We start from the raw sequence: 57,671 nt of genomic DNA, 5'->3' as shown, positions 1-57,671 counted from the left end.
GCGACTCTGGCCAATCAAATTGCAGTGAACGCATAAATGTATCTCTGATATTGCATGGAATAAGTGTACCAAATACGATGAATAGATTGAAAATCTTAATTGAGTACTGGCAACTCACTAGTCAATAGGGGTAAACTGAGATATTAATTGCTCAAAGCTTGTGTTTTACTTTGTAAGTACATAGCATAAAGCCTTAATTATAAAAAATAACAACGACCAAATAATTGCCGCTTTTGGGAATGGAATATATGCGAATTGCTCCTTTGTCTTTTTTTGTTACCGCCACTTTAATGGCTGCCAGTGTTTTGGCCCAAGATACAGCCACGGTTAATGCCGTTGAATCAGAGTTAGCTGTAAAGCAAACTGAGTTAGATAACTATACGCAAATATTAGATAAGCACATTAGTGAAGAAGCTCGACTACAATCACAATTGACTCTACTTCGAACGCGTTCCTCTGAATTAGATAAGGAGAAGAATCAAGCGCTTGATGCAATGAACGAATTGTACAGACGCTTAATTGACGATCCTTCTATTGATATTACCGCAGCGCAAACGCGTTACCAACAAGCGGTATCAACGCATAAGCAGAACAAAGATGATATTTCTATGCAATTGGCGGCGATTGCATCACACAGAAAAGACATTGAACAAATACGTATTACGAAGCATACCTTAGTAAACACACTTGAGAGCTTAAAAGATCAACTTAGTACAGCGCGAGTTGAGCGGCTGCGCAATGAGTTCACGCGTGAAGGGACACTCGAGGTTGAACATACCATTAATTGTAAGCGCACCGAAACACTTGCCGCGTGTGAGCAACGGGGTCAGCAATTAGGGTTACAAAAAGCGACTAAACGCTTCATTGATCAAGTCTTTGCAAATCTAACTGAACAACGTATCGTCGAACCAAAACGAAATATAGCTGGTGCCCAAGTTCAAGTCGTAAATAGCCATGTGGTTGGCAGTGCATTTAGTGGGCAAGGTAACTACAGCGTTAATTTAAGTGTGACTATGCGCGGCGATATGAACAATAGCCGTTTATGTAGTTTGCTTAACTTAGATAACCGCTTTTGCTCAGAGTATGGCACGCCATTGTCCATGGGGTACCAAGCAAGTTACCCAACTACTTTCAGTGATACACAGCTCACTTTTAAAGATGTTTCTGACAATATTGGGCAAGTAGAAGTTACAAAGGCAGACCAGCAGCCAGTTATTGAGATTGATACACAGCGCGTTACTAACGTGTCACCAGCACAGAGTGAAAAAGTGAACTCTGTTGCCGTGACTTTACGCTCGAATGTATATGATGATGAAGTGTTTATTAATGGTGTGAGCTACGGCTCAACAAAACTGACGGTGAATGTGCCTAAAGGCATTCATGATATTGAAGTGCGCAAATTGGGGTATCAGCCTTATAAAGCACAGATTGATATTCGAAAAGCACGAACGATAAATGCTCGGCTATTAAAAAAGCCTGAGTCGATTGCTGCACCGACACCGAAAAGTGAGCAAAAACAAGTCATAGCTAAGAGAACCAAGACAGTAGTTACACCTTCTCAGGCTAATAACGCAATTGTTATTATTCCGGCTGGCAGTTTTAAAATGGGAGATTTGACCGGCAATGGTTTGGCAAATGAGCGTCCTGTGGTTGAAAAGGTACTGAGTAACTCCTACGCAATGCAGTCCAAAGAAGTGACGGTTGGGGAATACAGGCAATTTATTACGAGTACAGGATACCAAACTGAAGCTGAAAAAGGTAAAGGTTGCGCATATTATAAAAATGGTGAGCCGGTTTGGGAGCTTGATTATAAATGGAGCAATCCAGGCTTTAACCAAGCTGATAACTTCCCTGTAGTATGTGTATCGTATGAAGATGCTAAAGCATACGCTAACTGGTTATCAGGTGAAAAAGGTCAGCAATTTCGTCTTCCAAATGAAGTTGAATGGGAATATGCCGCACGGGCAAGTACAACTTCAGAATATCCATGGGGTAATGAGATAGGTAAAAATCTAGCTAACTGTGGATGGTGTGGTAGTGAATATTCAAATAAAAGTGCTGCGCCAGTAGGTGAATTTGCGCCTAACAACTATGGTTTATACGACACAGTTGGTAATGTGTGGGAATGGACTCAAAAGCGAGCGTCACAAGATGATGTTACCGTTAGAGGGGGTGCATGGAACTTTGCGCCAAGTTTGGCACGAGTATCAACGCGTTTAGCTCTTGCCGCAGATTTTAGAGCAAATTATATTGGCTTTCGCTTAGTTCGAGAGCGTTAACGAACAATTACGATGGGTGGCGGCATTGTTCGTCACTTGACTTAAAGTATTTCTGTAAGGTTACCCAGCCTCATGTTTAAAAAATTACGTGGATTATTTTCTAACGACTTATCAATTGATCTTGGTACAGCCAACACACTTATATATGTAAAAGAAGAAGGTATTGTGTTGAATGAGCCGTCAGTTGTCGCAATACGACAAGAACGAGCCGGAGGCCCTAAGAGTGTTGCGTCTGTAGGGACCGCAGCCAAGCAAATGCTAGGTCGAACTCCTGGTAATATTAAAGCAATTAGACCGATGAAAGATGGGGTGATTGCTGATTTTTATGTGACTGAAAAAATGTTACAGCACTTTATAAAACAAGTGCACAATAATAATTTTATGCGCCCAAGTCCTCGTGTTTTAATTTGTGTGCCTTGTGGTGCTACGCAGGTAGAAAAGCGTGCTATCCGTGAGTCTGCAATGGGTGCAGGAGCGCGGGAAGTATACTTAATTGAAGAACCAATGGCTGCGGCGATTGGCGCTGGCTTACCAGTATCCGAAGCAACTGGCTCTATGGTGGTCGATATTGGTGGAGGGACTACTGAGGTTGCCATCATCTCTTTAAATGGCGTTGTATATTCCTCTTCAGTGCGTATTGGCGGCGATAAGTTTGATGAAGGTATTATTAATTATGTACGTCGTAATTTTGGTAGCTTGATTGGTGAAGCAACTGCTGAACATATCAAACATGAAATTGGGTCTGCTTTTAAAAGTGACGAACCGATTGAGTTAGAAGTTCGTGGTCGAAACTTAGCCGAGGGGGTTCCTCGTTCTTTTACTCTGAACTCTCATGAAATATTAGAGGCATTACAAGAACCTCTTATGGGAATTGTGAGTGCGGTGATGGTTGCATTAGAGCAATCACCTCCTGAACTTGCCTCTGATATATCGGCTCACGGTATGGTGTTAACTGGCGGTGGGGCATTGCTTAAAGATTTAGACCGTTTATTAATGGAAGAAACAGGGATCCCGGTGGTGGTTGCTGATGATCCGCTAACATGTGTTGCAAGAGGTGGCGGTAAAGCACTGGAAATGATAGATATGCATGGTGGCGATGTATTTAGTTACGACTAATGAATTTATTGTTTGGCCGTACCATTTCATTACAACTGCGACTTACTGTCGCAGTTGTGTTGAGTGTGCTCTTAATTTTTGGCGACCGTTATACCCAAGGTGGCACACTGGTCAGAACTAGTTTACATACCTTAGTCAGCCCGTTATTGTATTTTGCCAATGTGCCCTATGAAATGTTTGATATTGGAGCAAAAAGCTTACATACGCGCGATCAGCTCAGGCAGGAAAACTACACCCTCAAAGAAAAGCAGTTATTACAAAGTGAACAGTTGCAACAATTAGCGTTTCTTAAAAAAGAGAATCAAGAGCTCAGAGCGTTACTAGGGGCGTCAGCAAGACAAAATAACACCCGGTTGATTGCTCAAGTGTTATCTGTTCATTCCAATCCTTATAGCCACCAAGTGGTGATCAATCGCGGTACGATAGACGGAGTGACAGAAAGTCAGGCTGTCATCGATGAAATGGGGATTGTTGGTCAATTAACTCAAGTGGGTACAACCACATCGCGCGTTTTATTGATGACAGATATTACGCATGCTACCCCAGTCCGCATTCTACGCAATGATGTTCGCACTGTTATTGAAGGTATCGGAAAAATTAACCGTTTAAAGCTTTCTCATGTACCACATAGCTTAGATGTACGTATTGGAGATGTTTTAGTTACATCGGGTTTAGGCGGTATTTTTCCAGAAGGCTACCCTGTGGCGGTTGTGACAAACATTAATCGAGATGAGGGGCTTCCTTTTGCTAAGGTTTATGCCGAACCGATTGCTCAATTAGACAGAATTCGCTTATTAGTAATATTAGGTAAGTCAGCTCAAGAGACACTCAGCCATGATTAGACGCAGTTATTTTTTTGTGGCGTTAAGTATTTTCTTTGCGCTCGTAATGGCATTGATGCCGTTACCTATTTCTGCCGAACCATTCAGACCTGATTGGGTCTTATTAGTTTTGATGTATTGGTCACTGGCGGTACCCCATCGAGTAAACATTGGCTGGGCTTGGATCACGGGTTTAATTATTGATTTAGCTATGGGGTCACCACTTGGTGTAAATTCCTTGACTTACTCTGTGTGTATTTACATTACTGTGAGTAACTTTCAGAAAATACGAAACTTTTCAATTTGGCAGCAGGCCGTCATGATCGGTCTATTTTTGACGCTCTATCACTTGCTGCAATTTTGGTTAAACCACTTTTTACTCGATATTTATTTTAGCCCGCATTATTTGTGGCCCGCCGTGACAGGCATGTTATGTTGGCCATGGATCTTTTTATTACTGCGTAAGTATCGACGTCAATTTAGGATACGTTAATGATCCCTCTTTATTTAGCGTCAGCGTCCGCTCGTCGCAAACAATTGCTGGCTCAGCTGGGTTATGAATTTGAACAGTTTAGTGTGGATGCTGATGAAAGTCAGTTGGCTGATGAACCTGTGTATGCGTATGTTGAGCGTTTAGCTAGGCTTAAAGCGCAATCGGGTGTTGCAATGGGTTATGTAGACAGGCCTGTACTGGGCAGCGATACTGTGGTTGTCATAGACGAACAAGCACTAGGTAAACCTAAAGATATTGATGATTTTAGGGCGACTATGAAACGCCTATCAGGGCGTACCCATCAGGTATTAACCTCCGTCGCTTTGGCAACGCAAAAGCATGTAATTAGTACAGTTGTGTGCACCGATGTGACATTTAAAACATTAACAGAGGATGAAATAGAAAGTTACTGGCAAACGAATGAGCCGCAAGATAAGGCTGGTGGCTATGGTATTCAAGGACTCGGTGGACGATTTGTAACACATATATCAGGTAGCTATTTTGCCGTTGTCGGCTTACCTTTGTATGAGAGTGAGAAATTAATTCAACAATTTGTGGCGGAGACAGCATGAGCAGTGAACTACTCATTAATGTGACACCCAGTGAAAGTCGTGTGGCATTAATCGAAAATGGTGTACTCCAAGAAGTGCAGGTAGAGCGTATTGGTAATTTAGGTATTGTAGGTAATATCTATTTTGGTAAGGTTAGTCGAGTATTACCAGGCATGCAGGCTGCTTTCGTTGACATTGGGCTAGATAAAGCGGCATTTCTGCATGCATCAGATATTGTGAATAGCGCTTCATTCGAAGAAGGTGTTGATGATCAGCCAGTTAAAAAAGTACAAGATATTAGAGAACTGGTTAAGCAAGGCCAATTTATTCTGGTGCAAGTCGTCAAAGATCCGCTCGGCACAAAAGGGGCGAGATTAACAACTGATATCACTATACCATCACGTTATTTAGTATTTATGCCTGATGCTACGCATGTCGGTGTAAGCCAACGAATAGAAACTGAAGAAGAGAGAGCCAGACTGAAAAAGATAGTCTCTCAGTATAATGATGAGAATGGTGGCTTTATCGTTAGAACCGCAGCGGAAGGCGCATCTGAAGCCGAATTACAACATGATGCGGAGTTTTTGAAGAAACTATGGCAGAAAATTGTCAGTCGTAGAAAAAAAGCCAGCAAAGCCAGTATCTTACATGAAGATTTAACACTCGCTTTTAGAACGCTTCGTGATTACGTTGGTGAAGATATGGAACGGATCCGGGTTGACTCAAAGTTGACTCATCAAGAGTTAAAAGAGTTTACAGAGGAGTTTGTCCCTTTACTGGCTCAGGTACTGGAATATTACCCTGGTGAGCGGCCCATTTTTGACTTATTTGATGTTGAGAGTGAGATCCAAAAAGCGTTACACCGTAAAGTTGAATTAAAGTCAGGCGGTTATTTGATCATTGATCAGACTGAAGCAATGACAACCGTTGATGTAAATACGGGGGCGTTTGTTGGGCACCGAAATTTAGAAGAAACGATTTTTAATACCAACGTTGAAGCGACATCAGCGATAGCTCGCCAATTAAGGCTGAGAAATTTAGGTGGGATCATTATTATTGATTTCATCGATATGATATCGGATGATCATAAACGCAGAGTACTTCACTCTTTAGAAACGGCATTGTCAAAGGATCGTGCAAAAGCCAATATTAATGGTTTATCAGCATTGGGCTTAGTTGAAATGACGCGAAAGCGCACACGAGAAAGCTTAGAACATATTTTGTGTGGTGTTTGTCCATCGTGTTCTGGGCGAGGATCACTGAAAACGGTTGAAACGGTATGTTATGAAATACTGCGTGAGATTGTCAGAGTAAATCGTGCTTATGATGCGGATAAGTTTATGGTGTATGCGTCTGCTGCGGTCAGTGAAGCACTTACTAACGATGAATACCATAACTTAGCTGAATTGGAACTATTCATTGGAAAGCAAGTCAATATTCAAACAGAGAGTTTATACAGTCAAGAGCAATTTGATGTTGTCATGATGTAAGGCGGCACAGGGTTAATGCAAGCTAAAAAAATCTGCTTTTTTTGTTTTAGAAAAGTTTGGCAAGTTTTTGCTGTAGCGCTGGTCGTTTTGGCGGTTTTTGTGTCGGTGCTTAAATATGCCTTACCATACGCTAACGATTATAAACACGATATAGAAACACTGATCAATAAACAGTTTGGCGTTGATTTAACCATTGGCGCTATTAGTGCTAGCTGGCAGGGCACTGGACCCTCTTTAGTGTTAGAAAACCTAACATTCGCAGATAACCAAAATGCACCAATTGCATTGAGTATTGCTAATACTAGTTTGCAATTAAACGTTATTGAATCACTAAAAAATTGGCAACTGCGTTCAGATTATTTTGTACTTAATGGTTTTGTTGCTGATGTAAACCTTAAAGAGCTGAGTAATTTACAAACCAATAGTGATAGTAACTTTGAGCAGCAATCTTTGATAGAGAGCTTATTCTTAGGTGCAACGGGTCACTTTTCTATTCAAGAAAGTCAATTAAACTTGATCACTCACTTAGGAAAGCGCCACTCTTTATTATTGGAAGATATTACTTGGCAAAATAGCGAGCAAATTCATCAAGGTATTGGTGAAGTAAGTATTCCTGGTTTTTCTCAGGGGCACTACTCGGCTCGATTGTCTTTTACTGGTGAACGTTTACGTGATTTAAATGGGCAAATTTATTTACATGCATCAAAAGTAGATGTTTCTGACTGGCTAACTCAAGATCTAAATGAAGATAAACTAGGGATCCATACAGAGCTAAATGGTGAAGCTTGGGTGTCAATGCAAAGTGGTAAGCTGGAAAATGTTCATCTAAATTGGTTACCGAGTTATATTAAATGGTTGGAAAATGGCCAAAGTGAGCGTATATCACTGACATCTGGGCAGATATTATTTACGCCTTCAAAGCAGGGGCAGTTTTGGGAGCTATCAACTACGCCATTACAGCTTTCTCACAACGATATTCCTTATACAGCGACACAAGTACGCGGTGAGTTTTCAGCAGCGCAACAGCAAGTTTGGTTTGATGAACTCAGTGTAACCTTATTGTCAGACCTCAGTGCATTAAGCAATATGGAATTTGCAAAACAAGTCGCAGCGCATGACTTGCAAGGTGCTTTGCGAGGCCGAGTGAGTATTGGGCCAGAAAAAGATGTGTCTGCGTGGTTAGGGGGTCGTGATTTGTCATGGCGTCAGGTTGGAGGGATACCGGGTGCCGATAGCTTAAGATTGGAATTTGCACTGCAAAACAATAGCGGGGCTGTATCGCTCTTCTCTGAAAATGCACAGTTTCATACCGCAGGGTTATTCGATCGACCACTTGCTTACAATCAACTGAACTTAGAGCTTCAGTTTTTTAAGCGGGGTAATGATTGGCAAGTGGTAAGCGATTCGTTGTGGTTTGACAATGAAGATTTAACCGTTGCTGGAGAAATGCACTTAAATTTAGCAGATGAACCTGAGTTAGATTTATATGTCGAAGTACTTGGGGGGAGTGCAGAAGTCGCTAGTCATTATTTTCCTCAAACGTTAATGAAAGCAAGCCTCATAAAGTATTTGAATGAAGGGATCCTTGGAGGGATACATCGTGAATCGCAAGTGTTGTTTTCTGGGCGATTAACGGATTTTCCATTTAGTAATGGGGCTGGGCAGTTTGATGTTTTGTCAAAAATTGAAGATGCGGAATTTGCTTTTGCACCGGGCTGGCCTGCGATAAAGAATGCCGAGACGACGTTACATTTCTCCAATGAACGCATGGATATTTATGCTCATTCGGGCACTTTAATTAACCAAAAAATAGAGGACAGTGTGGTCGTCAGTATTGATAATTTAGATGCTGCAGATGACCTTTGGGTGAGAATAAACCATATTACGCAAGCCCCTTCGCTAGTGCCTTTTTTCGCAGCGACACCGCTTAATGACCCTCTTTCAAATATATTACAGATTGTTCAGGGTAAAGGTGAAGTTGAAGGAGATATAACCCTAAAGATAGATTTACGAAATTTAGATGTATTAGCTGAAGGTGACATATATTTACGTAATTTACCGATCTTTCTATCAAAGCCGGGTATGCAACTTGATCAAGTTGACGCTGTTTTACATTTTAAAGACGATGCTATTTCCATACCTGATGCAAGCGCATCCTGGTTAGGCATGCCTGTGCAGTTTGATGTTAAAGGCGATGGAGATAATAAAAACTACCAAGTTGATATTAATGCTCAGCTTTTGGCGCAAAGCGATAAATTACTGCCTTATACGGATGGCTTACTTGACGGCTACTTATCGGGGGAAGCGGAATTAAATACAGCATTGAGCTTGGTCTTTAGCGATGAATCATTTAATTACACGGCTGAGTTTTCGTCTGATCTAGTGGGTCTATCAAGCGACTTTTCTGCCCCTTATAATAAAATTGTCTCCAGTACTTGGCCGTTGCAAGGGGTGGTGCAAGGCGATGATATTTCTAATTTAATCATGGTTAATATTGATAAGAAGTTGTTTTTTAATGGCATCTTAGATAATGACAGTGTGCAATTGAGCAATGCACATTTGATTTCTGGCAAACGGGATAGAGGGCTTGCACAGGATGGGTTTGTTGTCTCCATTGACCATGCTGAATTGGATTTGCAGTCTTGGATCCCATTTATTGACAGAGTAATTAACTCGGGTAACCGAGCAAAGAACCAAGCTTCCTTGTTTCCAGAGTTACGTGCTATTGATGCTCAAATAGGTGATCTAGACCTATCGGATATTCACTTTAATGACCTTGAGATGCGCCTACGTCCGAGCAGCGATGGCATGACGATGCGATTAAATGCAAAAGAATTGCGTGCGCAAATAGTATTACCCCCAAGCGGTTCAAGTCGACCCATTGCAATCAATACTGATTATTTACGACTTAATCTACCTAAACTTGCAGAGAGCATGAGTACTGACCTTGAAAATGAGTCAAGCGCGAATATGCCAGCAGATGATTTAAGTTGGTTAGCTCATATTCCAGCCGTTGCGTTTAACTGCTCTGATTGCAGAGTTGATACTTATCAGTTAGATAAAGTATCAATGTCTTTGTTTGGTGATGGAAATAAGTTAGTGATCCCTGAACTCGTTGTCGATAAAAAGGAGCATGTGTTACGTGGGCAAGGACAGTGGCAAGCAGGAGTGTCACGTATAGAAGGGATTATGAACAGCAAAGATATTGGTGAGCTGTTTGATGAATTTGATTTAACCTCAACTATCAAAGATTCTAAAGCAAGCATTGGCTACCAATTACAATGGAATGGTGCACCCTATGATATAAATTTACCCAGTCTTGCGGGGGAAGTAAATTGGGAACTTGGTGAAGGACATTTAGCTGAAATAAGTGACCAAGGAGCTCGCGTTTTTTCTCTGCTAAGCTTAGATTCATTGGTGAGAAAATTGAAACTAGACTTTAGAGACGTATTCTCTAAAGGTTTTTTTTACAACAAGATGCAAGGGTCCGTGCAGCTTGAAGAAGGCATTGCTTATACGAAAGACACTAAAATGGACGGTGTGCCAGCGGATTTAACCATTCAAGGTTATGCGAATTTAAATACCTACGATATTAACTATGACTTGGCTGTGGCACCACAAGTTACATCTAGTTTGCCAGTGATTGTTGCATGGATGGTTAACCCAGTGACAGGACTTGCTGCGTTAGCGCTAGATAAGGTGATTCATTCTGCGCGGGTTATTTCGGAGATTAAATTTAAAGTGACAGGCACTATGGATAAGCCTATTGTTACTGAAATTAATAGAAAAAGTCGAGAAGTTGAAATCCCACAAGCTGCACAAAATACCCCCCCGAAGGCGCAAGACGCTTTACCTTCGAGGGAGCTTGTTGAAAGCACAAATAGCACATTAATTAAAAAAGAGGCGAGAACAGTTGATGAGGCGGGCGTTTAAATATGGACCATCCATCGAAGGTGATTGCTATACAAATGTGCTCTGGTGTAGAACCAAGCGTTAACTACCAATATTTAGTGAGACAGCTAGAAGAACTTAATTTACAGCAACCTGCGCTGGTTTGCCTACCTGAAGCTTGGTTGGCGTTTTGTCATACAAGTCAAGACTCCGTTATATTAAGCGCGACAAATACGTATTGGATAACAAAGCTCAAATTACTGTGTCGTAACTATGGTATTTGGCTCGCAGCAGGTACTATTGCGCTGCCACACGACAATGAGCGTTATGTGGCGGCAAGCTTATTGTTTAATGACACCGGTGATATTGTCGCACAGTACAATAAAATGCATTTGTTTGATGTCGATGTGGATGACAATACTCAAGGCTATCGAGAATCTTCGCATTGCGCTGCTGGTACTGAGGTAAAAGTAGTTGATAGCCCATTTGGAAGAATAGGCTTAAGTGTATGCTATGACGTCCGTTTTCCAGGGCTTTATCAGAAAATGGTCGACCAAGGGGCTCAACTATTGTTGATCCCTAGTGCGTTTACGACAGTTACGGGAGCTGCACATTGGCAACCTCTATTACAGGCACGGGCTATTGAGACACAGTGTTATGTGGTTGCAGCTGCGCAGGTAGGAATACATGAAAATGGCCGCAAAACCTTCGGACATAGCCTAATATTATCACCATGGGGTACTGTGCTTGCAGATGCCAAGGGTACATGTGGTGCTGTCCAAGGTGACATTGATTTAGCAGAACTTATGCAAATCAGAACTAAAATGCCAGTACAGGCACACAATCGTTTTAAGAGTGAATTTTATGAATAATGTTGAACAACATTTATTAGCTGACAGTCAATTGACTCGAGAACAGCTAGAGCAAACGCTTAGTTATATTCACCAACATCAAGTGGATTATGCCGACCTCTATTTCCAGTCATGCTACAACGAAACGTGGGTGCTTGAAGATGGTATTGTTAAAGATGGCAGCTATAACATCGAAAGGGGCGTTGGTGTTAGAGCTTTATCTGGTGAAAAAACGGGCTTTTCATATTCTGATGCCATCAATGTTGATGCGTTAAACAAAGCAGCGATGGCTGCACGTAGTATTGCTCAATCAGGCGAAACAAAAAAAGTACAAGTCTTTAGTGACGTGACGGCAAAACAGCAATTTGCGCCAGTGCAACCAATTACTAAAATGGCTGATGCTGATAAAGTTGCGCTATTACGAGAAATTGAAGCGCATATTCGAGATATAGCACCAGATGCTCAACAGGTGGTGAGCTCAATTTCAGCGGTATATGAAGAGGTCTTGATTGCAGCCAGTGATGGTACTTTTGCCACCGATATTCGCCCATTAATTCGTCTTAATTGTTCCGTGTTACTTGAGAAAAATGGTCGACGTGAACGAGGTGGTGCCGGTGGTGGAGCTCGTTTAGATTACGGCTACTTTAAAGAGCTGGTTGCGGGAAAACCGCGTTGGGTAGAGTATGCAGAAGAAGCGGTACGCTTAGCTAAAGTAAATTTAGAAGCCGTAGATGCCCCAGCAGGGGCAATGCCGGTGGTATTAGGTGCTGGTTGGCCTGGTGTGCTTTTACATGAAGCGGTAGGACATGGCTTAGAGGGTGACTTTAACCGAAAAGAAGCTTCTGCATTTAGTGGGAAAGTAGGGCAGCAGGTTGCATCAGAACTTTGTACCGTCGTTGATGATGGTACATTGGCTGATCGCAGAGGATCTTTAAACGTAGATGATGAAGGCACTCCAGCAGCATATAATGTGTTAATTGAAAAAGGTATTTTACAAGGTTATATGCAAGATAAGTTAAATGCCCGTTTAATGGGCGTTGCGCCTACCGGTAACGGACGTCGTGAATCATATGCACACTTACCTATGCCAAGGATGACAAATACGTATATGTTACCTGGGCAAGACACTCAAGCGGATATTATCAGTAGTGTTAAAAAAGGTATTTTTGCATCAAACTTTGGCGGCGGTCAGGTAGATATTACTTCAGGTAAGTTTGTATTTTCTGCGTCAGAGGCATACCTTATTGAAGATGGAAAGATCACTCAGCCTATTAAAGGGGCTACACTCATTGGTAATGGACCGGATGTGATGCATAAAATCTCCATGGTGGGCAATGATCTTCAACTCGATAGAGGGGTTGGTGTATGTGGCAAAGACGGCCAAAGTGTCCCTGTTGGTGTTGGTCAGCCCAGTTTAAAAATTGATGAAATCACTGTCGGTGGTACGGCTTAAGCACGTATTAAAGACATAAAAAAACCAGCATAGGCTGGTTTTTTTATGTCTTAAGCTTCTCAGTAAGGTAATTACGGCATCATCGCTTCTTTTAAATACTGAAAGAGTTCTTTATAGCCCTTTGCAGGCTTTTCTGCTGCGGCTTCTTTTTTGGCTTGGCGGACGAGTTGTCGCATTTTTTGACGTTCTAACTCTGGGTATTCACCAAGTAACTCATTGACTTTGTCATCACCTTGTTGAATTAATTCATCTCTGACTATTTCGATTTTATTTAGGAGCACGTCAGCTTGATTATTTTTATTTAGCATCAAGTCGATAGCCGCTTCTATTTCGGCAATATTCTCTGTGGTGCGAAGTGTTTTTGTTATGTAGTTCATATGCCTACGATAAGCTTCACTTTTTGCACGTATTTTATCTGCGACGACCATTGCTTGCAGTAAATCATCGGTAAGCGGCAATTTATCACGTTGCTTTTTTGCCATGCTGGCTAAGTCGAGCGCAAGTTGCTGGTACTGCTGCGCATCACGTTTCAGTTCACTTTTAGAGACATAGATGATGTCTTCTTCAATTACGGGTTTCTTTTTCTTAGCCATGATTCAAACTAGTAGTAATCTATTTGTGCTAAGTATACCAATTATACGGAGGAAAAGCTTTGCTTGAATAGGGCGATAATCATGATGTGTGTTAGCATTAATGTAGAGACATAATTTATTAGAGAAGATGCCCATGAGCAGAGCCCAACAAGACCCTATTTATCAACAAATTGATGATGTAAAGCAAGCTGTTTCAGAAGTATTGGCCCACGCTAAAAAATTGGGCGCCACCGCCTCAGAGGCTGCGATGTCGAGCACGTCAGGCCTCTCGGTTAGCACTCGGATGGGCGAAGTTGATACGATTGAGTTTAACCAAGATGGTGGCTTAGGGATCAGTGTTTATGTTGGTAACCATAAAGGCAGTGCCTCTACTGCAGATTTGAGCCCGGCAGCTTTGCGCTCAGTGGTAGAAAAAGCCATTGATATTGCCAAGTTTACTTCTGATGACCCGTGTAACGGAGTCGCTGATGAGCAACTTCTAGAAATGTCTCCACCAGATTTAGATCTTTATCACCCATGGGATGTTTCCCCCGAGCAAGGTATTGAGTTTTGCCTTGAAGCGGAAAAAGCCGCGTTAGAATTTGATTCACGGATTGTTAATTCAGACGGTGCCAGTTTTGCAAGCCACCAAGGTTTACGAGTATATGGTAATAGTCATGGCTTAGTTGCTGGTTTTCCTCGCACACGACACACATTAAGCACGATGGTCATTGGTCAAGACGGTGAACATATGCAAAGAGATTCTGCTTACACAATTTCTCGTGAGCAGAGTGGATTAAAAGGTGCTGGTTTAGTCGGTGTTGAAGCGGCAGAGTCAACACTTGCGAAGTTAAATAGCCAGAAAATAAAAACGATGAAGAGCCCTGTCGTTTTTAGAGCGGATATTGCAAATAGCCTGTTTGGACATTTAGTATCAGCGATTGGCGGTGGGGCACTTTATCGTAAATCGACATTTTTGCTTGAGAGCTTAAATACCCAAGTATTTAATCCATGCGTCTCTATTATGGAAAGGCCACATTTATTAAAAGGATTAGCATCCAGTCCATTTGATAGCGAAGGGGTAAAAACCCGTGACCGAGATATTATTAGCGGTGGAGAATTACAAACATATTTACTCGCGAGCTACGCAGCCCGTAAATTGGGTATGACAGCCACAGGTCATGCTGGGGGTATTCATAATTGGTTAGTACAACAAACGCATGATGATCTGCATGCTGTACTACAGACGATGGGTACCGGCTTGTTGGTAACCGAATTAATGGGCCAAGGTGTTAACACCGTAACAGGTGATTACTCGCGCGGTGCTGCTGGCTTTTGGGTCGAAAATGGTGAAATTCAATATCCGGTAAGTGAAATAACCATAGCGGGTAACTTACAGGACATGTTTAAAGGCATTCAAGCCATTGGCGGTGATATAGAAGTGCGAGGGAGCGTACAGACTGGCTCAGTATTGATTGAATCAATGCAAGTTGCTGGAGAGTAATATTTTTGATCTGAAGTAAAGGGGCTCAGAGTGCCTTTACTTCAGGCTATTGCTGTTACAGCGCTAAGTTAAAAACCAGGTTGCAGTACCTAAAAAGGCAAATATCCCAACAATATCAGTCACTGTTGTCAAAACAACACTACCAGCAAGTGCAGGATCAATCTTCATTCTCTTAAGAATAAGTGGAATACTTGCTCCCGCGATACCCGCCGCGAGTAAGTTCATGAACATTGCAAATGCAATTACCGCACCTAGTGTGAAATCCCACTTCCACAACGCAACAACACCAGCTATTAGTAACGACCATAACAAGCCATTTAGCGCCCCAATAGCTAACTCTTTACCGAGTATAAATCGTTGGTTAGTTTGGTTTATATGGCCAAGCGCAATACCTCGGATAACCAAGGTGAGTGTTTGGCTACCGGCCACCCCACCCATGCTGGGTACTATGCCGTTGAGCACGGCAAGCACGGGTAAAATATCGAGGGTATTTTCAAAAAAGCTCGCAACAAATGCTGCGAGTAGTGCAGTCAATAAGTTGATCCCTAGCCAAATAGACCGACGGCGGCTACTTTTTAGAACGGGTGCAAAGGTGTCTTCTTCATCATCAAGACCAGCCATACTAAGTAAGCTATGTTCAGCATCTTCTCGAATTACATCAACAATATCATCAATGGTGATCCTGCCTAGCAGGTGGTTGTTATCATCAACAACCGCGGCAGAGATCCAGTTATGGCGCTCAAAAAGTTGCGCGACTTCAGTCTCATCCATCGAAATTGGAATTGACTCTTTGTCCTCATCCATCAAATCGTGAACCAAGTGATCTGGCGGGTTTGTTAATAATGTACTTAAAGGTAATGCGCCTATAAAACAGTTGTCTTTATCAACAACATAGAGATCATCGGTGCCATCTGGCAGGTTGCCACGTAAACGTAAGTAGCGTAGTACAACATCTAATGATACATCTGCACGAATAGTGACAGTATCACTATTCATCAATGCGCCAGCAGAGCGCTCTTGATAGGATAGGGCTTGGGTAGCACGCTCACGATCTTGCGTGTCCATGCTGCTAACAACGTCTTGATATACGGTATCGGGTAAACTTCGTAATACTTCGCCTAAATCATCATCATCCATGTCCTCCGTAGCCGCTGCAATGAGCTCTGGTTCCATCTTTGCGATGATACCAAGTCGCACATCTTCTGATAACTCTTCAAGTACATCACCTTGAATATCTGGGTCGACGAGTTGCCAAAGTTGTGTTCGGACTTTATGAGGGGAAGATTCGAGTAAGAGTGCGGTATCACATGGTGCGGTCTCAGCTAAAACTCGCCTGACTTGAACAAACTGCCCACTATTAAGCGCAAGCGTAACTTGCTGTAGTTGTTGCAGGGTATAATCTTGTTCAAGCGCTTCAGGCATAGGCTTCCTAAATAATATCGTATTGTTAGTATTTTTACGCGTGCCAAGTGAATATCTGTTGGATAATATGCAAGCGAATGACGCTTAGGTACGCGGGCCTTGGCTTGAGAGTTTAACGTACTTTAGAGCGTGTTGCCACGTAGGATAAGCGTATTTATACTATGTTGTAGTGTACAAGTTATTCTTGTTCGTGAAATTTTTGCTCAATTAAGTCGCCAATGGCACATAAGGCGGATTGCGCATCTGGGCCTTCACAGCGAATTTTTACGTACTTTCCTTGACTACTTTCTAATAACAGCAATGCTAATACGCTGTCTCCTGCGGCCTCTTTTTCATCTTGATATAAGGTAATATCTGCATCGAATTTAACGGCCAATTGCGCCAATACAGTGGCAGCTCTAGCATGTAAACCACATTTATTTTTAATTAAAAAAGTACCCTCAACAACACATGACATTAGATATTTTGTTCACGATGACGGATCTGTACATTCGGGTGAGTGCGTTGGAAGCTTTCTCCGATGGTTTGGGCTAGGTAAACAGAGCGATGTTGTCCGCCTGTACAACCGACAGCAATCGTAAGGTAGCTGCGGTTATTGCGTTCAAGATGAGGTAACCAAGTTTGTACAAATGTTTGAATTTGCCAAGTGAATTTTTGTACTATACTGTGGCCAGCTAAATAGTCTTGTACAGGTTGATCTAACCCTGTGAGTGGTTTTAAGTCAGGCTCCCAATGCGGGTTAGGTAAGAATCGAGCATCAAATACATAGTCAGCATCTTTCGGCATACCATGCTTAAACCCAAAAGATAAGAAGGTGATGATTAGCTGTTTATCTTTTTTACCTAATATACGTTCACGGATAGCTTCAGCTAATTGATGTACGCTTAAATCTGTGGTGTCAATCACCATATCTGCGCTGGTATTGAGCACGTCAAGCAGTTGCTTTTCTTCTTTAATCGCTAAATCTAAAGGCAAATTATTGATAGATAAAGGGTGTAAGCGGCGAGTTTCAGAAAAGCGTTTGATTAAGGTTTGATCATCGCTGTCTAAATAAAACAGAGTTGGGTTAGCGAAGCCGGGTAAGTATTCAAGAATATCGTTAAATTCTTCCTGTTGTTTAGGGAGGTTTCTGACATCAATACTGACGGCTATTTTGTCGTAGTTTTCGGAAACACTTCTTACGAGTGAAGGCAGTAAGTTAACAGGAATATTATCAACGCAATAATAGCCAAGATCTTCTAATACTCTAAGTGCTACTGACTTCCCTGATCCAGAACGGCCACTAATGATGATTAATTCCACGACTTTCCCCTATTTATTAATCCTGTGCAGTAACAATACTATAAAGCTCGGAATCACTACTTGCATGTCTTAATTGTTTGCAAAACTCTTTGCTTTTCAACTTATCTGCAATAGCAGATAGTGTCTTTAAGTGTTGCTGATTATCACCTTCAGGTACTATAAGCGCAACAAAAATATCAACGGGGCGGTTGTCTATTGCATCAAACGGAATAGGTTGCTCACTGATTAAAAGTATTGCAAAAACATGCTCTATACCTTCCATACGGCCATGGGGTAACGCAATTCCTTTCCCAATTCCTGTACTGCCTAGTTTTTCACGGTTCATTAAGGCTGACAAAATATGATGTTGCTCAAGTTGCGGTAATTGCTGATGAGCAAGTTCACTAACGTATTCTAAAATCCGTTTCTTGCTATTAAAAAGGACCGCAGCTTTACTGCAGTCCTTGTTGATTATTGAGCTTAATTTCATGATTAGTGTCGAGTAAGCTTCTCTTTATGTTTAATTACTTGCCTGTCTAGCTTATCAACTAAACCATCGATAGCGGCATACATATCTTGATGCTCAGTAGAGGCGAAAACTTCAGCGCCACTGAGATGTAAGGTAGCTTCGGCTTTTTGTACCAGCTTTTCAACATCTAAGATCACATGCACGTTATTTATATGATCAAAGTGCCTTTCTAGCTTCGCAAACTTGGTGTTGACATAGTCTCTTAGTGATTCTGTAACTTCTACGTGACGACCAGTTAAATTTAGTTGCATAAGCATTTTCCTTCTTTGGTAATACGTCTTATATCAAGCTTTTACGCTGATTTGACGGTGGAATGGCTAACGACTCCCGATATTTTGCTATGGTACGTCGGGCCACTTTGATTCCTTGCTCTGCCAATATATCCGCAATTTTGCTATCACTTAACGGCTTAGCTGTATTTTCGGCGGCAATGAGCTTTTTGATCAATGCTCTAATCGCAGTGGAAGAGCATTCACCTCCGTTTTCAGTACTAACATGGCTTGAGAAGAAATACTTCAACTCAAAAATACCCCTAGGTGTGTGCATATATTTTTGTGTAGTGACTCGAGAAATGGTCGACTCATGCATCTCTACCATTTCAGCCACATCATTAAGCACCATAGGTTTCATTGCTTCAGGGCCATGTTCAAAGAATGCCTGTTGTTGCTGCACAATGCAATTAGTAACTTTCATTAAAGTGTCATTGCGGCTCTCTAAACTTTTAATAAACCATTTCGCTTCTTGCAAATGAGAGCGAATAAACTGGCTATCAGTGCTCGATTTTACAGAGCGCGACATCGCAGCATAATGATCATTAACTCTGATTTTTGGCATTGAATCTGGGTTTAGCTCTACCAGCCAACGGCCTTTCACTTTTTTAACCGACACATCAGGGATCACATACTCTGATTCTTCCCGAATAATACTGGCAGCCGGTTTTGGGTTTAAGCTGTGGATCAGCGTCATCACATCTTTTAAATCCGATTCTTTGAGTTTAGTCTTCTTCATCAAAGTTCGGTAGTCACGACTGGCAAGTAAATCGATATGCTCGGTTAATATTTGTTTTGTTTGTTCTAACCAAGGTGTCGCTTTATCAAATTGATTCAATTGTATACATAAACATTCCTGTAAGCTTCGTGCTGCAATACCTACAGGGTCAAATAGCTGAATACGCTTAAGTACCGCTTCTATTTCATCGAGCTCAATACCTTCTTCGGAGCTGCCATCGTTTAAGCTATCTAAAATTTCTTCTGTAGATAATGTTAACAAGCCGCCATCGTCAACAGCTTCTACAATTGCAACAGCGATGCCTCTGTCGGTATCGCTAAATGGGGTAAGCTCTAGCTGCCACATGAGATACTCATGCAGAGTTTCAGTTGTTTCCCCTTGATACATGTTTTCATCTTCAGGCATGGGACCGCTGCTTGCAGCAGGAGCTGCACTCATGTACTCGTCCCAAGTGACGTCCATGGCCAGTTCTTCGCTGACTGTGTCTTTACTCATTGCAGCGTCAGAATCTAGTTCATAATCGCTAACTGGTGCTTCGTCAGTGGTATCTGAACTTGTCTCGTCTTTATTCAGTTCTTTGTGTTCTTTTTCTCTATTATCACTGTCGTTGTCATGCTCTGATTCTTCAACTTCTAACAAGGGGTTGCTGTCTAATGCTTCTTGAATTTCTTGTTGAAGATCGAGCGTGCTGAGCTGCAGCAAGCGAATAGCCTGCTGTAACTGTGGTGTCATGGTTAATTGCTGGCCCATGCGCAGCTGTAGCGATTGCCTCATGTATCTCTAACAATCCTTTTCATTGTTCAATTATTAAAATTACCTAGGTGTATTAACTATAGCCTGAATTGCTCACCAAGGTAGACATCTCGAACAGTTTGATCGGCTAGCACATGTTCAGGTGTGCCAGATGCAATTAATTCACCATGTGAAACAATGTACGCCTTTTCACACACATCGAGTGTTTCACGTACATTATGGTCTGTGATAAGAACACCTATACCGCGTTTTTTTAAATGTTCGATAATTTTCTTTATATCTAACACTGAAATAGGATCAACACCAGCAAAAGGCTCATCTAATAGGATAAATTTTGGATTTGCGGCTAAAGCACGAGCAATTTCTACCCTTCTGCGTTCGCCACCAGATAATGCCATGCCCTGACTGGAGCGTATGTGCTGAATATTAAACTCGTCTAAGAGCTCGTTAAGCAGTTGTTCTCGATCTGCCTTACTAAGATCTTTGCGCGTTTCTAAGATTGCCATTAAGTTTTGATAAACAGTCAGTTTACGAAATATCGATGACTCTTGTGGTAAATAGCCAATGCCCAGCCTAGCTCGGCTATGCATAGGTAATAAGGTAATGTCTTTGTTATCAATGGTAACTGTACCGTTGTCGCTTGGCACGAGCCCTACAATCATATAAAAACTGGTGGTTTTACCTGCGCCATTGGGGCCTAAAAGACCAACAATACTGCCAGCTTCAACGCTGAGGCTGACATTTTTGACGACCTGACGCCCTTTATAGCTTTTAGCTAAAGCTTGTGCAGTGAGTGTGCTCATGGTTATTTGCCTTGGTCTTTATCTGATTTTTTTTCTGGGACTAAAATAGTATGAACACGGCCGGTGTTTTGAGTACCTCTGTCTGCATTTATTAATTGCTTTTCCATATCATACGTGATGGATTGTGCTTTTATAATTTGACCTGCCTGATTAATTTCAGCATCGCCTTTGATAATGAGCATTTTATTTGCAACGTCATAGCGTACTTCTTGTGCACTGGCACTCAATAAGGTGCCATCGGCCTGTGTTTCACTAAAAAGCGCAGGGCTGCCAGTTGCGACAAGCAGTTGTTTGTTTTCCCCAAGCTCCGCCCTACGGTGCACTTCTAAACGATCCGCATTGATCTTCCTGTTACCATGAATAATTTCAACGTTCTGTTCAAAAATACCGATGTTGGTTTTTAGCTGTGCTTGTTGCTTTCCTGCTTTGATCGATACTTCAGAAGCAAAAGAGTCGCTTTGAGCTACGACTACGTGACTAAGTGTTAATCCAATAAAGGCGATAGTAACTTTAAGTTTATTGATCATAGTAAACGGTTCTTGTATGGTTTATGAGCTCTATTACGTCGGTGTTTAAGTCCGCGAACAAGCCTCTCCCTGTTATCATTAAGTCAGGCCCGATTATTTCCACAGGTTGTTCTGACTGCATTAGTCGTTTGGTAATTTCGACACGAATATGATCGGCATTGATATGGGTGATCATAGCTTTATCGGTTAAATTTTTTGCTACCACATCCCCCTCTAAGATCAGGGTGTTATTTTCATACAGCGTGGCTTCTTTCGCGGTGATCTTCCAATTCATTGTGCCATTGTATAATGTAAAAACAGGCGCTTCGAAATGACTAAACCCGAGCTCCTGGTATAATTCCATTTTTTTTGCCGTAACAGTGTGGCTTCGCACACCAGTTTCATTGTAAATAGTTTGCTGTAACTCAGTCGCAATATAATCTGGTTTCGCTATTACATCTTGGGTATTGTTTTGAGATGTCGATGGCTGAGAAAAGTACGGATACCATAGCCAGCCCATTGTTAGCAAAAACAAACCCAATAAGGCAATGCGATTTGTGGTCATGCGCTTGTTCCCTCACTGCCTAGGCTGTGCCCTTGTGCAAGCATGATTAAGTCTGTTAACTCGCGGACAGCGCCAAAACCACCCGGTAATTGCGTTGTATAGTGTGATATGCGTTTGATAAGGGGGTGTGCATCGTTTACAGCCACGGCAAAACCCACTTTTTCCATCACCGGTAAATCTGGGCCATCATCACCAATATAAGCAATTTGTTCGTCAGATAAACTGAGTTTACGTTTTAGTTCATCATATGCGATTAATTTATTTTCCTGACCTTGATATATATACGGTACCGTTAAGCTAGTCATTCTTTGCTGAACAATCTGTGAATGCCTGCCGGTGATCACCGCAACTTGCACACCACTGTTAATAAGGGCTTTTATGCCAAAGCCATCTTTTGTATTGAACGCTTTTAACTCTTCGCCATTGTTACCCAAGTAAATGCGGCCATCAGAGAAGACGCCATCAATGTCACAAATAAGTAATTTCACGGCGGCGGCTTTACTATCAACGAGGGGCGAAATTGGTTGGTATAAATCAGCAAACTGCATTTACAGTACTCCCGCTTTTAATAAGTCTTGCGTATTAAGCGCACCAATAGGGCGTTGTTCATCATCTATGACAATTAAGCCGTTGATTCGTTTCATTTCCATTATATTTAATGCCTCAGCGGCAAGTATATTCGCCTGAATTGTGGCGCAGCCTTTGGTCATTACTTCATCAATGAGCGCGTTATGTAAATCCACTCGCTGTTCGATAATACGTCGTAAGTCACCGTCAGTAAAAATACCACAGAGGCGAGACTCCGCATCAACAACAGCAGTCATCCCCAGACCCTTTGCTGACATCTCAAATAATGCAGCTTTCACTGTATCCGTGTTCGTAACTATCGGGACTTGTTCGCCTTTATGCATGATGTCTGCGATGGTTAATAATAAGCGTTTACCTAACGCACCGCCTGGGTGTGATAATGCGAAATCATCGGCTGTAAAGCCTCGTGCTTCAAGCAAAGCAACGGCTAATGCATCACCCATTACCAAGGTAGCAGTTGTACTGGCTGTTGGAGCTAACCCGAGCGGACATGCTTCTTTAGACACCGCAATACACAAATGAATATCGGCTAACAATGCAATACTTGAGTGCGGATTTCCTGTCATCGCGATGGTTTTTGCGCCAATGCGTTTTATGACAGGAATAATACTCATAATTTCTGCAGTTTCTCCAGAGTTTGAAATAAGTAGCACAACATCATGCTTGGTGATCATACCTAAATCACCATGGCTTGCTTCGCCTGGATGAACAAAGAATGCAGGCGTGCCTGTACTTGCAAAAGTTGCAGCGATTTTATTACCAATATGTCCTGATTTACCCATGCCAATCACAATGGTTCTGCCACTGCAATCAAATATAGCTTGGCAACTTCTTTCAAAGTGTTCATCTATATACTGTACTATTTCATCAATAGCTTGGCGTTCGATATCGATAACAGCCTTGGCCGTTTGTGAAAAGTTAATTTGGGTCATTTAGTCAGTCCATTCTATTAAATGATGTAATACATGTAGCCGATAAATGCCGTTAGTAGTAACCCGCCTTCAAGACGATTAATCCTGCGGGTACCAGTGATACTCAAGCTCATAATGATCAATAACAGCGTTGCAGCAAGCATAACAAAGATATCTCGTTGAGCGATATTTGCATCTAATGTGGCTGGGTTTAAAATACCAGCGATAGAGAGTACAGCTAAAATGTTGAAAATGTTTGAACCGATAATATTACCCAAGGCTAAATCATCTTCTTTTTTCAATACACCAGCAATACAGGCTGCAAGCTCAGGCAGGCTGGTACCAATTGCGATGATGGTTAAGCCAATAAGTAAATCACTCATACCAAAGAACTTTGCAATATCGACTGCAGAACCTATGAGGTAATGAGAGCTTACAGGGAGTAGCACCATACCGACAACGAGCCATAATATGGCTTTTTTGGTTGGAACATTGTCAGGTACTTCATCACAAGCTTCGCTGACAAGAGGATCGTTCTGATTGCCGGTTTGTTTAGTGATAACGATAAGCGCCAATAAGAATAATACAAAGCCCACAAGTAATAGCGTACCTTCCGTAGCGCTAAAATAGTTGTCACTAATAATTAGCCAAGCGCCGAGAGACACAATGACCAATAAAGGCATTTCTCGTTTTAAAATTCCAGAGCTCACAGATAATGGGCGTAATAGGGCAGTAATACCCAAGACGAGTAATATGTTGGCAATATTTGAACCCACTGCATTACCGACTGCAGTATCGGTTTTATCCGCCAAGGCTGCCTGAGCTGCAACCATCATTTCAGGGGCTGATGATCCCATAGCGACAATAGTCAAACCAACGATGAGGGTGGGAACACCAAAATTTCGAGCTAATGCAGCTGCGCCAAAAACAAAACGATCTGCGCTCCAAACCAGTGCTGCAAAACCTAAGATTAGAACGATGAAAGATAAAACCATTAAAAGTTATGCCAGTAATAAAACGTCATTAAGGTAAATAGTACCAAAACCCAGAAAAAAAGTATAAATAAAAGCGGGTGCCTGATTTCGAGGGTGAGCGTAAGCTTGTTGATAGCTAGAGTTAAATTAAGGCGCTACTATTACAAAATTTTACGAAATGTATTTTCCCTCAAGACATAAAAAATCGTATTATGGCAAAATTAGCCGAACTAGATGTGGAGAGCGACTTGTCGCAAGCAATAGTTGAAATCAAGGATGTGACATTTTCACGCGGTGAAAAGACCATCTATAAAAACATGAGCTTTTCTGTTCCTAAAGGGAAGATCACCGCTATTATGGGCCCCAGTGGTATAGGTAAAACAACGATGTTACGCCTGATAGGTGGCCAACTTAAACCTGATAGCGGCGATATTCTATTTGAAGGTGCCAGCATTCCAAACATGACGCGTAGTGCGTTATATGATGCGCGAAAAAACATGAGTATGTTATTTCAAAGTGGGGCACTGTTCACAGATATGTCGGTGTTTGACAATGTTGCGTTTCCGCTGAGAGAACATACAAAACTAAGTGAAGAGTTAATTCGCTTAGTGGTATTAATGAAGCTACAAGCTGTTGGATTAAGAGGGGCTAGTGAACTAATGCCATCGGAGCTTTCTGGTGGTATGGCAAGGCGTGCAGCGCTTGCCAGAGCAATTGCATTGGACCCTGAGCTTATTATGTATGATGAACCATTTGCAGGCCAAGACCCTATTTCTATGGGGGTATTGGTCAAGCTAATTAAATCATTGAATGAAGTATTGGGGTTGTCATCCTTGATTGTTACTCATGATGTGACCGAAGTACTCAGTATCGCAGAACATGTCGTTATCATTGCAGAGCAAGGGGTGATTGGTAGTGGGACTGCTGAAGAAATGCTCGCGCACAGTTCCCCACTAGTGCAACAATTTTTACAAGGCTTATCTGATGGACCTGTTCCATTTCACCAACCTGCGAGTCCTTACGAGGATGCTTTGTTAACTAAAGGAGCTAGGTGATGGATTTTTTACAAAAACTGGGCCATAAAACATTAAGTCGATTTGCATCGTTAGGGCGTTCGACGCGTATGTTAATTGGGGCGTTGGTTAATATTCCTAATCCAAGAAAAGGGACGCCCTTACTGATCCGTCAGCTATACATGATAGGCCATCAGTCATTATTGATAATCATGGTGTCTGGTTTATTTATTGGCATGGTGTTGGCTTTACAAGGCTATACCGTACTCGTTGGTTATGGCGCTGAAGATAGTTTGGGGCCGTTAGTTGCTCTGAGTTTATTACGTGAATTAGGCCCTGTGGTTACCGCATTACTGTTTGCTGGGCGAGCTGGGAGTGCATTGACGGCAGAAATTGGTCTCATGAAAGCAACTGAGCAGCTTTCAAGTTTAGAGATGATGGCGATTGACCCTCTGAAGAGGGTGATTGCACCGCGCTTTTGGGCTGGTTTTATTAGCATGCCGATTTTGGCACTTATTTTTTCTGCGGTTGCTATTTTAGGTGCCCACTTAGTTGGCGTTGACTGGCTGGGGGTTGATTCAGGGAGTTTTTGGTCAATTATGCAAGCTCAAGTGTCATTCGAAAAAGATATTCTCAACGGTATTATTAAAAGCTTTGTGTTTGCTTTGGTTGTGACATGGATTGCACTTTATAAAGGGTATGATTGTATTCCAACTTCGGAAGGCATAAGTAAGGCGACAACAGAGACAGTAGTACATTCTTCATTGGCAGTATTAGGATTTGATTTCTTACTTACTGCTGTGATGTTTTCAGGTTAAAAGGTTTTAAAGTCATGAATACACGGAAAATAGAGATTTTAGTAGGTTTGTTTGTTGCGTTAGGTGTTATTGCCTTTGCTGTGCTAGCGCTTAAGGTCGCAAATTCAGGGATCAGTGGTAGCGGCGAGTCTTATTTATTAAACGCGAAGTTTGAAAATATTGGGTCGTTAAAAGCCAGAGCGCCCATAAAAGTGGGTGGTGTCGTGATCGGTCGTGTTGAGGGGATCAGTATTCACCCTCAGGAATTTGTTCCTGTGGTGAATATGAAAATAGATGCTAATTATGAGTGTCAGTTTTCGGATACTACATCGGTATCTATTTTAACCTCAGGTATTTTAGGCGAGCAGTATTTAGGCATATCTCCTGTAATTGCATCAGAGTCGGCCCGCCAGTCTTGCTTGGGGAATGAAGCAGCCGGTAGCAGTGAAGCCGATGAACTTGATGATTTATTTGGCGTTGATAGTAAGGCGTTGAAAAATGGCGACATGATAGCGGATACGAAATCTGCGCTTGTTCTAGAAGAGCTGATTGGCCAGTTCTTATTTAATCAAGGCGGTGAATAATCATGATGGTTTATCGTAATTTTCTGAATATGCTTATATTGGCATTATCAATTTTTAGTTTACAAGTAGCCGCTGAGGTTGATTTAAAAGACCCATATAAAATGGTACAGCAGGTAGCTGATAATACCTTTCAACGTGTTGCTCGAGATCAAGAGCAAGTTCAAAAGAGTAGAGAGTACCTGCGCGTTATCGTAGAAGAAGAGTTGATGCCATATATTGATTATAAATATGCGGCATATCGAGTACTAGGCAGTTATATACAAAAAATTCGTACGATGGAAGATAAGCAAGAGAAAGCCGAAGCCATCAAACATGTGCGCACTTTTATCGATGTATTTCAGCGTTACTTAGTGGCGACTTATGCTGGCGTTTTTACACAATACACGAATCAGAAAGTGGAATTTGGAGCTGCTAAAAAATTCACAGATGATGAAGTCGCGATTGTTAATACGAAGATTGTAGAAGCGGGTAAGCCAGACATTCGTATCGACTTTAAAGTGCGTAAAGGAAAAAATAATGAATGGCGCGCTTACGATATGATGGCCGAAGGGATCAGTCTGTTGGATGCAAAGCAAACTGAATTACACGGTATTTTACGCCAGCAAGGGATTGAGCACGTGATCAACTTACTTGATAAGAAAAGCAGATTACCGGTGCAGTTTAGGGGGGATGATGGCAACAGCTAAAGTTCACTTCAAACGCAACGATGAAGGGGTTGTTTTAATTAGTGGCGAGCTTACCCGAAATAGCCTCACAAATGAACGACTTCTTAATCAACAGCTAGAAAGTACGCAATCAATCACCTATTTTGACCTTTCTGACGTATCTAGGGTTGACACAGCGGGCTTAGCTTGGTTAATTCACTCTTTAGGTAAATTGCAGCAGCAAGATAAACGTCTTGAGCTTAAGAATATACCTGAACAATTGCGCAATTTGATGGCATTGGGTCAGGTTTCAACCTTATTTGAGTGAATATAATGGAAATAAACCAAGTCGAAACATTATTAAAAGAGTCACTGGCTTTAGATGAAGTGATAGTAAAAGCAAATGGCAGTCATTATGAAGTAATTGCTGTTGGAGACTGTTTTGACGGACTAAGCCGAGTCAAAAAGCAGCAGTTGGTTTATGGGCCATTAATGGAAACTATCTCCGATGGCACCATTCATGCTGTGAGCATCAAAGCTTTTACGCCAACTGAGTGGCAAAGAGAACGCAAATTTATGCTTCCGCAATAGGAGGCTATGATGGATCAGTTTGTTATTCAAGGTGGCACGACACTGGCCGGTGAAGTGACTATCTCTGGGGCGAAAAACGCCGCATTACCTATTCTATTCGCTGCACTGTTACCCAATGGAAAGAGTCGCTTTTCAAATGTCCCTCAGTTACGTGATATTGGCACTACCGAAGCTTTATTAAAAACATTGGGCGCCGGAGTTGCGTGGCAAGGGGATGTTCTAGAAATAGACGGAAGTTGTGTCGATAAGGTGTTAGCCCCCTATGAGCTCGTTAAACAAATGCGTGCTTCGGTATTGGCATTAGGACCCTTACTGGCGCGTTTTGGCGAAGCGCAAGTGTCTTTGCCTGGTGGATGTGCGATCGGGGCACGGCCTGTTGACATACATATCAAGGGCCTTGAGCGCATGGGCGCTGAAATTAAAGTTGAGAATGGTTATATTAATGCCACATCTTCTGGGCGACTTAAAGGTGCCGAGATTTACATGGAGATGGTGAGTGTTGGTGCGACTGAAAACTTATTAATGGCAGCCACATTGGCGGACGGTACCACCGTGCTGGAGAATGCAGCGCAAGAGCCAGAAATCGTAAACTTAGCAGAGTGTTTGACTGCAATGGGGGCGAACATTAAAGGTGCAGGTACCAGTCGTATTGAAGTTCAGGGAGTTGAACAGCTTGCTGGCTGTGAACATCGGATCCTGCCTGATCGAATAGAAACAGGTACTTTCTTAGTCGCTGCTGCGATGGCCAATGGAGAGGTGTTATGCAAAAACACTGATCATACCAGCTTAGAGCCTGTGCTTGAAAAGTTACGTGCAGCAAATGCATTGGTTGAAGTGAATACTGACACCATATATGTCGATATGCGAAATCGAACATTACAAGCTGTGAATATTAAAACGATGCCACACCCTGGTTTCCCTACTGATATGCAAGCACAATTTACGGCATTGAATGTAGTTGCGCAAGGTAGTGCTACCATCACTGAAACTATTTTTGAAAATCGGTTTATGCACGTTCCTGAATTACAAAGAATGGGTGCTAATATTCGTTTAGAGGGTAACACTGCGATTTGTGGTGAAACAGAAAAGCTCAGTGGAGCGCAAGTGATGGCAACCGACCTAAGAGCTTCGGCAAGCCTCATTTTAACGGGGATTGTTGCAACAGGAGAGACGGTGGTAGATCGCATTTACCACGTTGATCGTGGTTATCAACGTATTGAAGATAAGCTCAGTCAATTAGGCGCGAATATCAAGCGTAAACACAACTAATTACAGCAATGTTTTGAAAAGCGAGTATCGAAGGCTAAATTTAGTACTTCCATGCTCGCTTTTTTATAGCTGAAACGAAGTCATCAATAAGTTACTGCATACGACTTTCAAGCTTCGCTACTGTCACCTTAAAGGTCAGCAGCTCAGTATCACGGTATGCATCAAACTCAACCACCGTACCCGGCTGGGTATTGGCAATAAATTTAAGTGTTGTTTCAGGGTTGTTGACTGTATTACCCGCGACTCTCACTATAATATCATCGTTTTGCATACCCGCTTGCCATGCAGGACCAAGTGGGTCGATATTATTAACCTTTAACCCGACAATTTTTGTATATAAGTCAGTGATCACCTTTCCAGTGCTGTCTACAGGGTTACCGGTAAAACCTAAGTACCCTCGAATTACTCGCCCATCACGCTTTAGCTTTTCCATGACTTCTTTAGCGAGAGGGTAAGGAATGGCAAATGAGATCCCTTGAATATCTATGTTATAACGGGTTCTGAATTGCGCTGAGGTGAGTCCGACTAGCGTTCCATTGGAGTTAATTAATGCGCCTCCTGAATTACCTACGTTTACGGCGGCATCCATTTGTAACAAACTACTATACGAATTATCTGGGGTGAGTTTTTTACCTGTTGCACTGATCACGCCCTGTGTAATGGTTTGTCCTAAGTTTAATGGGTTGCCAATGGCCAGTACCACATCGCCTACTCTTGGTGAGAATGCGTCATCTACGGGGATAACGGGAAGGTGCTGTGCGTCGATTTTCAATAGTGCTAAGTCGGTGACTGTATCAAAGCCAATGATCTGTACTTCATTAAATGTACGGCCATCGGTCAATATGATCATGATCTGGTCTGCATTATTAACTACATGATAGTTAGTTAGGATATAACCATCGCTAGACATAATAACGCCAGAGCCCAGTTCCTGTGTGGTGTTTGCACGTTTAAACCTAGGGACTGAACTTATTCCTTCAGAGAATATAGTGACAACGGCAGGTGCAGCTTTCTCCACTGCATCAGCAAAGCTCATATGCTTTGTACTGTAGGGGTTGGGCACTTTAATATTTGGTAGTACAGCACTACGTAGATTCGGAGATAACCAAATCACCACAAAAGCAATACCTAAGCCAATGAATAATGGTGGCACTAAAAAGCGGAATAGTTTTAACACAGCATGATCTATTATTATTTATTTATTGTTTATGATGGCACAAATAAAAACACAGCGGCAAGGACCACTGTGTTTTTTATATAAATTAATTTGTTATTGGATTAATAAGAAGACAGAATCTCGCCCACGTTTTACACCCAAAACGATATTACCTTGAATATCTTCAATTAAGTTGCTCATTTCTCTAATGCTATCAATTCGCTGGCGGTTAACTTGCATGATAACGTCACCTTCTTCTAGCCCGACCCGAGCAGCTGGAGAGCGAGCCTCCACCGAAGAGACTACAACGCCTTTATTACCATTTCGTTCGCCACTTTCTAATACTGCACCGCGTAGCATAGGGTGTACTTTATCTGCTTGCGCTTGTAGTTCTGCTTGGCCTTTGAGCGTGACTTTGATAGTGCGAACCTTACCTTCTCGGTAAACGCCGACTTTCACTGTGCGGCCTTCACCAATGGTGGCTATTTTACTGGCTAGTTCAGCAAAGCTTTGAATGTCGTCCCCGTTAACTGAAACAATTACATCGTTGGCTTGAATACCCGCTTCACTGGCTGCTGAATCCTTAACGACTTGCGCCACATAGGCGCCCTGTTTGACATCAAAACCTTGTGCTTTAGCAATGCCCGCATCTAACGTGCGGCCTTGAATACCTAAAGATCCGCGTCGCACTTGGCCAAACTCGACAATTTGATCTACTAAGCTTTTCATCATATTAGATGGAATAGCAAAACCAATCCCGACATTACCGCCCGATGCGCCTAAAATCGCGGTATTTATCCCAATGAGTTCACCACGAAGGTTAACCAATGCGCCACCAGAGTTGCCTTGGTTAATGGCCGCATCTGTTTGGATAAAATCTTCATAACCTTCAATATTAAGGCCACTGCGCCCGAGTGCACTGACAATACCAGAAGTCACCGTATGGCTGAGCCCAAATGGGTTACCAATGGCCACGGCAAAATCACCCACTCGCAGGGCATCAGAATTTGCGAGTTTTACTTCGGTTAAGTCGTCAGACTCAATTTCGAGCAGCGCAATATCAGACTCCTTGTCGGTCCCTACTAATTTGGCATCGAACTCTCTACCATCTTCTAATGTAACAATAATTTTTTCTGCGTCGGCAATGACATGGTTATTTGTGACCACATAACCCTCAGAGGCATCGATAATAACGCCTGAACCCAAGCCACTAAATTGACGCTTTTGACTACGAGGTTGTGGTTGACCGAAGAAATAATCAAATGGGTCGACACGGCGGCGTACTTCTTTAGCACCTGAAACTTGAATGCTGACAACGCCTGGAGTAACACGCTCTAGCATAGGTGCGAGAGTTGGTAATGTTTGACCGTCTATGGCAACGGGTAATTTAGCGACAGAGACACTTGGGTTTAATAACAATGTTGAAGAAAAAAGTGCTGCTGATAATAACGAGAATTTCAATTTCATAGTTAGTAAATACTCCGAAAAAAGCAATTAGTCATTGAAAAGGCGTCTATCTTTGAATGTGGTCTAGACGCCGATCCGCTATTTGTTTATCTGTATCTACTGACTATGGGGTCAAAAAAAAGTTCATCAAGATATGTTTGCTTGCTTATTTTCTGACCTTTCACCAGTGAAAATACCTGATTCGCCTTCAACATAGTCCACAGGTTGTGCAGAGTCGTCAGAGCGTTGGTTATCTCTTCTGCGTTCAGGACGGCTTTTAAGAGAAGCATGAAGTTGCTCTGTGGTTTCTTTAGAGAAAAACGGCTCACTTGGGTGTGTTGGCTTTTCAGTTAAAAGTACCTGATCGGTGCGCTCAACATGGCTAAAGAGTTGAGTATAGCTTTCTTGCATTTTGCTCATCAGCTTTTTGGTACTTGCTAAGTGATCTGACACATCTTGACGATATTGCTCAAGTTCACTTTGTGCTTGTATGGCTTGCTGTTCTAATTCAGTTTGTTTAAGTTGCTTTCGGGTGACTTGCGCACCGATAAAAAAACCAATTACACCAGTAATGATCAAAAGCCCCAACCAAACGATAGTTGTCATATATTTCTCCTGTGGGTATCGGGTTGCCAGTAAAAAATATGGCGATAAGAATAAAATGTAACTTACAGTCAATATACGCGGAGAATGGTTGCGTGTTAATATAGAAAATCAATAAATATGGGTAACAGTGTAAAAAATGATGACTCCTTGGCAAAAATATCAACAAGACCTTCAAACAGATGACTTTCAATACGACAGCGCTCAAGAAAATGCAGTTAAGCATTTACAGCGTTTGTATGATGATCTGTGTGCTATGCCTGTTGAACAGCCAAGCAGTTTTATATCTCGTTTATTTAGCAAAAAGGTCGAGCCAAAAAAAATCAAAGGGTTGTACTTTTGGGGCGGCGTTGGTCGAGGAAAAACATACTTAGTTGATACTTTTTTCGATGCATTACCAACTGAGCGTAAAATGCGCGTGCATTTTCATCGCTTTATGCACCGTGTTCACGACGAATTAAAAAAACTCCAAGATGTGAAAAACCCACTTGAGGTTGTGGCCGATATATTTAAAAAAGAAACTGATATTATTTGTTTCGATGAATTTTTTGTTCAAGATATTACTGATGCGATGTTATTAGGTGGCTTGATGCAAGCCCTGTTTGCTCGTGACATTGTGTTGGTTGCGACTTCTAATATTGTACCAGACGACTTGTATCGTAATGGCTTACAACGTGCGCGCTTTTTACCTGCCATAGAGCTAGTTAATGCTAATACAGATGTTGTGAATGTTGACTCTGGAATTGATTATCGTTTGCGGACATTGGAACAAGCAGAGATCTTCCATAGTCCGTTAGATGAACAAGCAGATAAAAATTTATTCGCTTATTTTGATAAATTGTCACCGGAGCCAGGGCGAGTTGATGAAGCCATCGAAATCGAAGGGCGCTTAATTAAGACGCGTAAAGTGTCAGACTGTATTGTGATGTTTGATTTTACACAGTTGTGTGAGACAGCGCGTTCGCAAGTTGACTATATGGAAATAAGCCGCCTCTACAACACGGTTATTTTATCCAATGTAAAACGCTTAAGTCAGCAAAATGATGACGCTGCTCGTCGCTTCATCGCGTTAGTAGATGAATTTTATGAGCGTAATGTTACCCTAATTATCTCAGCAGAAGCACCTATCACCGAATTATATTCTACAGGGACGCTAGAATTTGAATTCAAACGATGTATTAGTCGTTTACAAGAAATGCAATCGCTTGATTATTTAGCAAGGGAACACCTAGCTTAATACTCAATCAAGCACCCGTAACGTGCAAAGCCAAAGAAATGCAATTATTTTGTAGAAAAAACAGCCGTGCGCTAGTCAATCTCTTTATGAGTTGCTATAATCCGCGGCCTGCCACGTTGCGTTCTATTGCCCTCGTCGGCTTAGCCACTGACTTGAGCGGCAAAAAGTCTTAAACTCGAAGGGGTTAAAGCACTATATAGTAAAGCGGTAACCATTTTGGTTATCTGTGGTTTTAATTGAAAACATTGGATTTTTTAGATGAAAACGTTTGTTGCTAAACCAGATACAGTAAAACGTGACTGGTACGTAGTTGACGCTGAAGGTAAAACTTTAGGTCGTATCGCTACTGAAATCGCTAGTCGCCTACGCGGAAAGCATAAAGCTGAATACACTCCTCACGTAGATACTGGTGATTATATCATCGTCATCAACGCTGAAAAAGTTACTGTAACTGGTAACAAATTCAAAAACAAAGTGTACTACGCACACTCTGGTTTCCCAGGTGGACTTAAGTCTGTAACTTTCGATAAGCTTCAAGCTGCTAAGCCTGAAATGATTATCGAGAAAGCGGTTAAAGGCATGTTACCTCGCGGTCCTCTAGGTCGTGAAATGTACCGTAAACTTAAAGTTTACGTTGGTAATGAGCACAACCACGCGGCCCAACAGCCGCAGGTTTTAGACATTTAAGGAGCACATCATGGCAAATCAATACTACGGTACAGGTCGTCGTAAAAGTTCAAGTGCTCGCGTATTCTTACGCCCAGGCACTGGCAACATCGTAATCAATAAGCGCTCTTTAGATGAGTACTTTGGTCGTGAAACAGCTCGCATGGTTGTTCGTCAAGCTCTTGAGCTTGTAGACATGACTGAAAAGTTTGACCTATACATCACTGTTGAAGGTGGTGGTACTACTGGTCAAGCTGGCGCAATCCGTCACGGTATTACACGTGCACTTATGGAGTTTGACGAGTCACTACGTCCAACACTTCGTAAAGCTGGCTTTGTTACTCGCGATGCTCGTAAAGTTGAGCGTAAGAAAGTGGGTCTACACAAAGCGCGTAAGCGTCCACAATTCTCAAAGCGTTAATTTTTTACGTTTCAAGAATTCAAAAACCCAGCTTATGCTGGGTTTTTTGTTTTTGGCTATTTTATCTTTAGTCCAAAAAGTTAAACCTCTCTTTTTATGTAACTATCTGTCGTTTAAATTATCCTCAATCTAGTAATATCCCGTTTTTACTGACAAAAAAACTGCAATATTTATTACATTTAGTGCAAATCTGTCGATAACTCAGCGCTTTTTTTTGCTACAATTGCAGGGCAAGTAAAGTGAGTGAGTTTCAACCCATATTCTGTAGAGGGCAATTTTTCATGCAGAGGTTGATCTTGGTCAGTAAATTGTTGTTATTGAAGCGATATCATAAATAATTAGTTTTTGTACAACGTAAATCAAACCAAGTTATTGGGTTTATTGGGTGTGAAGGCTGGAATAACCTTGTTTTAATCAAGGGATTTATTTATGATCGCGTCTATTTTGTAGTTTCTTAAATTTAACCTGCTGTAACTGATGTTCTCAATATAGCAAGTGTTGAGATTCATAGTGGAGATAAGTGGATGAGCAATGCGCCTGTAGACAATGGCCGACGTCGCTTTTTAACCATAGCTACCTCTGTTGTAGGTGGTGTTGGTGCGGCTGGGGCTGCTGTTCCTTTTATTGCGTCTTGGAATCCAAGTGAGCGAGCTAAATCTGCAGGTGCGCCTGTAGAAGTGGATATCAGCAAACTTGAACCCGGACAATTAATTCGTGTTGAGTGGCGAGGTAAGCCTGTTTGGGTTATTTCTCGTACCCCAAAAATGTTGGAAGATATGAAAGCTCATGAAGGGCAACTTCGTGATCCTGCTTCTGAAGAACCTCAACAACTCGATTCAGCTAAAAATCCATACCGCTCTAAGCGTCCTGAGATTTTTGTTGCTGTCGGTATTTGTACGCACCTAGGCTGTTCACCTAGCTTCCTTCAAGGTGGCTTCGGTGAAAAAGTTGAAGGTACTGAGGACGGTTTCTTCTGTCCATGTCATGGCTCTAAATTTGATATGGCTGGTCGAGTATTCCAAGCGGTTCCTGCACCGTTAAACCTTGAGATCCCTCCATACACCTTTATTGATGAAACCACTATTTTAGTGGGCGAAGAAGAAGGGGTAGCGTAATGGCTGAAAACTCTAAAGCAGCTTCTGGCGTTGTAGGTAACGTCATTAACTGGATCGATGACCGTATTCCAATGACTCGTGTTTGGAATATGCACATTGCTCAATATCCTGCGCCAAAAAACTTTAACTTTTGGTATTTATTCGGATCACTAGCAATCCTTGTGCTAGTAAACCAAATTCTTACGGGTATCTGGTTAACCATGAACTATGTACCATCTGCTGAAGGTGCATTTGCGTCAGTAGAATACATCATGCGTGATGTTGAATATGGTTGGTTACTCCGATACCTGCACTCAACCGGTGCATCTGCGTTTTTCGTTGTGGTGTACTTACATATGTTCCGTGGCATGATCTACGGTTCTTATCAAAAGCCACGTGAACTACTGTGGTTGTTTGGTATGTTTATCTTCCTAGCCCTTATGGCAGAAGCATTCATGGGTTATTTACTTCCTTGGGGACAAATGTCTTTCTGGGGAGCCCAGGTAATTATCTCGCTATTTGGTGCCATTCCGGTGATAGGTGAGGACCTGACACAGTGGATCCGTGGTGACTATGTAATTTCAGGAGCAACGCTAAACCGTTTCTTTGCATTACATGTTATTGCATTACCGTTAGTATTAGTTATTTTAGTATTCCTACACATTGTAGCATTACATGAAGTAGGCTCTAATAACCCTGATGGTATTGAAATTAAACACAAAAAAGGCACTATTTCAGAAGATGAAAAGCCTAAGTTTAAGTTCCATGAGTACTATACTGATAAGAAAGATATCGTAGATGCGATCCCTTTCCACCCTTACTACACGGTAAAAGATATTTTAGGTGTTGCAGGTTTCTTGATTTTATTCTGTTGGGTTGTATTTTTCTCTCCAGAAATGGGTGGTTTCTTCTTAGAAGCGCCAAACTTCGAAGCTGCAAACCCGCTTAAAACGCCAGAGCATATTTTCCCGGTTTGGTACTTCACGCCTTTCTATGCGATATTACGTGCTATCCCTGATAAGTTAATGGGTGTTGCTGCAATGGGTGCATCGATTGTTGTGCTTGCGCTATTACCTTGGCTTGACCGTGGTTCAGTTCGCTCTATTCGTTACCGCTGTACATTGCATAAATGGAACATTGCGCAATTTGTTGTGACCTTTGTTATTTTAGGCTGGGTTGGTGCTACACCACAAACAGACTTCAAAACAATCTTATCGCAAATTACCACTGTGACTTACTTCATGTTCTTTGTGTTACTGTTTGTATACTCAAAGAATGAGACGACTAAGCCATTGCCGACGAGGGTAACCAAATGATGAAAAAACTAATTATCGGTTTATTCGCATTATTGCCAACATTTGTTATGGCAGCAGGTCCATCAGTACCTTTGATGGAAGCAAATAATGATTTAACTGACAAAGCGTCATTACAACGTGGTGCCCAGTTATTCATGAATTACTGTTTAGGTTGTCACCAAATGCAGTACCAACGTTACGAACGTACGTTTCGTGACATTGGTATTCCAACAGATATTGGCCAAGAACAGCTGATCTTTGATGGTTCAAAAGTGGGTGGCCACATTTTGAATGCAATGGACCAAGATGATGCTGCTAAATGGTTTGGCGCAGCGCCGCCAGATTTAACTTTGATTTCTCGAGTTAAGTCGCCAGATTATATCTATACGTACTTAAAGTCGTTTTATAAAGATGAGTCGCGCCCATTTGGTGTAAATAATATGGTATTCCCACTCGTGGGTATGCCACACGTACTACAAGAGTTGCAAGGTTTACCGTTGCCGATCACTGAAGAAGTTGAAGAGCATGGTAAAATGGTTACTAAAGTAGTTGGTCTAGAAACTGATGGCTCAGGCGAAATGAGCACAGATGAATATGATCATGCTGCACGTGACATTACTAACTTCTTAGCTTATGTAGGTGAGCCTTCTCGCCTTCAGTCTGAGTCGCTTGGTATCAAGGTATTAGGGTTTTTATTAATCCTCTTTATCCTTGCATTCTTCTTGAAGAAAGAATACTGGAGAGATGTTCACTAAAGTGAGCAAATCTAAGGTGATTTTGTAATAGGGGCTGTAGCCCCTATTGCTGTTTAAAGTGATTTATTACTTTTGTAATTATTAATGGAGGTAGGCATGGCCGTTGCTGCCAATAAGCGCCCTGTAATGACTCTTTTCTCTGGTGCGAACTGTATGTACAGTCACCAAGTACGTATTGTACTTGCAGAGAAAGGCGTAAGTGTTGATATCCACCTAGCAGAAAAGGACAATCTGCCAGAAGCTCTTCATGAGATAAACCCTTATGGCACTGTACCAACTTTAATTGATCGTGAGCTTGGTCTTTACCGTGCAGACATCATCATGGAGTACCTTGATGAGCGTTTTCCACACCCTCCACTAATGCCTGTATATCCAGTGATGCGTGGCCGCAGTCGCTTAATGATGCACCGCATTGAAAATGACTGGTATAGCCTTGCAGCAAAAATCTCAGAAGGCGGTTCTGATGCTGCTATAGCACGTAGAGATTTAACTGAAGCGCTGTTAGCGGTTGCTGCAATCTTTACTGAAGCACCTTACTTTATGAGTGAAGAGTTTAGCTTAGTTGATTGTTACTTAGCGCCATTATTATGGCGCCTTCCAGAGCTTGGTATTGAACTTAACGGCTCAGGTGCCAAAGAAATGAAAGATTATATGCTTCGTTTGTTTGAACGTGATTCGTTCCAAGCATCTTTGACTGAAGCTGAGCGCGAGATCAGATCATAATGACGCCGAATCGCCCATACCTTTTAAGAGCTTTTTTCGATTGGATTGTTGATAATGAATGCACGCCTCATTTAGTGGTTAATGCTGATTATCCTGCGGTACAAGTACCAACGCAATTTGTTCAGGATGGGCAAATTGTATTGAATATTAGTCCTTCAGCAGTGACTGCCTTTTCGTTAGATAACGAGCAACTGAGCTTTAACGCTCGGTTTGGTGGTCAGCCGATGCAGGTGTATGTACCTCTAGGTGCTGTGCTTGCTATATATGCTCGAGAAAATGGTGAAGGTACCGTTTTTACACAAGAAGCATTTGATGATGCTGAGCTTGAAGAGACTTTAGAACCTGTAGAAAGTGAAGAAACAGTGCCATCAGAGCCTGTTGAAAAGCCTGAGAAAAAGAAAGGTTCACATTTACGCGTGGTCAAGTAACGACAATTTCAATATGTAAAAAACCCGCACTAAGCGGGTTTTTTTTATGTCTGCTTGACTCTGCATCGAGTAAGTAATTTTAATTGGGTTGTTAAAGGTATTCAAACGCCTTAATAACACGCTCTACACCACTAATATTTCTAGCAATCTCGACGGCTTGTTCAGCTTCAATTGGCGCGACTAGACCCATTAGAAACACCTCTGCATTCTCAGTAACCACTTTTATATTATTGCCACTGACATTTTCGTCGGCGAGGAGCTTGGTTTTGACCTTTGAGGTAAGCCAAGTATCATGTGTTTGTGTGGTGATCCCAATATTGCTGCCAATGCGTAATTGATTATGAATACTACGAATAGCAGGCACGCCTTTAAGAGCTACTTCTGCTTCTGAGCGCATTTCTACGTTACTAACTTGCCCTACCAATAACACCACGCCATTAACACTAACGACGCTAATATTGGCATGATTAGCTAAACGCTCAATACTCTTTAACGCCAGCGTTCCCTTTATTTCGATATTATTATCATCTATTTGAGTACCTATTGTACGGCGATCATTTGCTGCAGACATGGCTCCTGCAGTTCCTGCTACAACCGCAGCCGCACACCCTTGAAGCAGAGTCAGGCTTAATAGTAAGGCGATAGATTTAACATGCATTTATTGTTCTTCCTGTGGGAATAATGTGTCATCGATGAGCTGGCTCAAGCAATGAAGTGAAAATAGATGAGATTCTATGATGCGACTAGGGCGTTTACTCGGTACTCTGATCTCAACATCATTAGGTCCAAGTAGTCCGGTTAATTCGCCGCCATCATCACCAATCAAGGCAATCACTTTCATATCCTTGGTAAGCGCAGCTTCTGCCGCGCTCACAATGCTTTTTTCATTGCCATTAACACCTATGACCAATAAAAGATCTCCTTGCTGAGCAAAGGCTCTCACTTGGCGAGCATAGTGCTCACTATCATCTTCGACACTGCTTGTACCTAAGTGAATGCTATTTTGTGTCAGTGCTACAGCTGGTAGGCAAGGTCGTTCAGTTTCATAAAAGTTAACTAATAGCCCAGCCATATGAGTGGCTAACATATGGCAGCTTGGTACGCCACAGCAAACAACTTTATTGCCATTTATTAAGCTTTGTACAATTGTGAATGCTGCCGCTTCTAACGAGCTTGGTAATACTTCACCAGCAGCAATTTGTGCTTGAATACTTTCTGTAAAAATCGTCTTAATAGATTCTTGCATATTAGAAAACGCTCTTAATCCATTGTATATTTGGAGGATTTTGGCCCTCGATTGCTACAAAGTCTACTCGTACTTCAGCATTATGCAACTGATGCTCTGTCAAATACTGATAAATACTTCGTTTTAGTCTTTGTTGTTTTTTGTGTGATAGAGCGGCTAAAGCCCCACCAAACCCTTTATGTTTTCGGTATTTTACTTCAATAAATACCACTTTGTTGTTATCCCGCATGATAAGGTCAATTTCACCATAACGACAATAGTAATTTTGTGCCTCAAATACTAGCCCATGGCGTTTTAAGTATGAAAGCGCCAGTTGTTCATAAAAAGATCCTTTTTCTTTTGTGTTGCTAAACAATCCTTTTAGCATTGCAATGTTCCTTATAATTGCACTTATTTACTTTGCGTTTCTCTCAGTTCCATCGAGTTTTGCATAAATAGTGGTAAAGGGGCTTGCTCATTAAGTTGCACAAGCCGGATCTGCTTCTTACTATATTGTGCCCATTTTAACCTGCGATGAATCACGTTATCTGATTTTATACTGAGGTTTCCTGTTAAACCAATGAGCTCTTTGCCAGGGATTTTTGCTAACTGTTTTACTTCACCAATAAGTGTGATCGCATCAACTGCCATAGCAAACAAGCGTTGTTCAATATCAGCTTGCTCAGGGAACATTTGCTGATATTTTCCGCGTAATTTTTTATTATCGACTGCGTTTGGTAACATCCACGGTTGCTCAGTAAAGAACAGCCCATCTAGATCATTTTTATCCGTGATATCGATACGTCTGCTATAACTGCGAGAGCTGGCGTATAAGGGGATCTTAGGGGCAAATGTACTTACATTTACATCAAGATAAGGCTTTAACAAGCGCGTTTCAGCTGAGTTACCCAATATATAAATAACATCAATGTCCTGTCTAGAACGTGTTTCACTCTCGATGTCCGTTTTTCTATATAAGCTTTCAATGGTCTTTATGCGCTGTTTTGAGTCTTCAACTTCTAATAATTCAGCAATGATTTTCGCCATATTCTTGCTGTCGGTATATAACCCCACTTCAGGCTCTGCGCTGCTATAGCGTTGCCATTGTGAGGTGAAGTGTGCAACCAGACGGTTACCCGAGTTGCTGTCTGGTGCAAGTAACATCGGCTTTTGATATTTTTTTGCTAAAAAATGCACCATTGCTTGTTCAACCTCATGCTCTGGGTTTAATGAAAAGTAATAGTGGTGAGGGATTGAGTTTGTTGAGTGATTTTGAGTATTTAAAAAAATAGTTGGTAGCGCAGCAACAGCATCACTTTTTTGTAGTTTTTCTATATTACTTCGCAGTAAAGGGCCAATTATAAAGTCGACTTTATTACTTTGTAACTGCAGTTCAATATCTTCTTTTGAAGCCATTTCATCAATGAAAAAAACTTCTGTGTCAGAGGTGTGGTCTGTAGCTGCTAAAAAACCATTTTTCAAAGCAACGCCAAGTCGTTCGCTCGAACCTGATTGTGGTAATAAAATAGCAAGTCTATTTGTTTTAAAAGGTGCGAGCAAGGCCGACTCTGTCACTTCTTTTGGTAGGATATAGCTTGCAGGATGGTTAACAAAGCGACGTTGCCAATTATTCATTGCCTGATGTAGTTCAACGCCCGCACCTAAATAGATTTGTTGATATTTGGCAAGTTTAACCCATCCTTGCTGAATTACAGAGCCGGTATCAAAGCGTTCTAAGGCATAAGATGATAGTTGCTGTAATGCTTGCCACACTTCGTCGTTTAAACCAGACAATGAGAGAGTATGCTGTGAAGCAATATCCGTTGCTTTAAAATAGTGTACGAGGGCTTTTTTAGGCAGTTGCTGCGAAGCATAAATACTGCCCATTAAATATTGATGCCATGCTTGGTGTTCAGGTAACTTGAGCTGCTCAGACAAAGTGTCAAGAATGGCCAATGCCGCGGTGTAATTTGCCATTTCTTTACGTGCAAGGGCAATATACAGTTTGTTTTGTACATGGTCGACGCTGCTTTTACTCTCTAAAGCTAAACATGCTTGTTCCAATGTAAGCCAGTTTTGTTCTTTGATGGCGACTTCGCGTGCGCTATATAACAACTGGATCTTAGTAATCCCCTGTTTTGACATTGCTTTGCTATACAGCCCTGCAGCATCTAAAACGTCGACGACACGTTGCTGTTGGTTATTATTTTCTCTAACCGACGTGTTTGGCGTTTTTTCGGTTGTGCTACAGGCTGATAAACCTGACAATATACCAATTACAAGACTAATTACTTTCAGTCGCACAATGGACCCTTGGTTAATTTTGTTGTTGAAGGGTTATCTTACTGACTGAAACTGGAGAGCTCAATGATTAAAGCACACAACACAGATAAAATCGGCACCCTATATGTGGTTGCGACGCCAATTGGTAACCTTGGTGACATTAGCGAGCGCGCACTCGCAACATTATCTGAAGTGGACTTAATCGCGGCTGAAGATACCCGCCATACAGGTAAATTGTTGAGTCACTTTAATATCAAAGCGAAAACGTTTGCGTTGCACGACCATAATGAAAAGCAAAAAGCGCAGCAAGTTGTGGACTGGTTAAATGAAGGGCTTGATATTGCGCTAGTGTCAGATGCAGGTACTCCACTTATCAGTGATCCTGGTTACTCGGTCGTAAACTTGTGCCGAGCACAAGGTGCGCATGTTACACCCGTGCCGGGCGCATGTGCTGCGATCACGGCAGTAAGTTGCTCTGGTTTACCGACTGATCGCTTTCAGTTTGTGGGCTTTACCCCTGCAAAAAGCCAAGCGAGGCAGCAATTTTTTATTGACGCATACGAAAGTAATATCACCAGTATTATGTATGAAAGTACGCACCGAATTATGGCCAGTCTAGACGATTTGAAAGCGGCGCTAGGGGCTGAGCAGCAAGTAGTTTTTGCCAAAGAGTTAACAAAAACGTACGAAACATTCTTCAGTGGTACGGTAACGGCACTGATTGAATTTTTAACCGATGAGCCGGAAAAGCAGCGGGGCGAGTTAGTATTGATGTTACCTGGTAAGCCTAAGCAGCAAGAAGAGATCCCTGCCGATGCAAAACGTATGTTGTCATTACTCGAACCTGAGATGCCATTAAAAAAAGCATGTGGGGTGGTTGCTGACTATTTTGGCTTAAAGAAAAATGCGCTGTATAAAGCAGCAATCGCAGAAAAAGAGCAGTAAAAAGCGTGAGCTTTGTCTAGATATACCGTATAATCCGCCGCGAGTCAGCCGGATAATCGCTGCCTGTGACGAAAATGATCAGGGGGAGGAAAGTCCGGGCTCCACAGGGCAGGGTGCCAGTTAACGGCTGGGAGGCGAAAGCCTACGACAAGTGCAGCAGAGAGAAGACCGCCAGCTTTCGAGTTGGTAAGGGTGAAAGGGTGCGGTAAGAGCGCACCGGGCCACTGGTAACAGTTGGTTGCAAGGTAAACTCCACCCGGAGCAAGACCAAATAGGGTTCCATCTTTTAACTAAGAACGCGTGGCCCACGTGGGAACCGGGTAGGTTGCTTGAGCCTAGGAGCGATCCTAGGCCTAGACGAATGATTATCTATTACAGAACCCGGCTTATAGGCTGACTCAAACTCAAGCGTAAGCATCTGATTTATTAGGTGCTTACGCTTGACCCCCTCCAAGTTATATATGAACTATCTCTCCTAAGTATTACCTACGTTAGATTGAACTGTTTTCTAGTTAAATTAGAGCCTTAATATTCCTTTTAAGGTGTGGCTTGTTCGCTATTTCACCGTGTATGACTGCACTTAATACTCAGGTTATAACGCTGGGAAGCTGGTATTAGGGGTTATCTTCGTCGCGTTAACACCGACTGGTTTGTTCATCGTTTAAGCGTGTTCTATTTAGGGCATCCAGTAAATGAAGTATCCAGTGCACTCTGAGTGGTAGGCAATACTGACTGTCATCTATCTTTCCTGTGTCGTTAATATGACCTTTTGATTATCCAGGCCAAAAATTGTACTTTTTTAAATTAAGAGACAGTCACATTGGCGTATTATTTATAATATATTAATAACATAAAGTTCCAGTAGTATTATTTTTGTTCAATTAATTTAAATAAGAAAAGGAATGATCATGTTAAAAAATACACTGCTAATGGGGCTGGCTACAGCATTATTGTCAACCACGGCCTTGGCTGTTACTGAAGAGCGTGCACCTGAGTATTGCTGGTATGAAAATCAGCAAGTTGACGTACATACTGTGGAATGTGAATACGAAGTCGCTTTTGAGCACTATGGTTTACCGTATTTCCATTTTAATGATAACCCAAGCCGAAATTGCCCAACAAAGTATTGGCGTAAGGTGTCTTTAGAAAAAGATTTAACAAAAACAAAGACATTTACGCAGGAAGGGAGCATGCCAAGCTGTGGGACGCGTTGGATGTCGCATACGTGGGAGAGTTATTACCCTGTAAATGGCGAGCAATGCAATTACTGGTGGCGTGAAGGGAAAAATGTTGGCGGTTCAGTTGATAGACATACTGTGACAACTGAAACTCGTCGTGTTCGCATTTGTGAACCTGCTTACTAAGTCTATATTTATTGGCACGTCTATTGCCAATTAAAGTGTTAAAAAGGCCCCTCCGATACCTGAGGGGCCTTTTTATATAGAGTGAGCGAGAATTCTACTTACCTTGGTTTAAACTATTTAGCTTGTCACCAATTGGTTTTGAGAAGTTGTAGCCATCAAATTTATCCCAGTTGATAGACCATGTCATTACGCCACCGAAATTCGGGGCGGTCTTAATTGGGACGATGGTTGAGCAACTGGTGCCTTTAATTATGCAATCGAGTGCTGATGTGATGTTGGCAATAGGTGCTTGTCCTGAGTTTGCCGACTTAGGACCTGATGGTAAGCCAATCGCGACTTGGTCATCTCTTAGTGGCGCAAAACGTGTACCGTCTGCCAAGTCAAAGCCTTCTAATAACATTTTAGCGTGGGCGACCATCATATTGACAGACCCTTCTGGTGCACTACCAGGCTCATAAGGGTTAGGTAGTCCACCATTGTTATATAGTTGAACATGCAGCAGATCTAACGTGTCACGCAGTTGATCGATAACGGGAATATAGGCACCCCAAATACCGGTATAAGCTATCATACCACCATGCACATAAGGGTGTTCAGGAGCCATCGTCAACACCATATTGCCCCCGATATTTTGCTCTATTTGTTTTATAGCGCGCGGTAAGCGGGCTTGAATTTGTGTACCATGCATGAGGTTTGAGCCACTTTCTAAGTCAATGTCTAGGCCATCGAAGCCCCATTCATTAATAATAGCCGTCAAGCTCGCCACAAAATTAGCTTCATCTGAGTCGGTATTGAGTGTGATTGTTCCCTCAGCACCACCAAGACTTAAAACAAAGACCTTTCCTTGCGCTTGAAGGGCTTGCATATCTTGCTTGAATTGAACAGGGTCAATTGCTGGGCAGGTTGAATGAATGTCTTTCTCGAACAAATTAAAGTGCACAGTTCCGTTGGAATTTCGGTCGTTATCGGCAAATGCGATATCGATAATATCCCATGCTGGTGATATTTGATTCAGTGGTAATGGGCAACCGGCTGGATTAACAAAGTTATGCCAATACCCGATTAGTTTATGGGTTTTCCCAATGGGGGCATCGATCACTTTGATACTAACGCCTTCACTGATGGCTTGATTACCTAAATTGTCTTTAGCAATCGCCGTGATGGTTTTATTACCTAAACTTGCAGGTGTATACAGTGTGGAGTAAGGGGCGCTGGTATCTGTGGCGACTAAGACACCATCCACAGTAAAGCTAACCTCGGTGATTTGTCCAAGTAATGCTGAGGCGTCTGCTGTCAGCTGTGTAGCGCTACCTAATGTTATTTGGCTACCTGCGCTTGGTGATGTTATGGAGCTCACAATCGCTTTATCTGTAACAGTAACGACTTGCGTGCTGCTGCTTTGATTTCCTTCGTTATCAGTGGCAATGGCACTGAGCTCGATGGGTCCTAGCTGCTGCGCGAGCCAACTTACTTGATAAGGGGCTTGGTTTAAGCTGCTTAATAACGTGTTGCCTGCATAAATGTCCACTTGACTAATTTGCCCGTCAGCATCTGTGGCATTGAGGGCAATATCGTAACTATTGCCTTGTAGCAAGGTACTATTAGCCGCTGGCGCGGTAAAGTTAACTACCGGCTTAATGGCACATATACCTTGATCTGTCCAGGCATCAGTCCACGATTGACCTACGCCAGGCTCGTACGCCCATAATGCATCAGAGCTACACCAAGGACCTATATCACAACGATATTTATAATTGTTATGGGCAACAACATCACCCGCTTTATAGTTCCCACCGGCTTGATAGTTTGGTACGTTTTTACAACCGCCTGAATTAGGCTCTGAGACGACGATATTAGCAATTGCGCTCGCGGTGGCATTTTTATCATCCTTTACAATCGCTTTTATTTGCAGGTTACCAACAGTGGCACTCCATAGTGTTTGATACGGTGCGCTGGTATCAGTACTTAGCAAAGTATCATTTAGCCAAAATGAGACCTCGGTGACTTGGCCATCAACGTCGGCGGCTGTTGCGCTAATGCTGACTTGGTCGCCCACTTGATATTGGCTGTTATTAAGCGGTGCTGTGAGCTCTATGGTTGGGTTTACATTTGGCATGCCATCAGTAACAGTCAGTTGTGCGGTGTTGCTGGTGGTGTTTGCGCCATTATTATCGGTGGCAATTGCATTAATTTGATACTGCCCAGCGATGGTTTGCCATGTTATTTCATAGGGAGCTTGTGTATCGATACCAACAGATTGACCACTTAAGAAAAACTCGACCTGAGCGATACTGCCATCTGAATCATTAGCTTGGGCGCTAAAAACAGCGCTGTCATTTATCGGTAAAGTAGAACCGTCAGCGGGTGTAATTAGGTTAATTATGGGGGCTTGATTGCCACCACAGGTGCCCAAATCATCCCATACAGCATATGGTGTGGAGTTATCTGCTGGAGATTGTGCTTGCGTCCACCACTTTGCTTGGTAGGCGGTATTATTTTGTGTGACAAGATTGCCAGTTACATACGTATTGCTGCTTGACCATGCATCAATGCCTTGGCAATCGTAAGCTTGTGAATAAAAGGGGAGGGCACATAGCCCGAGTACTGCACTATGCAGTCCCTTAGTGAATTTTAATCTCATGTTACTTTCCTTTACTGTTGTGTTGTTTTTGCTCAAAAGCAAAGTTCAGCATATATGTAAGATAAATGTTGATCAATTGTATTCTTGTAACGCTTTTATGTACATGTTGCGCTTTTCTTGCCAAGAAGGTTATAAAATAGGGGATCAGGTGGTGATCTGTTATACTTGATTGTCTTACCAGCGCACTGGGTCACCTAACAGCTTGTGTAAGTGCAGTCGGCTTAGTAAGTGTCGTTAACATAATGTCATTTGCTAGGGCTTATGCCGCTGTGGTTTTCCTATCTATTTGTTGAAGATAAGCCCCAACACATGAGAGTTTAAATGACGTTTTCAGATTTGGGTTTGTCTCCATCAATCGTGCAAAGTATTACAGATAAAGGCTACACCACACCGACGGCTATTCAAGAAAAAGGCATCCCAGCGGTATTGTCTGGTCAAGATGTAATGGCAGCAGCACAAACAGGTACCGGTAAAACCGCTGCATTTACTCTTCCGCTTATTGAGCAATTATTAAAAGAGGATCGCCCTCGCTCAAACCAAGCGTTGGCTCTCGTTTTAGCGCCAACACGTGAGCTTGCTTTACAAATAGCGGAAAATGTCGAGGCCTATAGTCAAGGGACTCGATTACGTTCTGCAGTGGTGTATGGTGGGGTGAAAATTAACCCTCAAATGATCCAGTTGCGAAAAGGTGTAGACATTTTGATTGCCACACCAGGTCGATTGCTTGATTTGTATAGCCAAAATGCGGTGAAGTTTAATCAACTTCGCACTTTAGTGCTCGATGAAGCCGATCGCATGTTGGACATGGGGTTTATTCATGACATTAAGCGTATTATTAAAGTGTTGCCAAAAGAGCGTCAAAACTTGCTTTTTTCAGCCACATTCTCAGACCCAATTCGAGATTTAGCGAAAGGGCTTATTGTGTCTCCTATTGAGATCTCGGTAACGCCTAAAAATGCGGCATCAAAAACCGTTACTCAGTTTGCTTATGCTGTAGATAAACCACAAAAAACTAAGTTGTTGAGTCATTTAATTCGGACTAAAAAATGGCAACAAGTGTTGGTGTTTTGCCGAACTAAACATGGCGCAAACCGCCTAGTGACACAGCTAGAAAGAGACAAGATCACCGGCGCAGCCATTCATGGTAACAAGTCACAATCAGCGCGGGTAAAAGCCCTAAATGGCTTTAAAACGGGTGAGGTGAATGTACTTGTGGCCACAGATATCGTGGCGCGAGGCTTAGATATTGCAGAGCTACCGTATGTGGTTAACTACGATTTGCCTAATATTTATGAAGATTATGTACATCGCATTGGCCGTACTGGGCGTGCTGGAAGTGATGGTCAAGCTGTATCATTCGTTACAGTAGATGATGCCGCAGACTTATATGGCATTGAACGTTTTATAGGCGCCTTGATCCCACGAGCGCACGAAGAGGGGTTTGCACCTCAACATCCGGTGCCTGAAGTGGCATTAGATACTCGACCAGTAAAGCCAAAGAAAGCGAAAAAGCCCAAAAGCCCTAAACCACAGGGTGAGCAAAGCCAAGGTCAGGGGAATCATACACCGAAAAAAGCAAAGCCTGGGCAAAGTAAACATAAGCCTCGTGGAAACGGGGGTAACCAAGGTAAAGCACAGGTAAAGTCTGCCATAGATAACCCAACAAATGCTAAGCCTAAGCGTCGTCGTTTTTCAGCACCTAAACCAAAAGCGCAATAGTATTTACTTAGTGGTTTTTTAGCTGACATCGTAATACGTTAAAGTTATATGGTTTAACTTGATTATCATCATAATTCATTGATAGTAGTAATAGGCTATTTGATAAGGATTATGATGACATATTACATACTGGCCGGCGCTGGCTTCGTTCTTTTTATATATTCAATTAGTATCCGTCAGCTTGCTAAAGCTGAGATCACAGCCCCTATTCTATTCGTGTCCTTTGGTGTGTTACTCGGATTTTTTGTACCAAAAGATGCTCTTTTGACGCTGTCAGATGGTCATATTATGTTGCCCGTAGTGGAAGTCGTTTTAGCTATTGTGCTATTTAGTGATGCGGCAAAAACCCGACTTTGTGTTTTGTATGATTCTTATCAACTCCCTTTACGTCTTCTTTTAATTGGTTTACCAGTGACCATATTATGCGGTGCCGTATTTGCTTATTGGCTATTACCGCTTCCTTGGCTAGGAGCCACTCTACTGGCCGTGATTATTTCACCAACTGATGCCGCTTTGTGTAAAGGTTTTTTGAATGAGCAGCATGTACCTATTCGATTGCGAGAAGCGATAAATGTTGAAAGTGGGCTAAATGATGGCTTATGTGTGCCTATTTTTCTATTTTTGCTAGGTGTTTTCATCAGTAACCAAGAAGCGTCGTTGTTGACATTGTCTTGGCTGTTTTTTCGTGAACTAGGCATTGCCTGTATTGTGGCGCTTGTTGTTACTTACTTGGCTATTGTTCTTATGAAGTCGGCCAAGAAACACCATTTATTTGCGACAACAACGAGTCCCTTTTTATTTGTTGGGATTGCTTTGTTGGTATTCTCCCTAACCCAAGCTTTCCATGGCAGTGGTTTTATAGCAGCTTTTTTATGTGGTTTGTTGTTTGACCGGTTTTATGATGACCCAATTAAAGACACTTTATTAAAAGATAGCGAGCATATCGCCGATTTTGCAACTTTACTTATTTGGACGTTGTTTGGACTAATGTCGTTCAGTTTACTGTCATTTGGATTAAATATCGGTGCATTGATATTTGCTATATTAGCCGTTGTTGTGATCAGAATCTTACCAGTTATGTTGTGCTTAATACGAAGTGATACACAATTGTATGAACGTATGACTTTGGCATGGTTCGGCCCTAAAGGACTTGCTTCAGTGGTGTTTGTCTTGATGTTAATGACAGTCACACACGATGAGTTTACCCTTATTATCGAAGCTGCGGTTTACACTATCCTCCTGAGTATATTTATTCATGGTGTGTCTACCCGTCCGGTTTCTTTACGCTTTAAGTGATTAGAGTGAGTACTCAAAATGTCATGCTATTGAAATAAAAAAGTCATTATCCGTCCCTAAAATGAGCATCGATTTTTAATTATATAAAGCTAATTAGCTCATACGTTACGGGAACCTCATGAAAAAGAAATTAATAACATTGGCAGTATCTGCAGTCTTACTGACGGCTTGCAACGACGACACACAAACGGTCGAAGTGATCAAAGAAGTAGAAAAAGAGGTGATTAAAGAAGTAGCACCCACACCAGTAACTTCAGTGAAAAATGTTATTTTAATGATTGGTGACGGCATGGGGGCACAGCAAGTTGGCCTATTAGAAGAGTATGCGCGAAGAGCACCAAACTCGACATATAATACACGAGGTAATCAAACCGCGTTGTCAAAACTTGCAGATGCAGGTCATATGGGGCTTTCGCTTAACGCACCACATGGTGCCAATGGTATGTTGGTAACGGATTCAGCATGTTCTGCAACACAGTTAGCAACAGGTCTGGCTGCAGGCTCTGAAATGATTGGTCTTGATGAGCAGGGCAACATTGTAGAAACCATTTTAGAAAAAGCGAAAAAAGCAGGAAAGGCGACAGGGCTTGTTTCTGATACGCGTATTACTCATGCAACTCCAGCAGCATTTGCCGCTCACCAACCACATCGTTCTATGGAGCCTGAAATTGCAGAGCAATTAGTGGATACTGGGATGGTGGATGTTTTATTGTCAGGTGGAGCGCGGGTATTCATTCCATCAGATATAAAAACAGATGAGGCTGATCAAAAGGTGTTAGCTGATTTAGGGATGCCTAGCAGTGTTTATAAAAAATCAAAACGAAATGACGACAGAAATATTGTTTTAGAGGCAAAAGAACAGCATGGCTATGCCTTGGCTTTTGACAAAGCACAGTTATTAGCGAGTGATACTGATAAGCTACTGGGTCTGTTTGCTAACTCTGGTATGGACGATGGCATTGCCTATAAAGCATGTCAGGCAAGCAATACTTGTACCCAACCCTCTTTAAAAGAAATGACAGTGAAAGCGCTTGATATTTTATCTAAAGATGAAGACGGCTTTTTCTTGATGATAGAAGGTGGGCAAATTGATTGGGCTGGGCATGCTAATGATGCTGGTTGGATGCTAAATGAGTTATTAAAGTTTGATGAAGCAGTGGCAGCGGTACATGACTGGGTTAAAGACCGCAATGATACGCTGGTGGTGGTAACTGCAGATCACGAAACCGGTAGCTTTGGCTTTAGTTATTCGAATGTAAATACACCTGAAGCGGTTTCGTTGCCCGGGGATGGCATGAATAATAAAGATTATAAACCTAACTTTAACTTTGGTGCTTTGAGTATCTTAGATAGTTTATACGATCAAAAAGGGACATTTTTTGATGTGATGGGGGCAGTTAACAGTGATAGTAATTACAGTAACAGTACTGATTCACAGTGGCAAAAAGCCATCTCAGAATTAACGCCATATACAGTTACATTAGAGCAAGCTGATAAGATAGATGAATCCTACAAAGTCGGAGCAGATGATAAGCCTCTCCCCTATTTCAATGATTTCTCTGAGTTTTATGTATACGGTGGTGAGGACTTTACCGGTAAAATCGCACGTGCTGTAGCCAGTCAGCAGAATGTTGTATGGGGCACAGGTACACATACGGCGGCGCCAGTGCCGGTGTATGCATTTGGTCCTGCTGGTGTTACTAAGCAGTTTTCAACTATGCAGCACCATGTGGATGTTTCTCAGAAAATGATGGCTGCATTAGGGGTCGCTGAATAGATGCACTTTTGGGTGAGTATTAGAGATGTACTCACTTTTTTAGGATTTATTAAGTAATTTAATTAATTCATCTTTGGGCATGGGTTTTGCGTAATAAAACCCTTGTCCAAAATCACAGCCTGCTTGGAGAAGTAATTGATGCTGGGTCGCTGTTTCAATCCCCTCAGCAATGACTTTTAACCCTAGCTGATGTGCCATCATTATCATGGCTTCACATAAAGCTAAATCGTCCGCATTGTTGGCAATGCCATCTACAAAACGTTTATCAATTTTAATGAAGTCTGTATCCATCTGCTTTAGATAGGCTAAAGAGGAGTAACCAGTACCAAAGTCATCAAGTGCTAATGCAAAGCCTTGTTTGGTCAGAGTGGCTAAACGTTGTTGGGTGCGAGGAAGGGCATTCATCATCAAGCCTTCGGTTATTTCTATCACAAATTGCTCTGTTGTTAAGCCTTTACCCGTCAGTTGTTGATGCCAATCGTTGAGTGCGCTGTGTTTCGCTGTAAATTGCACCGGTGATACATTAATACTTAGCTGTAGATGATGATCCAACTGATTCAGTGTGCGCAGCGTATCGCAGGCTGTTGAGAATATAAATTCTCCAATACCGTGTATGAGCTGCGTTTCTTCTGCTAAAGGAATAAACAATGCTGGGCTGACAATTCCCTTTTCCGGATGACGCCACCGGATCAGAGCCTCAGCTTTAACAATTGACTGATCTTTCATGGCAACGATTGGCTGATAATACAGAATAAACTGCTGTTGGGTTAAAGCAACGCGTAAGTCTTTTAGTAGCGCCATACGATGTTCTGCTTGTTCACGCATATGAGCACTGAAAAACGCAAAGCCATTTCGACCATGTTGTTTCGCTTGGTACATCGCTTGATCGGCAGCTTTTAAGAGGAGCTCGCTGGTATCACCATCATTTGGAGTATGAGCAATACCAATACTTGCACTTATATGGCACTGTTCTTGTCCTAGAGAAATACTAGGTTTGAGTAAAGATAGCACTTTATCTGCGAGTTTACTGAGCTGTTTACTGTTATTGCTAGTGGTGACTAACACAAACTCATCACCACCGATCCTAGAGATCAAGCTACACTCTGACTGCAACGAGACTAACCGGCTTGCAACCTCAGTCAGTAACTGATCGCCATAATAATGACCTAATGTATCATTGATGTCTTTGAAGTGATCAAGGTCGAGTAATAAGATCCCAACATTAGTAAACTCATCTTCTAATTGGCACTTTAGATGTCGCTTCAGTTCAATTCGGTTGGCAAGCTCTGTGAGTTGATCAAAGTGTGCTTGATGCCAAATCAATTCATCTTTGCGTTTACGATCAGTTATGTCTGTGAATATAGCGACACGACGATAGGCTTCATTGTGTGCGTTGTAAACACTGTTAATGGTGGCCATTCGGTATATAACTCACCATTTTTTCGGCGGTTTATGATCTCACCTTGCCATCGGCCTTGCTCCGAAAGTTGCTGCCACATTTGCGAGTAAAATTGCTTATTGTGTTTACCGGAGCTTAAAATACTGGTTGTTTTTCCAATGACTTCGTTACGTTTATACCCTGTCACTTCACTAAAAGCGGGATTGGTATCAAGAATAAAGCCATTAGCATCGGTAATGACCATCCCTTCGCTGCTATTTTTGTACACCAGAGCGGCAAGGCTAATAGCTTCTTCATGTTGCTTACGCTGACTAATATCACGAATGATTAGAATTGCTTGTTGATGCTCCGAAATATGATTTATTCGACATTCGTACACATGTTGCGTGTTGTCATTAGCAAGCTGAGAGAATTCCAATTGACTGTATGGTTGCTCTTCTAAAAGTGCGAGCTGCGCAAGAACACGTTTGAAGACATGTGTTGGGAAGATATCTTGAATGGCTTCAGCGCCTTGGAAAAAAGGGCCATGACTCATCAGTATTTCACCAGACTTATTGATGCGCAAATAACTGTCGGGTAAAGCGGTAAGTAGTGCGATGAGTTCAGCATGTTTGTGTGTAAGTGCTTGCTCAGCGTTAAGCCTCGTATTAGCCATTAGCTCAAATTGCTGTGTGATAGCTAAAAACTCAGGACTTGAGTGTTCTTTTCCCCAATTTACGGGTTCTGCATTGGTAAATTGTGCCATGGCATTTTGTAACGATTTAAGTGGCTTGAGTAAAACGCGGTTAAGTTGCCATCGGGCTTGCCAGATTATTATTAAAATCGCCAAAATAAACAAAGAGAGTGTTGTTGCGATTTTACGGTTAGCGGCACTAATTGCTTGTTCAAACGGCAACGAGAAGTGAATATGTAAACTCGTATGGGGTTTATTTGGTTCAAGAGGAAGCTGTAAATATATCCTATTTTGGCCGAACTGATCTTCAGCAACTTGTGCTTTGTGTGACGAACTTGGCCAAGACAGTTTAAGAGGTTGTCCGAGTTGCTCAGGTTTAAACGGGTATTGTGCGATGATATTGTGTTGCTTATCGCTGATCATGACTTCACTGCTAGGTGGCAAAGGCAGCTTTGCAAGCGCATAACTCCACTTTGTAAGGGATTGCGCCACAACAATTGTATGAAGGACCTTTTTGTTATCATTTAATACTGGTATGGCGAAGTTTACTGTTGCTTTATTAATTGAACGATCGTGTTGAAATTGTCCGACACTGAACTGCTTAGTGCGATTCGCTTCTTGGAAGTAAGGCCGGTCGCTTATATCAATGCTCTTTGCTGGGTTTAAAACAGTGCAAAGAACATGACCATCTGGTGAGGCTATACCAATATTTGCAATTCTGGGAGTCAGTGCTTGAGCATAATTTAAAATAGCAGGGCATTTATCTGTATTTACTTTCTTTAGTTCAGGGTGAACTGCTAAACGTGTTAGTAACTCTTTGGTCTCGGTAATATCACTCTGTTGTACCGTTGCAATTTGTTCAGCAAGAAGAAGCGCTTTAAATTCACTTTGTTGCAATATTTCTGAGTGCTCTTCAAGCAATTGCGCCAGAATAACTAACAACCCTGGCACACAAATCATGATTAATAACCGGTAAAATCGGTACGGTATTGATAAATGAGTAATAATCACACCTGTGTGCGTCTTGACTATGGTGCAACATAATACAAAAACCTAAGGCCTGTGAGCAAATAAATACCGCCAAATAATCATAGAATACATTAAATAGACAAGGTGTTAATGCTCGCAAGCACCATAATTTATTATTTATTACGCAGAAGATTTTTGTAATTTTTCTGTTATCTCTCAATAAATATACAGCAACTCCACTTTTTCCCACCGAATTCATAGGCTTTCGTCAAAGCCCCATTTTTTCTAGGTTTTTAGGGGCTTATCAGGGGGGCTTTCACTTGACAAAAACAGCTGTCAAGCCCTAAACTGTACTATCGTGGTAAAAAGTGGTTTTTAGTGGATCGTGTTGGATCTTAGAGCGCAATAGAGGTTCGTGGATAGAGGCGAAGATGTTTAAAGGTGCAAGTTCACTGAGTCTGGATGATAAGGGGCGTTTTGCGGTACCAACAAAATACCGTCAACCACTGCTGTCTGAAGAACAAGGTTCACTTATTTGCACTATTGCCATTAATGAACCCTGCTTGTGGCTTTATCCGATGAGTGAATGGTATGAAATTGAAGCTCGTTTACAAAAGCTCTCCAATATGAACCCAAGAGCAAGACGTTTACAGCGTATGTTATTGGGCCACGCCACTGAATATCAATTAGACAAAAATGGTCGGATCTTACTGGCGCCTGCACTGCGTACTCACGCTGGGTTGAGCAAAAAAATAATGCTAGTAGGTCTACTAAATAAGTTTGAGATTTGGGATGAACAACGATGGCATCAACAGATGCAGCTTGATACTGATATAGAACGCAGTGGTGAGTTTGAGTCGGGTCCTGAACTTGATAATTTTTCGCTGTAAAAACTGAAAGGCAAAATGTGAGCATGACTGCACAATTTCAACATGTATCAGTGTTGATGCAAGAAACACTTGATGCATTAGATATCGATCCAAATGGCACCTATATTGATGGGACGTTTGGACGGGGTGGTCACTCAGGCCAAATACTTGCAAGATTAAGTGAGCAAGGCCGCTTACAAGCCATAGATCAAGATCCCCAAGCCATTGCGGCAGCAGAAAAGTTTGCCAATGATAATCGCTTTGCGATAGCACACACCCGATTTTCAAATATTCATACTGTGGCGCAAGATGCCGATTTGTTGGGTAAGGTCGATGGTATTTTACTCGACATAGGTGTGTCATCACCGCAACTTGATGATGCTGACCGTGGCTTTAGTTTTATGAAAGATGGTCCACTAGATATGAGAATGGATCCGACATCAGGGCGCAGTGCGGCGCAGTGGTTAGCCGAAGCTGAACTTGAAGATATTACCTTTGTTATCAAAAAGTATGGTGAAGAAAAGTTTGGTCGTAGAATCGCACATAAGATTTTAGAAACTCGTGACGAAACGCCTATTCTAACCACCAAACAGCTTGCTGATTTAGTTGATGAAGCGGTTCCTGTTAAAGACAAGCATAAGCACCCAGCAACCCGTACATTTCAAGCTATTCGAATTTACATAAATAGCGAGTTAGAAGAAATACAAACGGCTTTACAAGCATCTCTAGATGTTTTGAAGCCAGGTGGACGACTGGTTGTTATCTCTTTTCACTCGTTGGAAGATCGCATTGTTAAACAATTTATCAAAAAACAAAGTAAAGGGGAGGCACTCCCCCGCGGTTTACCTTTAACTGACGCGCAGCTAAAACAGAATTTAACCTTAAAAGCGATAGGTAAAGCGATTAAGCCGAGCGCTGAAGAGATTAACGAAAATCCAAGATCACGCAGTTCAGTACTTAGGGTGGCGCAAAAGTTGTAATGAACAAAGTTGTAGATAGGCAACCTAAATTGTTTTCAGAGATGTTAGCTGGTTTGTTTGCTAATAAGCTAACACTGCTGTTACTGCTGTTGATTTTTGTCTCCGCGTTAGTCGTGGTACAAGTCACGCATTTTGCACGGCAACAATTAATAGATCAGGATGTCTTACTGCAACAACGCGATGAACTAGACCTACAGTGGCGATATTTATTGGTTGAGGAAGAGTTTTATTCGCAACATGCGCGCATCGAAGAAGTTGCCAAAACCCAACTAAAAATGAAGCGCCCAACCAGCAAAGATGAGCAAGTGGTGGTATTACCATGATGAAACTTAAAAATACCCCAGTTAACTTAATTACTTGGCGGTTTGCACTCGTTTGTGTAGTGCTGGTATTAGTATTTGCTACCTTAATGGCCAGAGCGGCGTATTTACAGGTCATTGAGCCTGAT

At 42.0% G+C, this 57,671-nt stretch carries 58 protein-coding genes and 1 other RNA gene (2 of these 59 only partly in view); 35 read left to right on the top strand and 24 right to left on the bottom strand.

Translation table 11 applies throughout. The features are described from left to right. A protein-coding gene (locus PCIT_RS03160; RefSeq protein WP_010361342.1) for a 1-aminocyclopropane-1-carboxylate deaminase/D-cysteine desulfhydrase crosses the window boundary here: on the bottom strand, positions 1-34 show its start. Its footprint begins 875 nt before the window's first position; only the first 34 of its 909 coding nucleotides appear in the window; it begins with the start codon at positions 32-34; the stop codon falls past the left edge of the window. A 214-nt stretch (positions 35-248) separates the two neighbouring features. On the opposite strand from PCIT_RS03160, the gene PCIT_RS03155 reads away from it, so the two are divergent. The 9 genes from PCIT_RS03155 to tldD all read left to right on the top strand — a co-directional run bounded on the left by PCIT_RS03155 (position 249) and on the right by tldD (position 12,945). After that, complete coding sequence (locus PCIT_RS03155; RefSeq protein ID WP_010361343.1) at positions 249-2,279, top strand: SUMF1/EgtB/PvdO family nonheme iron enzyme; 2,031 nt, start codon at positions 249-251, stop codon at positions 2,277-2,279. Between the two features lie 72 nt (positions 2,280-2,351). Then, a complete protein-coding gene (locus tag PCIT_RS03150) occupies positions 2,352-3,395 on the top strand; it encodes a rod shape-determining protein (RefSeq protein ID WP_010361344.1) in 1,044 nt (347 codons plus the stop codon). Continuing rightward, positions 3,395-4,237 (top strand): rod shape-determining protein MreC, encoded by an 843-nt coding sequence (gene mreC / locus PCIT_RS03145; protein WP_010361346.1) that lies wholly within the window; start codon positions 3,395-3,397, stop codon positions 4,235-4,237. The genes PCIT_RS03150 and mreC overlap by 1 nt, the downstream gene beginning before the upstream one ends. Continuing rightward, a complete protein-coding gene (gene mreD, locus PCIT_RS03140) occupies positions 4,230-4,709 on the top strand; it encodes a rod shape-determining protein MreD (RefSeq protein ID WP_010361347.1) in 480 nt (159 codons plus the stop codon). The genes mreC and mreD overlap by 8 nt, the downstream gene beginning before the upstream one ends. Further along, positions 4,709-5,281, top strand: coding sequence for a Maf family protein (locus PCIT_RS03135; RefSeq protein ID WP_010361348.1), 573 nt, complete (start codon positions 4,709-4,711; stop codon positions 5,279-5,281). Before mreD ends, PCIT_RS03135 begins: the two co-directional genes overlap by 1 nt. Then, the gene (gene rng, locus PCIT_RS03130; protein WP_010361349.1) at positions 5,278-6,750 is read left to right on the top strand and encodes a ribonuclease G; all 1,473 of its coding nucleotides are present in this window, start codon (positions 5,278-5,280) and stop codon (positions 6,748-6,750) included. The genes PCIT_RS03135 and rng overlap by 4 nt, the downstream gene beginning before the upstream one ends. 15 nt (positions 6,751-6,765) lie before the next feature. Further along, on the top strand, positions 6,766-10,683 hold the full coding sequence (locus tag PCIT_RS03125; protein ID WP_010361350.1) for a YhdP family protein: 3,918 nt from the start codon (positions 6,766-6,768) through the stop codon (positions 10,681-10,683). 2 nt (positions 10,684-10,685) lie between these two features. After that, positions 10,686-11,513, top strand: a complete 828-nt coding sequence (locus PCIT_RS03120; RefSeq protein ID WP_010361351.1) for a carbon-nitrogen hydrolase family protein — start codon at positions 10,686-10,688, stop codon at positions 11,511-11,513. Beyond that, positions 11,506-12,945 (top strand): metalloprotease TldD, encoded by a 1,440-nt coding sequence (tldD, locus tag PCIT_RS03115; protein WP_040697987.1) that lies wholly within the window; start codon positions 11,506-11,508, stop codon positions 12,943-12,945. Before PCIT_RS03120 ends, tldD begins: the two co-directional genes overlap by 8 nt. A gap of 71 nt (positions 12,946-13,016) precedes the next feature. Here tldD and yjgA read toward each other — a convergent pair whose 3' ends face one another. Further along, the gene (gene yjgA, locus PCIT_RS03110) at positions 13,017-13,538 is read right to left on the bottom strand and encodes a ribosome biogenesis factor YjgA (protein ID WP_010361353.1); all 522 of its coding nucleotides are present in this window, start codon (positions 13,536-13,538) and stop codon (positions 13,017-13,019) included. 133 nt (positions 13,539-13,671) lie between these two features. Between yjgA and pmbA the strand changes: the two genes are divergently transcribed. Continuing rightward, positions 13,672-15,021: a metalloprotease PmbA gene (pmbA, locus tag PCIT_RS03105; RefSeq protein ID WP_010361354.1), complete on the top strand. Its 1,350-nt coding sequence runs from the start codon at positions 13,672-13,674 to the stop codon at positions 15,019-15,021. A 63-nt stretch (positions 15,022-15,084) separates the two neighbouring features. On the opposite strand, the gene mgtE is transcribed toward pmbA, so the two are convergent. The 12 genes from mgtE to PCIT_RS03045 form a co-directional block, all read right to left on the bottom strand. Beyond that, on the bottom strand, positions 15,085-16,443 hold the full coding sequence (gene mgtE / locus PCIT_RS03100) for a magnesium transporter (protein ID WP_010361355.1): 1,359 nt from the start codon (positions 16,441-16,443) through the stop codon (positions 15,085-15,087). 178 nt (positions 16,444-16,621) lie between these two features. After that, the gene (locus PCIT_RS03095; RefSeq protein WP_010361356.1) at positions 16,622-16,900 is read right to left on the bottom strand and encodes an HPr family phosphocarrier protein; all 279 of its coding nucleotides are present in this window, start codon (positions 16,898-16,900) and stop codon (positions 16,622-16,624) included. Beyond that, the gene (gene rapZ / locus PCIT_RS03090) at positions 16,900-17,745 is read right to left on the bottom strand and encodes an RNase adapter RapZ (RefSeq protein WP_010361357.1); all 846 of its coding nucleotides are present in this window, start codon (positions 17,743-17,745) and stop codon (positions 16,900-16,902) included. Before rapZ ends, PCIT_RS03095 begins: the two co-directional genes overlap by 1 nt. A gap of 16 nt (positions 17,746-17,761) precedes the next feature. Beyond that, positions 17,762-18,214 (bottom strand): PTS IIA-like nitrogen regulatory protein PtsN, encoded by a 453-nt coding sequence (ptsN, locus tag PCIT_RS03085; protein ID WP_010361358.1) that lies wholly within the window; start codon positions 18,212-18,214, stop codon positions 17,762-17,764. Positions 18,215-18,216: 2 nt separating this feature from the next. Then, a complete protein-coding gene (gene hpf, locus PCIT_RS03080; RefSeq protein WP_010361359.1) occupies positions 18,217-18,504 on the bottom strand; it encodes a ribosome hibernation promoting factor in 288 nt (95 codons plus the stop codon). Positions 18,505-18,532: 28 nt separating this feature from the next. After that, positions 18,533-20,035, bottom strand: a complete 1,503-nt coding sequence (locus PCIT_RS03075) for an RNA polymerase factor sigma-54 (RefSeq protein ID WP_010361360.1) — start codon at positions 20,033-20,035, stop codon at positions 18,533-18,535. 56 nt (positions 20,036-20,091) lie between these two features. After that, entirely contained in the window at positions 20,092-20,817 is a 726-nt protein-coding gene (lptB, locus tag PCIT_RS03070) for an LPS export ABC transporter ATP-binding protein (protein ID WP_010361361.1), read from the bottom strand. Positions 20,818-20,819: 2 nt separating this feature from the next. Then, positions 20,820-21,344: a lipopolysaccharide transport periplasmic protein LptA gene (lptA, locus tag PCIT_RS03065; protein WP_010361362.1), complete on the bottom strand. Its 525-nt coding sequence runs from the start codon at positions 21,342-21,344 to the stop codon at positions 20,820-20,822. Then, entirely contained in the window at positions 21,334-21,888 is a 555-nt protein-coding gene (gene lptC / locus PCIT_RS03060; RefSeq protein ID WP_010361363.1) for an LPS export ABC transporter periplasmic protein LptC, read from the bottom strand. Before lptC ends, lptA begins: the two co-directional genes overlap by 11 nt. Continuing rightward, positions 21,885-22,436, bottom strand: coding sequence for a 3-deoxy-manno-octulosonate-8-phosphatase KdsC (gene kdsC, locus PCIT_RS03055; protein WP_010361364.1), 552 nt, complete (start codon positions 22,434-22,436; stop codon positions 21,885-21,887). Before kdsC ends, lptC begins: the two co-directional genes overlap by 4 nt. Then, the gene (locus PCIT_RS03050) at positions 22,437-23,408 is read right to left on the bottom strand and encodes a KpsF/GutQ family sugar-phosphate isomerase (RefSeq protein ID WP_010361365.1); all 972 of its coding nucleotides are present in this window, start codon (positions 23,406-23,408) and stop codon (positions 22,437-22,439) included. A 17-nt stretch (positions 23,409-23,425) separates the two neighbouring features. Further along, positions 23,426-24,382 (bottom strand): calcium/sodium antiporter, encoded by a 957-nt coding sequence (locus tag PCIT_RS03045; protein WP_010361366.1) that lies wholly within the window; start codon positions 24,380-24,382, stop codon positions 23,426-23,428. 191 nt (positions 24,383-24,573) lie between these two features. Here PCIT_RS03045 and PCIT_RS03040 point away from each other — a divergent pair, with 191 nt between their 5' ends. From PCIT_RS03040 to murA, 7 genes are read left to right on the top strand one after another with little or no spacing between them, the layout of a single operon-like run. Further along, positions 24,574-25,416 carry an ATP-binding cassette domain-containing protein gene (locus PCIT_RS03040; RefSeq protein WP_052023327.1) on the top strand — a complete coding sequence of 281 codons (843 nt, stop codon included), beginning with the start codon at positions 24,574-24,576 and terminating at the stop codon, positions 25,414-25,416. Continuing rightward, a complete protein-coding gene (gene mlaE / locus PCIT_RS03035; RefSeq protein WP_040697986.1) occupies positions 25,413-26,192 on the top strand; it encodes a lipid asymmetry maintenance ABC transporter permease subunit MlaE in 780 nt (259 codons plus the stop codon). Before PCIT_RS03040 ends, mlaE begins: the two co-directional genes overlap by 4 nt. A 14-nt stretch (positions 26,193-26,206) precedes the next feature. Continuing rightward, positions 26,207-26,755 (top strand): outer membrane lipid asymmetry maintenance protein MlaD, encoded by a 549-nt coding sequence (gene mlaD, locus PCIT_RS03030; protein WP_010361370.1) that lies wholly within the window; start codon positions 26,207-26,209, stop codon positions 26,753-26,755. A gap of 5 nt (positions 26,756-26,760) precedes the next feature. Further along, entirely contained in the window at positions 26,761-27,441 is a 681-nt protein-coding gene (locus PCIT_RS03025; RefSeq protein WP_040698042.1) for an MlaC/ttg2D family ABC transporter substrate-binding protein, read from the top strand. Further along, on the top strand, positions 27,428-27,727 hold the full coding sequence (locus PCIT_RS03020; RefSeq protein ID WP_010361372.1) for an STAS domain-containing protein: 300 nt from the start codon (positions 27,428-27,430) through the stop codon (positions 27,725-27,727). Before PCIT_RS03025 ends, PCIT_RS03020 begins: the two co-directional genes overlap by 14 nt. Positions 27,728-27,732: 5 nt before the next feature. Continuing rightward, positions 27,733-27,990, top strand: coding sequence for a BolA family protein (locus PCIT_RS03015; RefSeq protein ID WP_010361373.1), 258 nt, complete (start codon positions 27,733-27,735; stop codon positions 27,988-27,990). Positions 27,991-27,999: 9 nt separating this feature from the next. Beyond that, on the top strand, positions 28,000-29,259 hold the full coding sequence (gene murA, locus PCIT_RS03010; protein ID WP_010361374.1) for a UDP-N-acetylglucosamine 1-carboxyvinyltransferase: 1,260 nt from the start codon (positions 28,000-28,002) through the stop codon (positions 29,257-29,259). Positions 29,260-29,350: 91 nt separating this feature from the next. Here murA and PCIT_RS03005 read toward each other — a convergent pair whose 3' ends face one another. From PCIT_RS03005 to PCIT_RS02995, 3 genes are all read right to left on the bottom strand, one after another. Next, on the bottom strand, positions 29,351-30,436 hold the full coding sequence (locus tag PCIT_RS03005; protein ID WP_010361375.1) for a trypsin-like peptidase domain-containing protein: 1,086 nt from the start codon (positions 30,434-30,436) through the stop codon (positions 29,351-29,353). Positions 30,437-30,529: 93 nt separating this feature from the next. Then, on the bottom strand, positions 30,530-31,882 hold the full coding sequence (locus PCIT_RS03000; RefSeq protein WP_010361377.1) for a DegQ family serine endoprotease: 1,353 nt from the start codon (positions 31,880-31,882) through the stop codon (positions 30,530-30,532). Between the two features lie 126 nt (positions 31,883-32,008). Continuing rightward, positions 32,009-32,467: a Z-ring associated ZapG family protein gene (locus PCIT_RS02995; protein ID WP_010361378.1), complete on the bottom strand. Its 459-nt coding sequence runs from the start codon at positions 32,465-32,467 to the stop codon at positions 32,009-32,011. 139 nt (positions 32,468-32,606) lie between these two features. Here PCIT_RS02995 and zapE point away from each other — a divergent pair, with 139 nt between their 5' ends. The 8 genes from zapE to PCIT_RS02955 all read left to right on the top strand — a co-directional run bounded on the left by zapE (position 32,607) and on the right by PCIT_RS02955 (position 39,083). Then, a complete protein-coding gene (zapE, locus tag PCIT_RS02990) occupies positions 32,607-33,701 on the top strand; it encodes a cell division protein ZapE (protein ID WP_010361379.1) in 1,095 nt (364 codons plus the stop codon). 258 nt (positions 33,702-33,959) lie between these two features. Next, complete coding sequence (gene rplM, locus PCIT_RS02985) at positions 33,960-34,388, top strand: 50S ribosomal protein L13 (protein ID WP_010361380.1); 429 nt, start codon at positions 33,960-33,962, stop codon at positions 34,386-34,388. A gap of 7 nt (positions 34,389-34,395) precedes the next feature. Continuing rightward, positions 34,396-34,788, top strand: coding sequence for a 30S ribosomal protein S9 (rpsI, locus tag PCIT_RS02980; RefSeq protein WP_171041054.1), 393 nt, complete (start codon positions 34,396-34,398; stop codon positions 34,786-34,788). A gap of 524 nt (positions 34,789-35,312) precedes the next feature. Further along, positions 35,313-35,903, top strand: coding sequence for a ubiquinol-cytochrome c reductase iron-sulfur subunit (gene petA, locus PCIT_RS02975; RefSeq protein WP_010361382.1), 591 nt, complete (start codon positions 35,313-35,315; stop codon positions 35,901-35,903). Further along, complete coding sequence (locus PCIT_RS02970) at positions 35,903-37,198, top strand: cytochrome b (RefSeq protein ID WP_010361383.1); 1,296 nt, start codon at positions 35,903-35,905, stop codon at positions 37,196-37,198. The genes petA and PCIT_RS02970 overlap by 1 nt, the downstream gene beginning before the upstream one ends. Then, the gene (locus PCIT_RS02965) at positions 37,195-37,932 is read left to right on the top strand and encodes a cytochrome c1 (RefSeq protein ID WP_040697982.1); all 738 of its coding nucleotides are present in this window, start codon (positions 37,195-37,197) and stop codon (positions 37,930-37,932) included. The genes PCIT_RS02970 and PCIT_RS02965 overlap by 4 nt, the downstream gene beginning before the upstream one ends. A 96-nt stretch (positions 37,933-38,028) precedes the next feature. Next, the gene (sspA, locus tag PCIT_RS02960; protein WP_010361385.1) at positions 38,029-38,655 is read left to right on the top strand and encodes a stringent starvation protein SspA; all 627 of its coding nucleotides are present in this window, start codon (positions 38,029-38,031) and stop codon (positions 38,653-38,655) included. Then, positions 38,655-39,083, top strand: coding sequence for a ClpXP protease specificity-enhancing factor (locus PCIT_RS02955; RefSeq protein WP_010361386.1), 429 nt, complete (start codon positions 38,655-38,657; stop codon positions 39,081-39,083). Before sspA ends, PCIT_RS02955 begins: the two co-directional genes overlap by 1 nt. Positions 39,084-39,174: 91 nt before the next feature. Here PCIT_RS02955 and dolP read toward each other — a convergent pair whose 3' ends face one another. Genes dolP through PCIT_RS02935 form a run of 4 tightly spaced genes read right to left on the bottom strand, consistent with a single transcriptional unit; the run spans position 39,175 to position 42,612 of the window. Then, positions 39,175-39,741 carry a division/outer membrane stress-associated lipid-binding lipoprotein gene (dolP, locus tag PCIT_RS02950; protein WP_010361387.1) on the bottom strand — a complete coding sequence of 189 codons (567 nt, stop codon included), beginning with the start codon at positions 39,739-39,741 and terminating at the stop codon, positions 39,175-39,177. Beyond that, complete coding sequence (locus PCIT_RS02945) at positions 39,742-40,329, bottom strand: SIS domain-containing protein (RefSeq protein WP_010361388.1); 588 nt, start codon at positions 40,327-40,329, stop codon at positions 39,742-39,744. Position 40,330: 1 nt separating this feature from the next. Continuing rightward, the gene (locus PCIT_RS02940) at positions 40,331-40,696 is read right to left on the bottom strand and encodes a YraN family protein (protein ID WP_010361389.1); all 366 of its coding nucleotides are present in this window, start codon (positions 40,694-40,696) and stop codon (positions 40,331-40,333) included. A 23-nt stretch (positions 40,697-40,719) separates the two neighbouring features. Then, the gene (locus PCIT_RS02935) at positions 40,720-42,612 is read right to left on the bottom strand and encodes a penicillin-binding protein activator (RefSeq protein ID WP_010361391.1); all 1,893 of its coding nucleotides are present in this window, start codon (positions 42,610-42,612) and stop codon (positions 40,720-40,722) included. Positions 42,613-42,675: 63 nt separating this feature from the next. On the opposite strand from PCIT_RS02935, the gene rsmI reads away from it, so the two are divergent. From rsmI to PCIT_RS02920, 3 genes are all read left to right on the top strand, one after another. Further along, positions 42,676-43,536, top strand: a complete 861-nt coding sequence (rsmI, locus tag PCIT_RS02930) for a 16S rRNA (cytidine(1402)-2'-O)-methyltransferase (protein WP_010361392.1) — start codon at positions 42,676-42,678, stop codon at positions 43,534-43,536. Positions 43,537-43,576: 40 nt separating this feature from the next. After that, positions 43,577-43,941: RNase P RNA component class A (gene rnpB / locus PCIT_RS02925), an RNA gene on the top strand. 503 nt (positions 43,942-44,444) lie between these two features. Beyond that, positions 44,445-44,900 (top strand): hypothetical protein, encoded by a 456-nt coding sequence (locus PCIT_RS02920; RefSeq protein ID WP_010361393.1) that lies wholly within the window; start codon positions 44,445-44,447, stop codon positions 44,898-44,900. A 94-nt stretch (positions 44,901-44,994) separates the two neighbouring features. Here PCIT_RS02920 and PCIT_RS02915 read toward each other — a convergent pair whose 3' ends face one another. Then, positions 44,995-47,541 carry an Ig-like domain-containing protein gene (locus PCIT_RS02915; RefSeq protein ID WP_010361394.1) on the bottom strand — a complete coding sequence of 849 codons (2,547 nt, stop codon included), beginning with the start codon at positions 47,539-47,541 and terminating at the stop codon, positions 44,995-44,997. A 321-nt stretch (positions 47,542-47,862) separates the two neighbouring features. Here PCIT_RS02915 and PCIT_RS02910 point away from each other — a divergent pair, with 321 nt between their 5' ends. The 3 genes from PCIT_RS02910 to PCIT_RS02900 all read left to right on the top strand — a co-directional run bounded on the left by PCIT_RS02910 (position 47,863) and on the right by PCIT_RS02900 (position 52,333). Then, positions 47,863-49,260, top strand: a complete 1,398-nt coding sequence (locus PCIT_RS02910; RefSeq protein WP_010361395.1) for a DEAD/DEAH box helicase — start codon at positions 47,863-47,865, stop codon at positions 49,258-49,260. A gap of 114 nt (positions 49,261-49,374) precedes the next feature. Beyond that, positions 49,375-50,556: a cation:proton antiporter gene (locus PCIT_RS02905; protein WP_010361396.1), complete on the top strand. Its 1,182-nt coding sequence runs from the start codon at positions 49,375-49,377 to the stop codon at positions 50,554-50,556. Positions 50,557-50,674: 118 nt separating this feature from the next. Next, positions 50,675-52,333, top strand: coding sequence for an alkaline phosphatase (locus tag PCIT_RS02900; RefSeq protein WP_010361397.1), 1,659 nt, complete (start codon positions 50,675-50,677; stop codon positions 52,331-52,333). A gap of 39 nt (positions 52,334-52,372) precedes the next feature. Here PCIT_RS02900 and PCIT_RS23050 read toward each other — a convergent pair whose 3' ends face one another. Together PCIT_RS23050 and PCIT_RS23045 are read right to left on the bottom strand one after the other, a co-directional pair. Continuing rightward, entirely contained in the window at positions 52,373-53,752 is a 1,380-nt protein-coding gene (locus tag PCIT_RS23050) for a putative bifunctional diguanylate cyclase/phosphodiesterase (protein ID WP_238347990.1), read from the bottom strand. Next, positions 53,680-55,365 carry a PAS domain S-box protein gene (locus tag PCIT_RS23045; protein WP_238347989.1) on the bottom strand — a complete coding sequence of 562 codons (1,686 nt, stop codon included), beginning with the start codon at positions 55,363-55,365 and terminating at the stop codon, positions 53,680-53,682. The genes PCIT_RS23050 and PCIT_RS23045 overlap by 73 nt, the downstream gene beginning before the upstream one ends. A gap of 440 nt (positions 55,366-55,805) precedes the next feature. Here PCIT_RS23045 and mraZ point away from each other — a divergent pair, with 440 nt between their 5' ends. The 4 genes in view from mraZ to PCIT_RS02875 are tightly spaced (at most 23 nt apart) and all read left to right on the top strand, a layout consistent with a single transcriptional unit that may run on beyond the window. Next, the gene (gene mraZ, locus PCIT_RS02890; RefSeq protein ID WP_010361398.1) at positions 55,806-56,264 is read left to right on the top strand and encodes a division/cell wall cluster transcriptional repressor MraZ; all 459 of its coding nucleotides are present in this window, start codon (positions 55,806-55,808) and stop codon (positions 56,262-56,264) included. A 23-nt stretch (positions 56,265-56,287) separates the two neighbouring features. Further along, on the top strand, positions 56,288-57,223 hold the full coding sequence (gene rsmH, locus PCIT_RS02885; RefSeq protein ID WP_010361399.1) for a 16S rRNA (cytosine(1402)-N(4))-methyltransferase RsmH: 936 nt from the start codon (positions 56,288-56,290) through the stop codon (positions 57,221-57,223). Then, complete coding sequence (gene ftsL, locus PCIT_RS02880; RefSeq protein WP_010361400.1) at positions 57,223-57,546, top strand: cell division protein FtsL; 324 nt, start codon at positions 57,223-57,225, stop codon at positions 57,544-57,546. The genes rsmH and ftsL overlap by 1 nt, the downstream gene beginning before the upstream one ends. Beyond that, on the top strand, positions 57,543-57,671 hold the 5' end (the start) of the coding sequence (locus PCIT_RS02875) for a peptidoglycan glycosyltransferase FtsI (protein ID WP_010361401.1). It continues 1,686 nt past the right edge of the window; the window shows 129 of its 1,815 coding nt (coding positions 1-129); its start codon is at positions 57,543-57,545; its stop codon lies off the right edge, out of view. The genes ftsL and PCIT_RS02875 overlap by 4 nt, the downstream gene beginning before the upstream one ends.

This window comes from Pseudoalteromonas citrea (assembly GCF_000238375.3).
GTDB lineage: Bacteria > Pseudomonadota > Gammaproteobacteria > Enterobacterales > Alteromonadaceae > Pseudoalteromonas > Pseudoalteromonas citrea.
Note: the sequence above shows the minus strand (reverse complement) of the source record. Positions and strands in the feature narration are given on the sequence as shown.

Bases quoted from the DNA above. Each gene is read 5' to 3' on its own strand.
- PCIT_RS03155 (WP_010361343.1), top strand. From the start codon at position 249: ATGCGAATTGCTCCTTTGTCTTTTTTTGTTACCGCCACTTTAATGGCT.
- PCIT_RS03150 (WP_010361344.1), top strand. From the start codon at position 2,352: ATGTTTAAAAAATTACGTGGATTATTTTCTAACGACTTATCAATTGAT.
- mreC (WP_010361346.1), top strand. From the start codon at position 3,395: ATGAATTTATTGTTTGGCCGTACCATTTCATTACAACTGCGACTTACT.
- mreD (WP_010361347.1), top strand. From the start codon at position 4,230: ATGATTAGACGCAGTTATTTTTTTGTGGCGTTAAGTATTTTCTTTGCG.
- PCIT_RS03135 (WP_010361348.1), top strand. From the start codon at position 4,709: ATGATCCCTCTTTATTTAGCGTCAGCGTCCGCTCGTCGCAAACAATTG.
- rng (WP_010361349.1), top strand. From the start codon at position 5,278: ATGAGCAGTGAACTACTCATTAATGTGACACCCAGTGAAAGTCGTGTG.
- PCIT_RS03125 (WP_010361350.1), top strand. From the start codon at position 6,766: ATGCAAGCTAAAAAAATCTGCTTTTTTTGTTTTAGAAAAGTTTGGCAA.
- PCIT_RS03120 (WP_010361351.1), top strand. From the start codon at position 10,686: ATGGACCATCCATCGAAGGTGATTGCTATACAAATGTGCTCTGGTGTA.
- tldD (WP_040697987.1), top strand. From the start codon at position 11,506: ATGAATAATGTTGAACAACATTTATTAGCTGACAGTCAATTGACTCGA.
- yjgA (WP_010361353.1), bottom strand. From the start codon at position 13,538: ATGGCTAAGAAAAAGAAACCCGTAATTGAAGAAGACATCATCTATGTC.
- pmbA (WP_010361354.1), top strand. From the start codon at position 13,672: ATGAGCAGAGCCCAACAAGACCCTATTTATCAACAAATTGATGATGTA.
- mgtE (WP_010361355.1), bottom strand. From the start codon at position 16,443: ATGCCTGAAGCGCTTGAACAAGATTATACCCTGCAACAACTACAGCAA.
- PCIT_RS03095 (WP_010361356.1), bottom strand. From the start codon at position 16,900: ATGTCATGTGTTGTTGAGGGTACTTTTTTAATTAAAAATAAATGTGGT.
- ptsN (WP_010361358.1), bottom strand. From the start codon at position 18,214: ATGAAATTAAGCTCAATAATCAACAAGGACTGCAGTAAAGCTGCGGTC.
- hpf (WP_010361359.1), bottom strand. From the start codon at position 18,504: ATGCAACTAAATTTAACTGGTCGTCACGTAGAAGTTACAGAATCACTA.
- PCIT_RS03075 (WP_010361360.1), bottom strand. From the start codon at position 20,035: ATGAGGCAATCGCTACAGCTGCGCATGGGCCAGCAATTAACCATGACA.
- lptB (WP_010361361.1), bottom strand. From the start codon at position 20,817: ATGAGCACACTCACTGCACAAGCTTTAGCTAAAAGCTATAAAGGGCGT.
- lptA (WP_010361362.1), bottom strand. From the start codon at position 21,344: ATGATCAATAAACTTAAAGTTACTATCGCCTTTATTGGATTAACACTT.
- lptC (WP_010361363.1), bottom strand. From the start codon at position 21,888: ATGACCACAAATCGCATTGCCTTATTGGGTTTGTTTTTGCTAACAATG.
- kdsC (WP_010361364.1), bottom strand. From the start codon at position 22,436: ATGCAGTTTGCTGATTTATACCAACCAATTTCGCCCCTCGTTGATAGT.
- PCIT_RS03050 (WP_010361365.1), bottom strand. From the start codon at position 23,408: ATGACCCAAATTAACTTTTCACAAACGGCCAAGGCTGTTATCGATATC.
- PCIT_RS03045 (WP_010361366.1), bottom strand. From the start codon at position 24,382: ATGGTTTTATCTTTCATCGTTCTAATCTTAGGTTTTGCAGCACTGGTT.
- PCIT_RS03040 (WP_052023327.1), top strand. From the start codon at position 24,574: ATGGCAAAATTAGCCGAACTAGATGTGGAGAGCGACTTGTCGCAAGCA.
- mlaD (WP_010361370.1), top strand. From the start codon at position 26,207: ATGAATACACGGAAAATAGAGATTTTAGTAGGTTTGTTTGTTGCGTTA.
- PCIT_RS03025 (WP_040698042.1), top strand. From the start codon at position 26,761: ATGGTTTATCGTAATTTTCTGAATATGCTTATATTGGCATTATCAATT.
- PCIT_RS03020 (WP_010361372.1), top strand. From the start codon at position 27,428: ATGGCAACAGCTAAAGTTCACTTCAAACGCAACGATGAAGGGGTTGTT.
- PCIT_RS03015 (WP_010361373.1), top strand. From the start codon at position 27,733: ATGGAAATAAACCAAGTCGAAACATTATTAAAAGAGTCACTGGCTTTA.
- murA (WP_010361374.1), top strand. From the start codon at position 28,000: ATGGATCAGTTTGTTATTCAAGGTGGCACGACACTGGCCGGTGAAGTG.
- PCIT_RS03000 (WP_010361377.1), bottom strand. From the start codon at position 31,882: ATGAAATTGAAATTCTCGTTATTATCAGCAGCACTTTTTTCTTCAACA.
- PCIT_RS02995 (WP_010361378.1), bottom strand. From the start codon at position 32,467: ATGACAACTATCGTTTGGTTGGGGCTTTTGATCATTACTGGTGTAATT.
- zapE (WP_010361379.1), top strand. From the start codon at position 32,607: ATGACTCCTTGGCAAAAATATCAACAAGACCTTCAAACAGATGACTTT.
- rplM (WP_010361380.1), top strand. From the start codon at position 33,960: ATGAAAACGTTTGTTGCTAAACCAGATACAGTAAAACGTGACTGGTAC.
- petA (WP_010361382.1), top strand. From the start codon at position 35,313: ATGAGCAATGCGCCTGTAGACAATGGCCGACGTCGCTTTTTAACCATA.
- PCIT_RS02970 (WP_010361383.1), top strand. From the start codon at position 35,903: ATGGCTGAAAACTCTAAAGCAGCTTCTGGCGTTGTAGGTAACGTCATT.
- PCIT_RS02965 (WP_040697982.1), top strand. From the start codon at position 37,195: ATGATGAAAAAACTAATTATCGGTTTATTCGCATTATTGCCAACATTT.
- sspA (WP_010361385.1), top strand. From the start codon at position 38,029: ATGGCCGTTGCTGCCAATAAGCGCCCTGTAATGACTCTTTTCTCTGGT.
- PCIT_RS02955 (WP_010361386.1), top strand. From the start codon at position 38,655: ATGACGCCGAATCGCCCATACCTTTTAAGAGCTTTTTTCGATTGGATT.
- dolP (WP_010361387.1), bottom strand. From the start codon at position 39,741: ATGCATGTTAAATCTATCGCCTTACTATTAAGCCTGACTCTGCTTCAA.
- PCIT_RS02945 (WP_010361388.1), bottom strand. From the start codon at position 40,329: ATGCAAGAATCTATTAAGACGATTTTTACAGAAAGTATTCAAGCACAA.
- PCIT_RS02940 (WP_010361389.1), bottom strand. From the start codon at position 40,696: ATGCTAAAAGGATTGTTTAGCAACACAAAAGAAAAAGGATCTTTTTAT.
- rsmI (WP_010361392.1), top strand. From the start codon at position 42,676: ATGATTAAAGCACACAACACAGATAAAATCGGCACCCTATATGTGGTT.
- PCIT_RS02920 (WP_010361393.1), top strand. From the start codon at position 44,445: ATGTTAAAAAATACACTGCTAATGGGGCTGGCTACAGCATTATTGTCA.
- PCIT_RS02915 (WP_010361394.1), bottom strand. From the start codon at position 47,541: ATGAGATTAAAATTCACTAAGGGACTGCATAGTGCAGTACTCGGGCTA.
- PCIT_RS02910 (WP_010361395.1), top strand. From the start codon at position 47,863: ATGACGTTTTCAGATTTGGGTTTGTCTCCATCAATCGTGCAAAGTATT.
- PCIT_RS02905 (WP_010361396.1), top strand. From the start codon at position 49,375: ATGACATATTACATACTGGCCGGCGCTGGCTTCGTTCTTTTTATATAT.
- PCIT_RS02900 (WP_010361397.1), top strand. From the start codon at position 50,675: ATGAAAAAGAAATTAATAACATTGGCAGTATCTGCAGTCTTACTGACG.
- PCIT_RS23050 (WP_238347990.1), bottom strand. From the start codon at position 53,752: ATGGCCACCATTAACAGTGTTTACAACGCACACAATGAAGCCTATCGT.
- PCIT_RS23045 (WP_238347989.1), bottom strand. From the start codon at position 55,365: ATGATTTGTGTGCCAGGGTTGTTAGTTATTCTGGCGCAATTGCTTGAA.
- mraZ (WP_010361398.1), top strand. From the start codon at position 55,806: ATGTTTAAAGGTGCAAGTTCACTGAGTCTGGATGATAAGGGGCGTTTT.
- rsmH (WP_010361399.1), top strand. From the start codon at position 56,288: ATGACTGCACAATTTCAACATGTATCAGTGTTGATGCAAGAAACACTT.
- ftsL (WP_010361400.1), top strand. From the start codon at position 57,223: ATGAACAAAGTTGTAGATAGGCAACCTAAATTGTTTTCAGAGATGTTA.